57 protein-coding genes (1 of these 57 running past the window's edge) are annotated in these 57,671 nt (G+C 39.0%); 45 read left to right on the top strand and 12 right to left on the bottom strand.

The window, feature by feature from the left end; genetic code table 11:
• On the bottom strand, nt 1-204 hold the start of the coding sequence (locus ACI48O_RS00285; protein ID WP_435559691.1) for a DUF3784 domain-containing protein. Its footprint begins 537 nt before the window's first position; only the first 204 of its 741 coding nucleotides appear in the window; the start codon lies at nt 202-204; the stop codon falls past the left edge of the window.
• 326 nt (nt 205-530) lie between these two features.
• Here ACI48O_RS00285 and ACI48O_RS00280 point away from each other — a divergent pair, with 326 nt between their 5' ends.
• From ACI48O_RS00280 to ACI48O_RS00195, 18 genes are all read left to right on the top strand, one after another.
• Complete coding sequence (locus tag ACI48O_RS00280) at nt 531-1,517, top strand: LacI family DNA-binding transcriptional regulator (RefSeq protein WP_435559690.1); 987 nt, start codon at nt 531-533, stop codon at nt 1,515-1,517.
• 5 nt (nt 1,518-1,522) lie between these two features.
• A complete protein-coding gene (rbsK, locus tag ACI48O_RS00275; protein ID WP_435559689.1) occupies nt 1,523-2,422 on the top strand; it encodes a ribokinase in 900 nt (299 codons plus the stop codon).
• A 6-nt stretch (nt 2,423-2,428) separates the two neighbouring features.
• Nucleotides 2,429-2,824: a D-ribose pyranase gene (rbsD, locus tag ACI48O_RS00270; RefSeq protein ID WP_435559688.1), complete on the top strand. Its 396-nt coding sequence runs from the start codon at nt 2,429-2,431 to the stop codon at nt 2,822-2,824.
• A 1-nt stretch (nt 2,825) separates the two neighbouring features.
• The gene (locus tag ACI48O_RS00265) at nt 2,826-4,322 is read left to right on the top strand and encodes a sugar ABC transporter ATP-binding protein (protein ID WP_435559687.1); all 1,497 of its coding nucleotides are present in this window, start codon (nt 2,826-2,828) and stop codon (nt 4,320-4,322) included.
• Nucleotides 4,323-4,326: 4 nt separating this feature from the next.
• The gene (locus ACI48O_RS00260; protein WP_435559686.1) at nt 4,327-5,271 is read left to right on the top strand and encodes an ABC transporter permease subunit; all 945 of its coding nucleotides are present in this window, start codon (nt 4,327-4,329) and stop codon (nt 5,269-5,271) included.
• 33 nt (nt 5,272-5,304) lie between these two features.
• Entirely contained in the window at nt 5,305-6,237 is a 933-nt protein-coding gene (gene rbsB / locus ACI48O_RS00255; RefSeq protein WP_435559685.1) for a ribose ABC transporter substrate-binding protein RbsB, read from the top strand.
• Between the two features lie 166 nt (nt 6,238-6,403).
• On the top strand, nt 6,404-6,859 hold the full coding sequence (locus tag ACI48O_RS00250; RefSeq protein ID WP_435559684.1) for a MarR family winged helix-turn-helix transcriptional regulator: 456 nt from the start codon (nt 6,404-6,406) through the stop codon (nt 6,857-6,859).
• 84 nt (nt 6,860-6,943) lie between these two features.
• Nucleotides 6,944-8,671 (top strand): ABC transporter ATP-binding protein, encoded by a 1,728-nt coding sequence (locus ACI48O_RS00245; protein ID WP_435559683.1) that lies wholly within the window; start codon nt 6,944-6,946, stop codon nt 8,669-8,671.
• Nucleotides 8,668-10,548 carry an ABC transporter ATP-binding protein gene (locus ACI48O_RS00240; protein ID WP_435559682.1) on the top strand — a complete coding sequence of 627 codons (1,881 nt, stop codon included), beginning with the start codon at nt 8,668-8,670 and terminating at the stop codon, nt 10,546-10,548. The genes ACI48O_RS00245 and ACI48O_RS00240 overlap by 4 nt, the downstream gene beginning before the upstream one ends.
• Nucleotides 10,549-10,789: 241 nt before the next feature.
• Nucleotides 10,790-11,692 carry a putative selenate ABC transporter substrate-binding protein gene (locus ACI48O_RS00235; RefSeq protein ID WP_435559681.1) on the top strand — a complete coding sequence of 301 codons (903 nt, stop codon included), beginning with the start codon at nt 10,790-10,792 and terminating at the stop codon, nt 11,690-11,692.
• Nucleotides 11,693-11,898: 206 nt separating this feature from the next.
• Nucleotides 11,899-13,071 (top strand): TVP38/TMEM64 family protein, encoded by a 1,173-nt coding sequence (locus ACI48O_RS00230; RefSeq protein ID WP_435559680.1) that lies wholly within the window; start codon nt 11,899-11,901, stop codon nt 13,069-13,071.
• Nucleotides 13,071-14,099 (top strand): lysylphosphatidylglycerol synthase transmembrane domain-containing protein, encoded by a 1,029-nt coding sequence (locus tag ACI48O_RS00225; protein ID WP_435559679.1) that lies wholly within the window; start codon nt 13,071-13,073, stop codon nt 14,097-14,099. The genes ACI48O_RS00230 and ACI48O_RS00225 overlap by 1 nt, the downstream gene beginning before the upstream one ends.
• Complete coding sequence (locus tag ACI48O_RS00220; RefSeq protein ID WP_435559678.1) at nt 14,071-14,823, top strand: glycine/sarcosine/betaine reductase selenoprotein B family protein; 753 nt, start codon at nt 14,071-14,073, stop codon at nt 14,821-14,823. Before ACI48O_RS00225 ends, ACI48O_RS00220 begins: the two co-directional genes overlap by 29 nt.
• Before the next feature lie 38 nt (nt 14,824-14,861).
• Nucleotides 14,862-16,124, top strand: coding sequence for an ABC transporter substrate-binding protein (locus ACI48O_RS00215; protein ID WP_435559677.1), 1,263 nt, complete (start codon nt 14,862-14,864; stop codon nt 16,122-16,124).
• Nucleotides 16,108-17,010 (top strand): ABC transporter permease subunit, encoded by a 903-nt coding sequence (locus ACI48O_RS00210; RefSeq protein ID WP_435559676.1) that lies wholly within the window; start codon nt 16,108-16,110, stop codon nt 17,008-17,010. The genes ACI48O_RS00215 and ACI48O_RS00210 overlap by 17 nt, the downstream gene beginning before the upstream one ends.
• On the top strand, nt 16,998-17,810 hold the full coding sequence (locus tag ACI48O_RS00205) for an ABC transporter permease (RefSeq protein WP_435559675.1): 813 nt from the start codon (nt 16,998-17,000) through the stop codon (nt 17,808-17,810). The genes ACI48O_RS00210 and ACI48O_RS00205 overlap by 13 nt, the downstream gene beginning before the upstream one ends.
• A complete protein-coding gene (locus ACI48O_RS00200; protein WP_435559674.1) occupies nt 17,811-18,812 on the top strand; it encodes an ABC transporter ATP-binding protein in 1,002 nt (333 codons plus the stop codon).
• Nucleotides 18,813-18,841: 29 nt separating this feature from the next.
• Nucleotides 18,842-19,435: a CDP-alcohol phosphatidyltransferase family protein gene (locus tag ACI48O_RS00195; RefSeq protein ID WP_435559673.1), complete on the top strand. Its 594-nt coding sequence runs from the start codon at nt 18,842-18,844 to the stop codon at nt 19,433-19,435.
• A gap of 68 nt (nt 19,436-19,503) precedes the next feature.
• Here ACI48O_RS00195 and ACI48O_RS00190 read toward each other — a convergent pair whose 3' ends face one another.
• Complete coding sequence (locus tag ACI48O_RS00190; RefSeq protein ID WP_435559672.1) at nt 19,504-20,388, bottom strand: selenium metabolism-associated LysR family transcriptional regulator; 885 nt, start codon at nt 20,386-20,388, stop codon at nt 19,504-19,506.
• 248 nt (nt 20,389-20,636) lie between these two features.
• Between ACI48O_RS00190 and speE the strand changes: the two genes are divergently transcribed.
• On the top strand, nt 20,637-21,515 hold the full coding sequence (speE, locus tag ACI48O_RS00185; protein ID WP_435559671.1) for a polyamine aminopropyltransferase: 879 nt from the start codon (nt 20,637-20,639) through the stop codon (nt 21,513-21,515).
• A gap of 30 nt (nt 21,516-21,545) precedes the next feature.
• Here the strand turns inward: speE and ACI48O_RS00180 are convergent, their stop codons facing one another.
• The gene (locus tag ACI48O_RS00180; protein WP_435559670.1) at nt 21,546-22,226 is read right to left on the bottom strand and encodes an N-formylglutamate amidohydrolase; all 681 of its coding nucleotides are present in this window, start codon (nt 22,224-22,226) and stop codon (nt 21,546-21,548) included.
• Between the two features lie 211 nt (nt 22,227-22,437).
• Between ACI48O_RS00180 and ACI48O_RS00175 the strand changes: the two genes are divergently transcribed.
• The 6 genes from ACI48O_RS00175 to ACI48O_RS00150 are packed head-to-tail and all read left to right on the top strand — an operon-like array spanning nt 22,438 to nt 31,403.
• Nucleotides 22,438-25,053: a putative amidoligase domain-containing protein gene (locus ACI48O_RS00175; protein WP_435559669.1), complete on the top strand. Its 2,616-nt coding sequence runs from the start codon at nt 22,438-22,440 to the stop codon at nt 25,051-25,053.
• Between the two features lie 21 nt (nt 25,054-25,074).
• A complete protein-coding gene (locus ACI48O_RS00170) occupies nt 25,075-26,487 on the top strand; it encodes a Mur ligase family protein (RefSeq protein WP_435559668.1) in 1,413 nt (470 codons plus the stop codon).
• Nucleotides 26,488-26,512: 25 nt separating this feature from the next.
• Nucleotides 26,513-28,033: a phosphoenolpyruvate mutase gene (aepX, locus tag ACI48O_RS00165; RefSeq protein WP_435559667.1), complete on the top strand. Its 1,521-nt coding sequence runs from the start codon at nt 26,513-26,515 to the stop codon at nt 28,031-28,033.
• A complete protein-coding gene (gene aepY / locus ACI48O_RS00160) occupies nt 28,030-29,160 on the top strand; it encodes a phosphonopyruvate decarboxylase (protein WP_435559666.1) in 1,131 nt (376 codons plus the stop codon). Before aepX ends, aepY begins: the two co-directional genes overlap by 4 nt.
• Nucleotides 29,153-31,009 (top strand): 2-aminoethylphosphonate aminotransferase, encoded by a 1,857-nt coding sequence (locus ACI48O_RS00155; protein ID WP_435559665.1) that lies wholly within the window; start codon nt 29,153-29,155, stop codon nt 31,007-31,009. The genes aepY and ACI48O_RS00155 overlap by 8 nt, the downstream gene beginning before the upstream one ends.
• Nucleotides 30,993-31,403, top strand: coding sequence for an NUDIX hydrolase (locus ACI48O_RS00150; protein WP_435559664.1), 411 nt, complete (start codon nt 30,993-30,995; stop codon nt 31,401-31,403). The genes ACI48O_RS00155 and ACI48O_RS00150 overlap by 17 nt, the downstream gene beginning before the upstream one ends.
• 286 nt (nt 31,404-31,689) lie before the next feature.
• Here ACI48O_RS00150 and ACI48O_RS00145 read toward each other — a convergent pair whose 3' ends face one another.
• Together ACI48O_RS00145 and ACI48O_RS00140 are read right to left on the bottom strand one after the other, a co-directional pair.
• A complete protein-coding gene (locus ACI48O_RS00145; protein ID WP_435559663.1) occupies nt 31,690-31,878 on the bottom strand; it encodes a YfhD family protein in 189 nt (62 codons plus the stop codon).
• 90 nt (nt 31,879-31,968) lie between these two features.
• Complete coding sequence (locus tag ACI48O_RS00140; protein WP_435559662.1) at nt 31,969-32,094, bottom strand: YfhE family protein; 126 nt, start codon at nt 32,092-32,094, stop codon at nt 31,969-31,971.
• Nucleotides 32,095-32,418: 324 nt separating this feature from the next.
• Here ACI48O_RS00140 and recX point away from each other — a divergent pair, with 324 nt between their 5' ends.
• The gene (recX, locus tag ACI48O_RS00135) at nt 32,419-33,243 is read left to right on the top strand and encodes a recombination regulator RecX (protein ID WP_435559661.1); all 825 of its coding nucleotides are present in this window, start codon (nt 32,419-32,421) and stop codon (nt 33,241-33,243) included.
• 87 nt (nt 33,244-33,330) lie between these two features.
• Nucleotides 33,331-33,666, top strand: coding sequence for a YfhH family protein (locus ACI48O_RS00130; protein WP_435559660.1), 336 nt, complete (start codon nt 33,331-33,333; stop codon nt 33,664-33,666).
• A gap of 27 nt (nt 33,667-33,693) precedes the next feature.
• Here ACI48O_RS00130 and ACI48O_RS00125 read toward each other — a convergent pair whose 3' ends face one another.
• On the bottom strand, nt 33,694-33,870 hold the full coding sequence (locus ACI48O_RS00125; RefSeq protein ID WP_435559659.1) for a small, acid-soluble spore protein K: 177 nt from the start codon (nt 33,868-33,870) through the stop codon (nt 33,694-33,696).
• Nucleotides 33,871-33,996: 126 nt separating this feature from the next.
• Between ACI48O_RS00125 and ACI48O_RS00120 the strand changes: the two genes are divergently transcribed.
• Complete coding sequence (locus ACI48O_RS00120) at nt 33,997-34,266, top strand: YfhJ family protein (RefSeq protein WP_435559658.1); 270 nt, start codon at nt 33,997-33,999, stop codon at nt 34,264-34,266.
• A 98-nt stretch (nt 34,267-34,364) separates the two neighbouring features.
• Here the strand turns inward: ACI48O_RS00120 and ACI48O_RS00115 are convergent, their stop codons facing one another.
• Complete coding sequence (locus ACI48O_RS00115) at nt 34,365-35,348, bottom strand: metal-dependent hydrolase (RefSeq protein ID WP_435559657.1); 984 nt, start codon at nt 35,346-35,348, stop codon at nt 34,365-34,367.
• A 178-nt stretch (nt 35,349-35,526) separates the two neighbouring features.
• Between ACI48O_RS00115 and mutY the strand changes: the two genes are divergently transcribed.
• On the top strand, nt 35,527-36,624 hold the full coding sequence (gene mutY, locus ACI48O_RS00110) for an A/G-specific adenine glycosylase (protein WP_435559656.1): 1,098 nt from the start codon (nt 35,527-35,529) through the stop codon (nt 36,622-36,624).
• 32 nt (nt 36,625-36,656) lie between these two features.
• On the opposite strand, the gene ACI48O_RS00105 is transcribed toward mutY, so the two are convergent.
• Nucleotides 36,657-36,881 (bottom strand): hypothetical protein, encoded by a 225-nt coding sequence (locus tag ACI48O_RS00105; RefSeq protein ID WP_435559655.1) that lies wholly within the window; start codon nt 36,879-36,881, stop codon nt 36,657-36,659.
• Between the two features lie 121 nt (nt 36,882-37,002).
• On the opposite strand from ACI48O_RS00105, the gene fabL reads away from it, so the two are divergent.
• The 7 genes from fabL (at nt 37,003) to ACI48O_RS00070 (ending at nt 42,068) form a co-directional block, all read left to right on the top strand.
• Nucleotides 37,003-37,752, top strand: a complete 750-nt coding sequence (gene fabL / locus ACI48O_RS00100) for an enoyl-[acyl-carrier-protein] reductase FabL (protein WP_435559654.1) — start codon at nt 37,003-37,005, stop codon at nt 37,750-37,752.
• Between the two features lie 67 nt (nt 37,753-37,819).
• Nucleotides 37,820-38,041 (top strand): gamma-type small acid-soluble spore protein, encoded by a 222-nt coding sequence (locus ACI48O_RS00095; protein WP_435559653.1) that lies wholly within the window; start codon nt 37,820-37,822, stop codon nt 38,039-38,041.
• A 187-nt stretch (nt 38,042-38,228) separates the two neighbouring features.
• Complete coding sequence (locus ACI48O_RS00090) at nt 38,229-38,480, top strand: YgaB family protein (RefSeq protein ID WP_435559652.1); 252 nt, start codon at nt 38,229-38,231, stop codon at nt 38,478-38,480.
• Nucleotides 38,481-38,675: 195 nt separating this feature from the next.
• On the top strand, nt 38,676-39,206 hold the full coding sequence (gene ntdP, locus ACI48O_RS00085; RefSeq protein ID WP_435559651.1) for a nucleoside tri-diphosphate phosphatase: 531 nt from the start codon (nt 38,676-38,678) through the stop codon (nt 39,204-39,206).
• 139 nt (nt 39,207-39,345) lie between these two features.
• The gene (locus tag ACI48O_RS00080) at nt 39,346-41,124 is read left to right on the top strand and encodes an ABC transporter ATP-binding protein (protein WP_435559650.1); all 1,779 of its coding nucleotides are present in this window, start codon (nt 39,346-39,348) and stop codon (nt 41,122-41,124) included.
• Between the two features lie 324 nt (nt 41,125-41,448).
• Complete coding sequence (locus ACI48O_RS00075; RefSeq protein WP_435559649.1) at nt 41,449-41,715, top strand: ferritin family protein; 267 nt, start codon at nt 41,449-41,451, stop codon at nt 41,713-41,715.
• Between the two features lie 20 nt (nt 41,716-41,735).
• A complete protein-coding gene (locus tag ACI48O_RS00070; protein WP_435559648.1) occupies nt 41,736-42,068 on the top strand; it encodes a spore coat protein in 333 nt (110 codons plus the stop codon).
• A gap of 233 nt (nt 42,069-42,301) precedes the next feature.
• On the opposite strand, the gene ACI48O_RS00065 is transcribed toward ACI48O_RS00070, so the two are convergent.
• The 3 genes from ACI48O_RS00065 to ACI48O_RS00055 form a co-directional block, all read right to left on the bottom strand.
• The gene (locus tag ACI48O_RS00065) at nt 42,302-43,375 is read right to left on the bottom strand and encodes an FUSC family protein (RefSeq protein WP_435559647.1); all 1,074 of its coding nucleotides are present in this window, start codon (nt 43,373-43,375) and stop codon (nt 42,302-42,304) included.
• A 196-nt stretch (nt 43,376-43,571) separates the two neighbouring features.
• Nucleotides 43,572-48,038, bottom strand: a complete 4,467-nt coding sequence (locus tag ACI48O_RS00060) for a glutamate synthase-related protein (RefSeq protein WP_435559722.1) — start codon at nt 48,036-48,038, stop codon at nt 43,572-43,574.
• Between the two features lie 337 nt (nt 48,039-48,375).
• Nucleotides 48,376-49,671, bottom strand: a complete 1,296-nt coding sequence (locus ACI48O_RS00055; protein WP_435559646.1) for a glutamate-1-semialdehyde 2,1-aminomutase — start codon at nt 49,669-49,671, stop codon at nt 48,376-48,378.
• Between the two features lie 167 nt (nt 49,672-49,838).
• Here ACI48O_RS00055 and ACI48O_RS00050 point away from each other — a divergent pair, with 167 nt between their 5' ends.
• The 8 genes from ACI48O_RS00050 to perR all read left to right on the top strand — a co-directional run bounded on the left by ACI48O_RS00050 (nt 49,839) and on the right by perR (nt 55,894).
• On the top strand, nt 49,839-50,849 hold the full coding sequence (locus ACI48O_RS00050; protein WP_435559645.1) for an ABC transporter ATP-binding protein: 1,011 nt from the start codon (nt 49,839-49,841) through the stop codon (nt 50,847-50,849).
• A 14-nt stretch (nt 50,850-50,863) separates the two neighbouring features.
• The gene (locus tag ACI48O_RS00045) at nt 50,864-51,655 is read left to right on the top strand and encodes an ABC transporter permease (RefSeq protein WP_435559644.1); all 792 of its coding nucleotides are present in this window, start codon (nt 50,864-50,866) and stop codon (nt 51,653-51,655) included.
• Between the two features lie 3 nt (nt 51,656-51,658).
• The gene (locus ACI48O_RS00040; RefSeq protein ID WP_435559643.1) at nt 51,659-52,444 is read left to right on the top strand and encodes an ABC transporter permease; all 786 of its coding nucleotides are present in this window, start codon (nt 51,659-51,661) and stop codon (nt 52,442-52,444) included.
• A gap of 164 nt (nt 52,445-52,608) precedes the next feature.
• Complete coding sequence (locus ACI48O_RS00035) at nt 52,609-53,010, top strand: ion channel (RefSeq protein WP_435559642.1); 402 nt, start codon at nt 52,609-52,611, stop codon at nt 53,008-53,010.
• An 80-nt stretch (nt 53,011-53,090) separates the two neighbouring features.
• Nucleotides 53,091-53,558: a thioredoxin-dependent thiol peroxidase gene (bcp, locus tag ACI48O_RS00030; protein WP_435559641.1), complete on the top strand. Its 468-nt coding sequence runs from the start codon at nt 53,091-53,093 to the stop codon at nt 53,556-53,558.
• A 273-nt stretch (nt 53,559-53,831) separates the two neighbouring features.
• On the top strand, nt 53,832-54,782 hold the full coding sequence (locus ACI48O_RS00025) for a D-2-hydroxyacid dehydrogenase (RefSeq protein ID WP_435559640.1): 951 nt from the start codon (nt 53,832-53,834) through the stop codon (nt 54,780-54,782).
• 2 nt (nt 54,783-54,784) lie between these two features.
• On the top strand, nt 54,785-55,348 hold the full coding sequence (locus ACI48O_RS00020) for a cob(I)yrinic acid a,c-diamide adenosyltransferase (protein WP_435559639.1): 564 nt from the start codon (nt 54,785-54,787) through the stop codon (nt 55,346-55,348).
• 102 nt (nt 55,349-55,450) lie between these two features.
• On the top strand, nt 55,451-55,894 hold the full coding sequence (perR, locus tag ACI48O_RS00015) for a peroxide-responsive transcriptional repressor PerR (RefSeq protein WP_435559721.1): 444 nt from the start codon (nt 55,451-55,453) through the stop codon (nt 55,892-55,894).
• A gap of 61 nt (nt 55,895-55,955) precedes the next feature.
• Here perR and ACI48O_RS00010 read toward each other — a convergent pair whose 3' ends face one another.
• Nucleotides 55,956-56,306, bottom strand: coding sequence for a YgzB family protein (locus ACI48O_RS00010; protein WP_435559638.1), 351 nt, complete (start codon nt 56,304-56,306; stop codon nt 55,956-55,958).
• A gap of 151 nt (nt 56,307-56,457) precedes the next feature.
• Here ACI48O_RS00010 and ACI48O_RS00005 point away from each other — a divergent pair, with 151 nt between their 5' ends.
• Nucleotides 56,458-57,318: a nucleotidyltransferase-like protein gene (locus ACI48O_RS00005; RefSeq protein WP_435559637.1), complete on the top strand. Its 861-nt coding sequence runs from the start codon at nt 56,458-56,460 to the stop codon at nt 57,316-57,318.
• Nucleotides 57,319-57,671: the final 353 nt, after the last annotated feature.

Raw genomic sequence — 57,671 nt, 5'->3', positions numbered from 1 at the left:
CAGGAAAATCATCCCGACTGCTGTCCCCATTAGCAAAGAACCAGTTTTTTGCGGAAGTCCATTCTCGATCAGTTGCTGCTGCTCTTCTTTCTTTCGAGTAGCAAACCCTGAAATGAGCCAATAGGCTTTTTTTGAACGGATAGCCCAGCCGAGAAAGTAGAATAAACAAATAATGAAAAGCTGAATACTTAACAGAAACCACATAACCAAAAGCCCTCCTTCTTAAAAGCTCTTAATCTTATGATTATGAAAGATGAATCATACCGGTTGACTTCCTTATTTTATTTTAATACAAAAACCTTGAAAGATGTGTTTTGAGAGGTATAAAGCTAGGGTATTTCTATATAAACAGAGCCTAATTATCCTAAAAATAAAATATTGACATAATAAAATAAAACGCTTACAATTTGTGTAACGGGTTACATAAATAAATAAATAAATAAATAAATGAATGATAAAGCTAAGATTTATATTTTTTTATAAAGTGTGTAACGGGTTACACATATTAAAGCAGAGGGTGGGATGGACAGATGGCGACCATTAAAGATGTTGCAAATGAAGCAGAGGTATCTGTTGCCACTGTATCTCGTGTTTTAAATAATGTTGGTTATGTTAACGAAGAAACGAGGAAAAGGGTAGAAAAGGCCATCTCCAAACTTAATTACAAACCAAATGCTGTTGCGAGAAGTCTTTTTAAAAAACAGTCCAAAACGATTGCCTTAATCGTACCAGATATAAAAAACCCCTTTTTTCCGGAAATCGCAAGAGCTATAGAAGATGTTATGAGCAGAGAAGAATATACGTTAATCTTGTGCAACTCGGATGAAAAAGTGGAAAAAGAGAAAAAATATCTAGAGGTTATGAAACAGAAATATGTGGATGGAGTCATTATCGTAACAAGCACGTTGACACCTAAATACATTGAGGAAAATGGTACTCCAATTGTTGCATTAGACCGTCCTATTGGGAACGATATTCCATCCATTTCGGTGAATAACTATGAAGGTGCCAGACAGGCGGTACAGTATTTAAAATCGATTGGCTGTAATAAGATTGCACATATCCGTGGACCGGAAAATATCATCAATGCCGATGAACGGTTTAATGGATATATGGCTGAAGTGGGACAAGAGCCTTGGTTTAACGAGGATTATATCGTTACAGGGAATTTTAATGTAGTGGAAACGACTGAAGTGACGAAGAAATTATTGGATAAACATCCTGATATAGATGGGATTTTTGCCGGTAATGATTATATGGCGGTTGGAGTAATAAAGGCTGCCGTTGAGTTAGGCTTAAGAGTACCAGCGGATCTTTCCGTTATTGGATTTGACGGTATTCAGCTTTGCCAGCTAACCAGTCCGGAAATTACCACCATTGCACAGCCCATTTATGAGATGGGACACAAAGCTGCTGAACTGTTACTTGAATTGATTGAAGGGCGACCTGTTGATAAAATGCATCAAGAATTTGCTGTTAAGTTAATCGAGCGACAATCAACTAGGATAATGGAGTGAGCGATATGACGAAAAAGAAAATTACCGTAATTGGTAGTATTAATATGGACCTTGTCACGAAAACAAAGCAAATACCTAAGGTAGGCGAAACCCTTTTAGGCGATTCGTTTTATACGATTCCTGGAGGAAAGGGTGCTAATCAAGCGGTTGCTGCAGCTCGATTAGGTTCTGATGTCACACTAATAGGATGCGTTGGGGACGATTCCTTTGGTAGCGACCTTACAAAGCATTTATCTGATCAGGGAATTCATATCGAAAATATGAAACCGGTTACACAACAATCTACTGGCATTGCTTCGATTACACTATCCGATGGTGACAACAGCATCATTGTGGTACCAGGTGCGAACTATGCAGTGACTCCGGACTTTGTGGCAAGCCATGAAGAAATGATTGCGGGAAGTGATGTGTTGTTACTGCAGCTTGAAATTCCTTTGGAAAGTGTAATTAAAGCAGCTGAACTGGCAAATAAACACAATGTCCTTACCATTTTAAACCCTGCTCCAATTCAAGCATTACCGAAGTCTTTGCTTAAAATGGTTGATTACTTAACCCCAAATGAACATGAGCAGGAGTTACTTCTCGCTTCTTGTGATTTAAGCGAACAAGAAGAAAAGGAAATAAGAGAAAAGTGTATCGTTACTAAGGGGTCAAAGGGCGTTTCTATCTATATAGACGGTGAAGTTCTGATTCCAAGCTATAAAGTAGAGGTTGTCGATACGACAGGGGCAGGGGATTCCTTTAATGGTGCACTTGCGTACTCATTAAGCAATGGAGCAACCCTCGAGGAATCTTGCAAATTCGCAAATGTCGTTGGGGCGATTTCTGTTACGAAACTAGGAGCTCAAAGCGGGATGCCAACACTCGATGAGGTCGAAGAATTTTTACAATCACGGAAAGGATGAACGAAGATGAAAAAACAAGGAATTTTAAACAGCCATATATCTGAGGTCCTTTCAAGACTGGGTCATACAGATACGATTGTGATTGCTGATTGTGGATTACCGATTCCAGATGACACCATTCGGATTGATTTGGCTATAAAACTAGGTACTCCATCCTTTATAGAAACTCTTGATGCACTACTGCAAGACATGGCGGTCGAAAAAATAACACTGGCAAATGAAATAAATGAGTATAATCCAAATGTTAAAGGTGAAGTGCTTACTCTAACAAATGGAATTCCTGTGCAATATGTATCGCATGAACAATTTAAGGAACAAACAAAAAATGCAAAAGCGGTTATCCGGACTGGGGAGGCAACTCCATACGCAAATATCATTCTACACGCAGGAGTGATTTTCTAACATGTGCGCAAAACCAATCATTGAAATGAAGGGAATTAGTAAATCATTCTCGGCAAATAAAGTGTTAGAAAATGTAGAGTTTACAATTTTACAAGGTGAGGTTCATGCCCTAATGGGAGAGAACGGAGCCGGTAAGTCCACCTTAATGAAAATCATGACCGGGATTTATGAACGGGATGCTGGAACCATTTTTCTAAATGGAAAAGAGGTCCATTTTAAAAATGCTAAAGAGGCAGAAAAAGCTGGTATAGCTGTTATCCATCAGGAATTAAATATTATTCCACACTTAACGGTTGCCGAAAATATGTTTCTTGGAAAAGAGCTGACAGTTGGAAAGTTTGGAATTACCAGAGATAAAGAGATGAGAAACAAGACGAGGGAATATTTGAATCGTTTAGGGATTGATATAGACCCAACGCTTGAAGCAGGCCAGCTCTCAGTAGGGCAGCAGCAGATGATTGAAATTGCGCGTGCCGTTGCTGCGAAAACGGAAGTATTAGTGATGGATGAACCAACAGCCGCCCTTACGGACCGAGAAATAGAAGCGCTGTTTAAAGTGATTTCCTCTTTGAAAAATGAGGGTGTTGGGATTGTCTATATTTCTCACAGGATGGAAGAAATATTTGCAATATGTGATCGAATTTCAGTTCTGCGTGATGGTCAATTTATCGGTGTGAAGGAAATTGCTAACACTTCATTTGATGAAATTGTCAAAATGATGGTTGGCCGCCAGCTAGGTGACCGTTATCCGGAACGAGATACAAAGATAGGACCTGAGCGTTTAAAGGTAGAAGGGCTGACAAGTAAGGGAAGCTTTGAAAACATCAGCTTCACAGTCAATCAAGGTGAAATATTAGGTGTAGCCGGGCTAATGGGAGCCGGTAGAACAGAAATTATGGAAGCGATCTTTGGCTTTCGTCCGATCCAAGACGGAAACATCTCGATTGATGGAAAAGTTATGTCGATTCGGAACCCTTATGATGCTATTCGGGAAGGAATTGGATTCATCACGGAAGATCGAAAAAGTAAAGGCCTAGTGCTCGACCTATCTGTTAGAGAGAACTTTTCCCTCACCAATTTACGTAAGATTTCTAATAAAAGCATTATCTCTAAGGCTGAGGAATGGGGCTTTGCAGATGAAATGATTAAAAAGCTTCGTGTTAAGACGTCAGGCAGAGAGCAAACGGTAAAATCACTAAGCGGTGGTAACCAGCAAAAGGTTGTCATTGGGAAATGGCTGGGGATTAATCCGAAAATATTAATTTTAGACGAGCCAACCCGCGGTGTGGACGTTGGTGCTAAGAAAGAAATCTATCAGCTTATGAACGAGCTTACAAAACAAGGTGTTGCCATTATCATGGTTTCTTCTGAACTTCCTGAAATACTTGGAATGAGCGATCGGGTCTTGGTAATTCATGAAGGAAAAATCTCTGCTGTCATCGATAAAGCAAAAGCAGACCAAGAAATTATCATGCAGGCTGCGACTGGAGGGAAATAAAATTATGAAATCCAATAATTCAATTAAAAATCAACTTCAGAAACTAGGACCATTAGTAGGTTTGGTAATCATCACTGTCATCCTATCAGTAATTAGTCCCAATTTCTTAACCTTAGACAATGTCTTTAACGTATTACGTCAAGTATCCATTAATGCGCTAATTGCTTTCGGGATGACGTTTGTTATTTTAACGGGTGGAATCGATTTATCGGTAGGTTCCGTCCTGGCTCTTTCTTCAGCATTAACGGCTGGAATGCTTGCAAGTGGAATGGATCCGATCTTAACCATTTTATTAGGGCTGCTAGCGGGAGCACTAATGGGAGCAGTAAACGGTTTGATTATTACGAAAGGTAAAGTGGCACCGTTTATCGCTACATTGGCAACAATGACTGTTTTTAGAGGTTTAACTCTGGTTTATACTGATGGACGTCCGATAACAGGGCTTAATGAAAGTACGTTGGTTGAATTGATGGGAAGAGGCTATGCGGGTTGGATTCCTGTGCCAATTATCTGGATGCTTTCCGCATATTGTATTCTTTACTTTATTTTGAAGAAAACTACCTTTGGTCGTCGCATTTATGCGATAGGTGGAAATGAAGAAGCTTCTATCTTGTCTGGTATTCGTGCCGATCGCGTGAAACTATGGGTGTATTCTATTACAGGAACCCTATCAGCGCTTGCGGGGATTATCCTTGCATCACGTCTGAATTCTTCTCAGCCAACAGCAGGTGCTGCATATGAACTGGACGCAATTGCTGCTGTTGTTCTAGGTGGTACAAGCCTTTCTGGCGGGAAAGGTTGGATTTTTGGAACTTTGGTAGGAGCCCTCATAATTGGGGTTTTAAATAATGGTTTGAATTTAATGAATGTGAGCTCCTTTTATCAGCAGGTTGTTAAAGGAGGTGTTATTTTACTAGCAGTCTTGCTTGATCGAAAAAAAGCAGCATAATACTATAAATTAATATTCGGGGGTCAGTAAACTATGAAAAAATTATTTAAAGGATTAATATTTTTCACTCTTATGATGGTTGTACTCGCTGGATGTTCTACAAAAGCTCCTGAGTCGTCTGATTCAAAACAAGACGGCGATAAAGATAATACAGTAAAAATTGGTTTGTCGATTTCAACGCTAAATAACCCATTCTTCGTTTCATTAAAAGAAGGTGCGGAAGCAGAAGCAAAGGCAGCAGGTGCAGAAATCATTGTTGTTGATGCTCAAAACGATTCAGCTAAGCAGGTTAGTGATATTGAAGACTTAATTCAAAAAGATATCGATGTATTACTTGTCAACCCAACTGACGCTTCTGCCGTAACAGCTGCAATTGAGTCTGCTAACAGCGCTGACATCCCAGTCATTACCGTTGACCGCAGTGCAGAAGGCGGAGAAGTAGTGGCTCACATTGCTTCTGATAACGTAGCTGGTGGTAAAATGGCTGGTGACTTTATTTTAGAAAAGCTTGGTAACAAAGGTAAAGTAGTTGAGCTTGAAGGTATCGCTGGATCTTCAGCTGCACGTGAACGCGGAGAAGGCTTCCACAAATCAATTGATGCAGTAGCTGACATTGAGGTTGTGGCAAAACAAACGGCAGATTTTGACCGCGCAAAAGGTTTATCGGTAATGGAAAATATCCTTCAAGGTAACAAAGATATTCAAGCAATTTTTGCTCACAACGATGAAATGGCTTTAGGTGCTGTAGAAGCATTGCAAGCTGCTGGCTTAAAAGATGTCCTTGTTGTAGGCTTTGATGCAACGGATGATGCTGTGAAAGCAGTAGAAGCGGGAACAATGGCGGCAACTGTTGCTCAAAAACCAACACTCATCGGAGAACAAGGTGTTAAAACAGCTGTAAAAGTTGCTGCAGGTGAAAAAGTAGAGAAATTCATCCCAATTGAATTAGAATTAGTGAAAAAATAATCAATATTTTGCTTAGAAAGGCTGCTAACCAAGCAGTCTTTCTATTTTTTTTGTCCAAAAATAACATTTATCGTTTCCATTTGACTTTTAATAAAATTAAGAAGATAATTAGGTGAAATAAATATTAGGTAACCTAACTATTAATAAACCTAAGTAAAACGGGGTGATGGAAATAGAGAACAATCAAGATTTGGTACAGGAGTTGTTATCGACGATAAGACAATTTCCGAAAATGTTTTCAAAACAAAACCATTCGGGACAAAAACGAAGTGAAATCATGGTTTTATTTTGCATAAAAAAATCAGGAGAAAGTGAGATGAAAGTATCGGAAATCAGCAAGAGATTACATGTAAAAGCCCCTACTGTCACTCAACTTATCAATGAATTGGAAAGCAAAGGCCAGGTCGAGCGAATCACGCGCAGCTCAGACCGGCGCTCTGTTTGGATTAAATTAACGAAAGAGGGCGAAACGGTGCTCCAAAAAGCCGAGGAGGAGATTGAAAATACTTATAGTGGTTTAATTGATTATCTCGGTGAGGAAGAGACGGTTCAGTTGATTTCGACCCTTAAAAAAATGCATGTTTATTTTTCTGAAAAAATTGAGAAAGAAAATAAGGAATAACTGCTTGAACATTTTAGCGTAAGAGGAAATCTGCTCAATAAGTTTATTCCAAAGAGGCAACCACAATGAATGGAGATGGAACACGTGCTGAAATTATTCAGGACTTTAAAAATATATAAGTTTCAAGTTGCACTCGTATTTATTTTTGTATTTTTACAAGCATTCTCTGACCTATATTTGCCAAGGTTAATGGCAGATATTATCGATAAGGGTGTTGTGACCGGGGATACCAATTACATCTGGAAAATTGGTGGAGTTATGCTGCTTGTGGCAGCTGGAGGTATGGTGTGCTCGATTTTGGTCAGCTATTTCTCGGCAAAAATTTCAGCCGGTTTTGGTCGGGATACAAGAAAGAAAGTATTTACCCATGTGGAAAACTTTTCATTGCAGGAATTTGATAAGATTGGAACGGCATCCCTTATAACGAGAACAACGAATGATATTACCCAAGTTCAAAATGTTTTGGTAATGATGCTGCGCATGATGATTTGGGCACCATTTATGGCTATTGGTGGAATTATTATGGCTGTGAATCAAGATGTTGAGCTATCGTGGGTTTTTGTTGGAGTCATTCCTGTAATTGCTATAGTTATTTTTGCGGTAGCAAGAAAGGGAATTCCGTTTTTTAAAGCAATGCAAGTTAAGTTAGATCGCTTAAACCAAGTGGTTCGCGAGCAATTGATGGGCATTCGAGTGATTCGCTCGTTTAATCGAGACCAATATGAAACGAAACGATTTAATGAAGCCAACAAAGACTTAACCGAAACAGCGTTAACTGTTAACCGGATTATGGCATTTATGATGCCGGCGATGATGTTAATCATGAGCGTTTCGATTGTAGCGATTGTTTGGTTTGGCAGCCTTCGGATTGAACAGATGGCGATGGAACTTGGTGACTTAATGGCGTTTATTCAATATGCAATGCAAATCATGATGGCGCTGGTTATGGTATCGTTTATGTTTGTTTTAGTACCACGTGGGTCTGTTTCCTCAATCAGAATTAACGAAGTTCTCGAAATGAAACCAACGATTAAGGATCGTGAACAGACAAAACAAACAAACAAGGGAAACGGATTAATCGAGTTCTGTGATGTATCCTTCAGCTATCCAGGGGCAGAAATCCCAGCTTTGTCACACATATCTTTTATCGCAAAACCAGGGCAAACGACAGCGATTATTGGAGGAACGGGTTCCGGAAAAACAACTCTGTTAAGCCTTATTCCCCGTTTTTACGATTTATCAAGTGGAAGTATTTTAATAAATGGCATCGATATTCAGGAACAATCACAAGCAGATTTACGAAATAAAATCGGTTTTGTCCCGCAAAAAGCGATTTTATTTAGTGGCACAATTACTGAAAATATTCGCTATGGAAAAGAGGATGCCACCGAAGAAGAAATTCGTCATGCTGCCCAAATTGCACAAGCGAATGACTTTATTTCCGAAAAAGAGGAAGGCTATCAATCAAAAATTTCCCAAGGTGGCAAGAACGTATCGGGTGGACAAAAGCAGCGTTTAGCAATTGCTCGCGCCTTGGTGCGAAAGCCAGAGATCTTTTTGTTTGATGACAGCTTTTCTGCACTTGATTTAAAGACAGATGCAAAATTACGGGCCGCATTAAAACGGGAAACGTCTGATACGACCGTTATTATCGTGGCTCAAAGGGTCAGCACTGTTATCGATGCAGATCAAATTATTGTCTTAGAAGATGGTAAAATTGCCGGGATTGGTACCCATAAACAACTATTAAATTCGTGTGATGTATATCAAGAAATTGTATCTTCTCAGCTATCAGAGGAGGAGTCAGCATGAGTGAGAAAAATAATAAACAGCGACCTGGAGGCGGATTTGGCTTCGGTCCCGGCGGGCGTGGCCATATGGGGATGCCGGTTCAAAAAGCAAAAGACTTTAAAGGTACATTGCGGCGGCTAATCGGTTATTTGAAGCCGCAAAAATTTCAATTATTCGTTGTTTTTGCTGCAGCTATTTTAAGTACCATTTTTTCTATTGTCAGTCCAAAAGTATTGGGAAAAGCAATTACCAAACTTTTTGAAGGAATGATGATGAAATTTCAGGGGGTACCGGGCGCTGAAGTGGATTTTCAGTATATCGGAAACATCCTGCTCGTTTTAATCGGGCTTTATATTATCAGTTCCCTTTTCATGTATCTTCAACAATATGTGATGGCGGGAGTAGCACAAAAAGTGGTCTATAAATTGCGAGAAGAGGTTAATGCTAAGCTTGCAAATCTGCCGTTAAAGTATTTTGATTCAAGGACTCATGGTGAAATATTAAGCAGGGTCACCAATGATATTGACAATATAAGTAACACATTACAGCAAAGCTTAACGCAAATGATAACAGCGATTATTACGATTATCGGTGTTATCATCATGATGCTGACCATCAGTCCGTTGTTAACGGTGATTTGCTTATTAACACTACCATTGACCTTTGTTGGTACCATTTTAATTGCGAAGCGTTCACAGAAGTATTTTAAAGAACAGCAAAAAACACTGGGTGAGTTAAATGGTCATGTAGAAGAAATGTATACGGGCCATCAAATTATAAAAGCGTTTGGCCGTGAACGGAATTCAGTAGAAACCTTTGTTGGAATCAATGATCAGTTGTATCAGTCAGGCTGGAAATCACAATTTATTTCCGGTGTGATTATGCCGGCGATGATGTTCATTAATAATATCGGCTACGTGCTGATTTGTGTGATCGGTGGGATTCTTGTTACAAAAAGAACGATCGAAATCGGTGACATTCAGGCATTTATTCAATATGCACGTCAATTTTCCCAACCGATTTCACAAACCGCACAGATCGCCAATATTGTACAATCAACGATTGCATCAGCTGAACGGGTGTTTGAAATATTAGATGAAGAGGAAATCATTGAATCAGGAAATTCTGGGGTAATTGATTATCCGAAAGGAGCAGTCCGATTTGAGCATGTGAATTTTTCTTATCAAAAGGATGTTCCGCTGATTGAGGATATGAACATTGAGGTGAAACCTGGGCAGACAATCGCTATTGTTGGACCAACCGGTGCCGGAAAGACGACCTTAGTCAATCTGTTAATGCGGTTTTATGAGCTGGATGGCGGGAAAATCACGATTGATGGTGTTGACATTGCTAACATCAAGCACGAAGAATTGCGGAAAATGTTCGGGATGGTGCTTCAAGATACATGGTTATTTAATGGAACAATCCGCGATAACATTGGTTATGGGCGAATTGGGGCGACGGAAGAAGAGATTGTTGAAGCAGCCAAGGCAGCACATGCTGATCAATTCATCCGGACCTTGCCGGAAGGGTATGATACGGTGCTAAACGAAGAGGCGTCCAATATATCGCAAGGACAAAAGCAATTGCTTACGATCGCTCGGGCCATTTTAGCCAATCCAAAGATTTTAATTTTAGATGAAGCAACCAGCAGTGTCGATACACGGACCGAAATTCAAATCCAACATGCGATGGATACTTTAATGGAAGGAAGAACGAGTTTCGTCATCGCCCATCGACTCTCAACGATTCGTGAAGCTAACTTAATTCTCGTTATGAACCAAGGAAAAGTAATCGAACAAGGCACGCATGAAGAGTTACTGCATCAAGACGGCTTTTATGCCGACCTATACAACAGTCAGTTCACAACCGGAGACTACCAATCCGAACCAGCATAAATAATACTTTAATGCACTACCGAAGCGGGGGACAGTCCCTCACTGCTTTAACGCAGTGAGGGACTGTCCCCCGTTCCTTTAAAGTGATGCTGTATCGCTATTAATAGTATCGAAAAAACCGATAGCTCAGGATTGGTTCTATAGATAAATTGAATTTATAATGATGGCCCTGTTTAATATACTTATATTGAAACAACCTCAATATTTTTACAATATTCGACACATACAAAGGAGATACAACATGAAGAAACTTTTGACCTTAGTGCTTGCTGCATTGTTCATTTTTTCACTCGCGGCATGCTCAGGAAATACGAACACAGATAAAGATACTGCCAAGGATGAGCCAAAAGAAGAAACAACAAAACAAACAATTGAAGTGTTGAAAATAGGTATGATCCCTGATCAGAACGTGGCCGACCTCAATAGAAGCATGGAAAGCTTTGCCGAATATTTAGCAAAAGAATTAGATATGAAGGTAGAATTTGTCACTTCTATGGATTATGCAGCCCTTGTTACTGCTTTTGAAAGAGGCGAAATCCATCTTGCCTGGTTTGGCGGTCTTACCGGGGTGCAAGCGAGAAGCTTAGTGCCAGAAGCAGAAGCGATTGCCCAACGTCCAATTGATGAAAAATTTAAATCCGTATTTATCGCTCAAAAAGGGTTAAATATAAAATCACTGGAAGACTTAAAAGGAAAAACATTTACGTTTGGCAGTGAAAGCTCAACATCAGGTAACCTAATGCCTCGTTATTTCTTAATGGAGGAAGGTATTAATCCAGATAAAGATTTTGACGGAGCTCCAAATTATTCTGGCTCACATGATAAAACCTACAAGCTTGTTGAAACAGGAACGTTCCAGGCAGGTGCATTAAACATTTCTGTTTGGGATGCAGCTGTAGCGGAAGGGAAAGTAGATACAAGTAAAGTAGAGGTATTCTACACGACTCCTGAATATTACGATTATAACTGGACTGTAAATAAAATGGATGATGAAACGAAAGAAAAGATTAAAGACGTGTTATTAAATGTTAGCGGAGATCAAGAAATTCTTAAGCTCTTAAATACAGATAAATTTATCGAAACAAATAACGATAATTACAAAGCAATTGAAACGGTTGCAAAGGAATTAAAAATTATTAAGTAATTTGATTTTGCCATTAAAAAAGAGCAGTCATTGGATTTGCTCTTTTTTTTCTGAATATAAACCCACAATAGTACAACGTTCCACACGTTCCACCATGGCAGAAACAAAAATATTAACACTTCGGGGAAATTAGGCATGAAACACAACAGATACCTGTTGTATTAACGAATTCAAGCGTGCCGTATGTGTGAAAAGGATGGGATAATATGAAACTAATAATAAGAGGATCTATCCATTTCCTTGCGGCATTGTTTCTGTTTTTCATCATTGGAATGGACTTATCCCTATTATTGATCCAAAGCCGGTTTATCGATATGCGGTTTGACAGCGCATTTATCATAACTGCATCTATGCTTACCGGGATATGGTTCTTTTTTGCTAGGGTATTTATGAATGCAAAACCTTTGGCATTGTGGGAGCACAAGGTGTTAAGCCTTCTGTTCGTTATGCTTAACTTAGCATGGATTATGTTAAATACAATGATTGAAGGAAGCATTTCCATTCTTCCGGCCTATATGTCGAGAAAAGCTCTGTTCTTAGAGGAATCTATTTCCTTACATAATATGAACATGATGCTTATCGCAGGGGGCGTTATTGGAGTGATTATGCTAATTATCGCTCAGCGAACACCGTTAGCGCTTAAAAAAGAAATAAAAATGGATTGGGATCGCCTGACGAAAGCCAATCGAGTCGGAATGATGTCTTTCTTCGTTTTTTTACTGATTTCCTTCCTTCTTTATATTGGCCAAGGTGGAGTCAACGATACGATTAACAACGCAGTAACCTTTTTAAAAAATGCTGATGTTGAAGGCTTCCGCGATTATTTACTATCATTTGGTCCACTTGCCGCTGTTGTGTCAGGCTTATTGATGGTATTCCAATCAGTAATAGCACCACTTCCTGCCTTTGTTATTACATTTGCAAATGGGCTATTATTTGGCTGGCTGTTTGGAGCGATTCTTTCCTGGAGCAGTGCGATGCTTGGTGCCGTTCTCTGTTTCTATTTAGCTAAATTTGTCGGTAGACCGGTCGTTGAAAAAATAGTAACGAAAAAGGCACTGGATTGGTGGGATTCCTTTTTCTCTAAGTACGGAAAACACGCTATCTTTATTGCAAGGCTGTTACCAATTGTGTCCTTTGATTTAGTCAGTTATGCTGCTGGAGTTACCTCTGTTTCCTTTTGGCAATTCTTCTGGGCAACTGGATTAGGTCAGCTTCCGGCAACGATTGTATATTCTTTTCTTGGTGAAAATGCAACTAGCACTGTGAAAATCCTGTTCTTCCTATTTACGATTGTGATTGCCTTATCCGTAATCGGAATGCTGGTCCGACCAAAGATTCAAGCAATCCTTAAAAGTAAGAAAGAGGTAAAACGATAATGCAGAAACACAAAATCCACCAAAGGTCTTCTTTTGTACAACAAGGATTGAAGATTCTCATCAGTGGGAGCTTAATGGTTTGGCTAATTAGTAGGATTGAATGGGACGAAGCCCTCCAGTTAATGAAGGAGGGCTCTGTTTTCTATTTTGTCGCTGCCTTTATCGCTATTCAACTGACGGTTGCGTCTAGTGTTTGGAAATGGCAGCTGCTTATTCACTCTTCTTTGAAAAATAAAGACCGTGACAACATCTCATTTTTGAAATTGGGGCGATACTACTATATCGGCTTATTTTTTAATAATTTTCTGCCGGGAAGTGTAGGTGGAGATGTGGTGCGGGTCCTTTCGTTAAGTAGACATGTTGGGATGAGTCATGCGACAGCATCAGTTGCTTTTGAAAGATTAACAAGCGGAGCGGCACTTACGGCAATTGTCCTTATCGCAAGCCTATTTATGGACAGCCTCAGGCCATTTCTTGTGCCTATTTACGGAGCTTCAGCCATCATTATTGTTCTCTTGTTATTGTTGGTTTTTTTTATAAAAAAGTCAGGTAAGGGTGATAACGAAAGCAACATATTGCAGAATTCACCTCAAAAGCTTACGAATGCTATCAATAAACTTAAACAAGTAGTAGGAAATATCGGTGAAACAGCTGGGAATTATCGCCGTGAAGGCTGGCGCTGGTGGCTTGTTATCGGGGTTCTCTCCCTATTATTCCAGGTTGGACTTGCCTGGATTAATCAACTATTATTTCTTGGGTTTCGGGTTGAGGTGGGTTTGCTTGACCTATTAGTGATTATTTCAGTCATCTCATTTATTACAATGGTGCCTTTGAGCCTAAATGGAATTGGAGTTCGTGAGGCAAGCTATGTACTTTTCTTTCAGGAGCTTGGCATACCAAACGAAATTGCCATTTCGGTATCATTATTATTTTTTATACAAGTTACACTTTCAAGCCTTGCCGGTGGTTTATTCTGGCTTTCAGAAAGGAGGAAACCAGTTGAAGCTATCAGGGAACAGATTTATTGAATCGATTGTGACCCAGCGTGCGAAATACATGGTTGATTCGATTGAAGGTGAAATACCGTTTACACCCTTTAAGAAATTGGCTAATGAAGCAAGGATTGCCCTCATTACGACAGCAGGTGTTCATTTGAAGACTCAGGAAGTATTTGAGGTTGCAGCAGGTGATCCATCTGTGCGCTTTATTCCGGCTGAAACGGATGAAGACCAGCTTATGATTAGTCACACCCATTTTGACCGCACTGACGCTGATGAGGACATTAACTGTGTGTTTCCATTAACCCGTCTGAAGGAGCTGGCTGCTCATGGATGGATAGGGAGTGTAGCTCCAACACACTATGGCTTAATGGGATATATCCCAAATACAACTCCGTTGTTAGAGGAAACGATCCCTTTGATTCTAAAAAATCTAAACGACGAAGCGGTTGATGCGGTTATTTTAAACCCCGGCTGATATATATGCCATCAATCCGTGGGATTGATTCAATATGCGATTGAAAAAGCAGGAATTTCTACGATTTCAATTTCTCATTTATTAGATTTGACCGAGAAAGTAAGAGTTCCACGTGCTCTTCATTTGCGTTTTCCACTCGGAAGGAGCTTTGGTCGGGCCGGAGAAGTTGAACTGCAAAGGGAAATCCTCCTTGATTGTATCCGATATTTAGGGGAGATAAAAAGTCCTGGAACGATTCAGAAACTCCCTTACAAATGGAAAGGGAGAAGGAAATAATTGCAACTGATAAAAGCTGTAAAGGAAGGAAGTCAAAAATGATATTTATTAAAAAAATTGGGATAGTGCTTGCTGTTTTGTTGGTATTCCTAAGTGGATGTTCAACAACAGATAACAGCAAGGATTCGCCAGAAAAGAAAACAGAAAAAGCCAGCTCAGTTTTAGAGCAGGACTGGGAGAGAATTGCTGCCAATGCCAAAGGAAGTTCGGTAAATATTTATATGTGGGGCGGAGATGAAGGAATTAACCGCTACATTGATGAATGGGTTGCCCCTAATTTAAAAGAGGAATACGGAGTAATCGTAAAACGCTATCCTATGGATGCAACGGAATTCATCAATAAGCTATTATCAGAAAAAAAGGCAGATAAAGCGAGTGGTGAAATGGACGTAATATGGGTCAATGGCGAGAACTTTAAAACAGCAAAGGAAAAAGGACTTCTCCTTGGTTCCTTTACGGAAAAATTACCCAACTTTAAACAGTATGTCGATGGTGACAGTCCAACTGTTAAATATGATTTCGGCTATCCGACAGAGGGCTATGAAGCTCCATGGGGCAAGGTTCAATTTGTTTTTTCCTATGATTCAACTAAAATCTCAGAGCCGCCAACATCGATAGCAGAACTAGAGGAATGGGTCAAACAAAACCCTGGAAAATTCACCTATCCTGCGCCGCCTGATTTTACCGGAAGTGCTTTTATTCGCCATATCTTAAATGAAACTAGCCCGGACTACACTCAATATTTAGAGAAATTCGATGAATCATTAATTACCAAGGATGCGGAAAAAATGTGGAACGTATTGAATCGCATCGAACCATATTTATGGCAGGAAGGGAAATCTTATCCGCAATCAGTGGCACAGTTAGACCAGCTTTATAAAAACGGAGAAGTTTGGATGACGATGGGGTATGATGAGGCTGGCGCATCGAATTTAATTGCCAGCGGTGAGTTTCCAAAATCAACAAAGACCTTTGTTCTTGAAAAAGGAACATTATCAAATACCCATTTTTTAACGGTTCCATATAATTCGCCAAATCCAAGCGGTGCTTTAGTGTTAATTAATTACCTATTATCACCTGAGGCTCAGCTTAAGAAAATGGATTTGCAATATTGGGGTGAGAATACGTCACTTGCCGTTGATAAATTACCTGAAAAAAATCAAGCCGAGCTAAAGAAAATCGATCGTGGCTCGGCTACATTAGCTGAAGAGGAACTAGCTAAGCATCGAATTCCTGAAATCGGTGCTGATTATGTTCAATTGCTTGAACGGGGCTGGATGGACCATGTTGCTAATAAATAAACTGAGACTATTTATAAATAAGAATAAAGGGCTGTTGGGGATTCTCCCAGCCTTTATTTTTGTTTTGTTCTTTTTGGGGATTGGAACAATTCAATCATTAATGATTAGTTTGGGTGCTCAACCAGAATTTTATGGAGAACACGGCTTGTTGGGAGTATACAAAGAATTATATAATGTCTCCTTTATTCGTTCATTAGGAATAACTGCAGGAATTGCATTATTAGTTTCAATATTGTCAGGTCTAATAGGTTTGTTTGCTGCCTTACTATTAGCTTCTGCTTCTTATAAAAGACGATGGATGCATGTCGTTTTACAGCTGCCTATCGGAGTCCCTCATTTATTAGCTGGCTATATGCTGACCCAAGTATTCATGCAAACAGGATGGTATTCGCGGATTTCTTTTCGGTTTGGCTGGATTGACACATTTGAGCATTTTCCCTCGCTTATTCACGACGAGTGGGGAATTGGAGTCATAATCGCCTATTTGTGGAAGGAAATACCGTTTATTGTGCTCCTGACGTATCCATTTGTTTCAAAACAAATGGTATTGTTCCAGGATACTTCAAAAATTCTTGGTGCGAGTTTCATGCAAATGGTCCGTTGGGTCATTGTCCCGATGGTGATGCCAATATGGGTGGGCGGCATGTGGATTGTGTTTGCTTTTACATTAACTGCCTATGAAATTCCTGCGCTGCTTGCAAGCACTTCACTTCATCTTGTTCCGGTACTCGCTTGGCAGGAATATACGCAATTTGGTTTAGAGCGGCAGCCGCTGGCTATTGCAATGAATCTAGTCCTAGCTGGAGTATCATTTATCATCGGCATCTTTCTAATGTACCTGCAAAAGAAGTGGTATGAGGAAGGGAGAAGGGTATGGAAGGATTAGTACGATTAAAAAAAGTCCCAAGCATGGTATTTTTCTTTTTACTCAGTTTATTTATCGTTCTTCCATTCATCACCTTAGTGATTTGGAGTGTTACAAAGCTTTGGCCATGGCCATCCCTCTTACCGGAGACGTTCAGCTTTGATTCTTGGAACTATCTTTTTTCAAAGTCTGGCAGAGCTTTTGAAGGTTTATTTAATAGTTTGGTTGTTGGGGGGATAACCGTTCTCGGGAATATTTTGTTAGGGTTACCGGCAGCAAAAGTCCTCAGCCGGAAATCATTTTTCGGTAAAACATTTGCTTTTATCATGCTTTTATCACCACTTTTTATCCCCGTTACGGTTGTTGTAATGGGGTTACATGAAATAGCAATTCAGATAGAGTTTTTAAATGATTATATTCTTGTTGCAATCGCCCATATTTTCATTACACTGCCCTATTTTATCACGATGGTTGCCTATCAGTTTCTGTTGATGGGGACGAAAATGCAGGAGGCAGCTAGGAGCCTCGGTGCCAGTGGACGGCAAGTATTTATATGGATTGAGCTCCCGCAGCTTTTCCCCGCATTGCTGTTGGCTCTTGTCTTTGTAAGCATCATTTCATTCAGTCAGTATTTACCCACATGGATTATGAGTGGGGGGACATTGATGACACTCCCATTAATTATCTTTCCTTTTGCGAGCAGTGGGAATGCATCAATCGTGGCAGCATATAGCATTTGGTTTTTTCTCCCGATTATGGTACTCGTACTTGTTTATTTTTTTATAACCATCAAATTGCAAAAGAAAATAGAGGGTGAATAAGTGAAGCTAGATCAAGTAGTAATTGGATATGGTGAGCAAACGATTATTGATTCAGTTGATTTAACCATTGCTAATGGAGAAACTTTTGTGTTGATGGGTCCTTCAGGAAGCGGTAAATCCACTCTTTTAAAAGGAATCGCCGGGTTATTGCCGCAACGTTCAGGAATAATGGATTGGGGAAGTGGGAAAGGGACAACCGGTTTGGTTTTTCAAGAACCAAGATTATTCCCCCATTTAACCGTGATGGAAAATTTAGCTTTTGGGTTACGGGCAAAAGGAATGCCACGGAAAGAACGAATAAAAAGAGTTAGTGAGTATCTAGAAGTTTTACAATTGCAGGGGCTTGAGAATCGGTATCCTCATCAGCTTTCAGGAGGGCAACAACAGCGGGTTTCTTTAGGACGAGTTCTTGTTTTGAAGCCTGATCTACTTCTACTCGATGAGCCATTTGCTTCATTAGATCCTCCGCTTCGGGCTCAATTAACAGAATGGTTGTACCAATTACAAAAGGAACAGGGATTTTCGATCCTTTGGGTTACTCATTACCTGGATGAAGCTTATGCTGTTGCAGATCAGGTTGGTGTAATGATGGACGGGAAAATTCTGCAAGTTGGCAAGCCTCGTGACTTTTTCCAAAAACCTTGTTCTGAGAAGGTAGCTTCTTTTTTCTCATTATCCAATCGATTCCCTTTAGAAATATGGAAGCAATGGTTACCAATTAATATAAATGAAACTAACCAAGAGGAAATGGGCTGGATTCCGGCAAATGAATTATATCTTTGCAAGAGTGAGGCGCAAGAAACTCATCAGTTTGAAAAAGTGGTCTGGATTGAGGGAGTTGTTCACCGAGTTAAACATGAAACAAAAGGACAAGCAGTTTTCGTTGATTGTTTGGGAGTCAAATTTGAAATCCAAATTAATGTGTTTGGGGAGATTCCAAATATCGATGAAATCGTAAAGGTTGGTGTACCGACCAACAAAATCATATGGTATCCAAAATAAACTGTCATTTTACTGAGGTGTTGGAAAAAATGCTTGATACACATGGGCGATCGATCGTACAGCCATCAATTGAAAAAACTGGGAAGTTCTTGTTGAAAATTGGACTAAATGCTAATCACGTGACTGTGATTGCACTGATTGTGGGGATTTCTGCAAGTTGTTTAGTCTATTTTGGAATGCCAGCATGGGGTGTAGTAGTACTGTGGATTTCTGGTTTTCTCGATGCAGTGGATGGAAGCATGGCGAGACAAAGCAATACTTCTTCTTCATGGGGAACGGTACTTGATGTTACCTTCGACCGGGTTGTAGAGGGGGGGATTTTAATCGCTCTGGCACTTCGTCATCCCGATCCAGCGATACTATTTTTATTTCTACTACTGGCAATATCGATTATTTTTACGATGACGATTTTTTTGACCGTTGGTGCGGTGTCGGATAAACAAAGCTATAAATCATTCTATTATCAGCCTGGATTAGCGGAACGAACCGAAGGGTTCATCTTATTTTCGTTGATGGTCTTGTTTCAGCCACATTTAAAGTTATGGACAATTGTTTTTCTTGTGGTAGAGATTGTAACAGGACTTCAACGGCTCTTAGAGGCTAAGCGAATATTAACGGATTAATAAAATGCATTAGGGAAAAGCTGGCTTAGAATTGGGTTAAACCCAGCTCTAAGCCAGCTTTTTTATGCTTAGACTATGTCGACTGCCTTTTCAATAAATAATTTTGCGATCATCGAAAGGGTTTTATTTTTATTATAAACGAGATAAAAATAGCGTTCATCGTCAAAATCTTCGATTTCTTGCATGTTGATTAGATTGTTGTTGGAGTAATCTCTTGCAGCAATTTCGGAAATAATTGAGATTCCGATGTCTTGCATCACGTATTGAATAAGGCTTTGCCCATCATCTGTAAAGGCAATAATATTTAATTTATCTTTTGCAATATGATGTTTTTTCAAATATCTCTCTAGAATCGCATTCGTTCCGGATCCTGAATTTCTCATTACGAACGGAAAGTGAAGGATATCATTTATCCTTACAGGGTTTGCAATTTCAGTGTGCTTCGATGTGATCAAAACCAATTTTTCCTTTAGCAGCGGAATATAATGGAGCCGATCACTTTCGTATTTTTCCCCTATGATGCCAAAATCAACAAATCCATTGAGTACTTTATCCGCAACAAGCTTAGACGACGACTGATTAATATGAAAGGTGACATGGGGATAGTCTGTTCTAAACTGTTTCACCATTTTTGGCAAAATAAACTGTCCGGGGACAGAACTGACTGCAGCTCGAATGATTCCGCGAAATTCCGCCACTCCTTGATTCAGGTCTAGCAGGGCTTGGTCCTTTAATAACAATATCTTTTGGGCCCATTGGTATAATCGTTCGCCATGAGGAGTAAGGATGATTTCTCGGCCGACCCGATCAAAGAGATTCACATTTAGCATTTTTTCCAATGCGTGTATATGAGAACTTACAGTTGATTGGCTTAAAAAGATGTCGTCGGCTGCTTTTGAAAAGCTTCGATGTTCTACGACTTTTGAAAAAACTAGCAGTTGATGAAAATCCATGTTTATGCCCCTTTACTTATCGAAACATTCGATAAATATGAATAGATAAAATGAATCGATTTGTCTTTTTAAGAATATCATTATTTTTTAATAATCGATAACTTTTTTTACAAACGTATGGAAGTGGACTTTTGTAAAATTGATGGATTCTAACTAGATTAAGAACCCAGCTTCACCTCTATGAATAGGATATAGGCATAGTAAAAAACTCTGTAAGTATTAAGATGTTGAAAAAGGAGTTGATTCGGATGAGTCAAAGGAAGCCTCTTTCAGGTTTCAGAAAAGATGACAATGGTGTTTTATGGATCTCAAATTATGTGAGTAACGCAAAATTAAAAGTAAATTATAAAGTGAATGCTTTATTGCATTATGAGCAATCACCTTTTCAGCAGATTAGCATTGTCGACACAGTTGCATTTGGAAGAATGCTAGTATTGGATGGAACCCCGCAAGTATCGACATATGATGGATTTATTTATAATGAAATGATCAGTCATATTCCGATTGTGACCCATCCAAATCCGAAAAAGGTAGCAATGATCGGGGGTGGTGATTGTGGTCATGCACGCGAGGCTATGAAGTACGAGGGAATTGAACAAATCGATGTGGTGGAGATTGATGAGCGGGTTACCGAATTATGTAGAGAATGGCTGACGCCCGCTGATGGAAAGGATCAAAGATTAACAATGATTCATCGTGATGGGTTTGATTGGATTAAAGAGCAGAAAGGAAGTTATGATGTGCTCATGATTGATCGACCAGATCCCGTTGGACCAGGAAAGAAGTTGTTCAATCAGGAATTCTACCAATATGTTTTTGACGCACTTTCAGATGATGGAATCGTTGTCTTTCAATCAGGTTCACCATTTTATAATCAATCCATCTTAAGAAGAACTGTTAACAATTTGCGACCCCTATTTCCAGTCTGTCGCACTTATCTAGTGTTCATTCCTCTTTTTCCGTGTGGAATGTGGAGTTTTACTTTAGCATCAAAGAAATACGATCCACTTCAAGCGGATCTTAGCAAATTACAACATCAGGATACCAAATACATCACTCCAGAGATTTTTTTAGCATCCTTTTCGTTACCCAAATATGTACAGGAGCTATTCGAAGAAAAAGCTTGATTAGTAGAGAGTTTAATTCACAAGGAATGGCTATTGTTTTGCCACGAACTCTGTTTGAAAGTCATTCATTATCTTTGCAAATATTCGAGTGATTTTAGTTAAATATTTTTTTCGAATCGTCCTGGACAATTCAATTTGAAATGTGTGAAAGTGGTGTCCGTAGCCTAAATAACCATCAATATCACCGTGCCGATGAGCAATGATCGATTCATTCCCTTTGAACTTCTTGTCGAACACAATCGTTATTTCTGGGGAAATACCTTGAATGGATTCTAATAGAGCTTTCTTAAACCACTGCAGAACTTCTCCGGAACATGATTTACCACGTTGTGTTCCAATCTCAATAGCATACGGCCCATAATTCGTATCCTTCATTCCATGAAAGGAAAGATGTAAGTATGGGGTTGTTAGCCTTTGCTGCACAGGATCGACAATATGCAAGAAATGTAGGATCTCCTTTATTGCCTGCCGATACTCATATATCCCAGCATTATTTATACCATTTGGACTCCGATTCAAATCACATTCTAGTCTTGATACCGTACTAATGATCCCGGCACATCCGATTTCAATGATAAGCTTTTCTACGATTTTATCAGTAAATTTATCAGCAGCAGGCGGGGTTGCATGTAACGCATCGACATGACCGCAAATGAACCCTTTGCCTTTATGGAATTTCAAATATTTTTGTTTTATATATGGTACTGTCATAGTATTTGCCTCCGCTTTCTCCAATGATAATCAGGTTTTGTTTAGCAGATGTTTTCTAGTACAAAGGATCATACCATTTTTATTTTTTCCGTTCTTAATTTGCAAGAAACATCTTACCGCTTCGATAATATATTAAGAATTAACCGGCTTTATTTTGAAAAAACTAGAAAATTAGTTGTGAATGATTTTCTAAAAATTGGAGGTTTTACATATGGAATTGACGGGAAAGCGATTCTGTATGGTTTCAGATAAAGAACAAATGCATCAAATTCTGCATTTGAATAATGTACCCACCTATGAATTGGTTGACCCGAAAACGTGTAAGTACCCGATTATCGGCAGAAAGTTCGGACATCATAATGGGAACGACTTAACGATTATTCATACAAAAGAGCAGGCACTAACGGATTCATCTGATTTTTTTACAAAAATGTATGCAATTGAAACGGAATACATGTTAAAAATCGACGGGTTATCGTTAAAAAGCATCCAAGTCGCAGTCGGTCAACAGGTTGTTTTTAATGAGGTACCGATTCGAACAAAAGCCTTTGGCTGGGATTGGGTTGAAGCAGATCCGAGCAGCTTTTCACAAGAATGGTTGAGTGTTGCGATTCGTGCTCTTTATGTTACCGGTTTAAACAATGGCTTTGTAAAAGTAGGCATCTTGGAAAATGAATCTATTATTGTCACTGACATTAATCCTCCTCATTCCCCTTATGTAGAACCCGTTAGCAAACCCGAGCTTACTTTTACAATCGGGGCAGATATTGAGTTTATGTTAAGCTGCGATAATGAGCTATTGCCATCATCCACTTTTTTTCCGATAGGCGGTGAAGTGGGGTGTGATGAGCGAAGAATTGAACAAGATAGCGATGACTTTGCCTTAGTGGAAATAAGACCTGAAAAAGCAGAAACTCCTCATGACCTCTTTAATCATATAAAAGAATTGATGAGTCAAGCTTCTGATATGGTTCCATATGAAAATGTTCAATTTAGAGCTGGAAGCATGCCCTTTTCCGGCTATCAGTGCGGCGGTCATATCCATTTTGGATTGCCGGTGTCTTTGTCCTTACTTCGAGCTCTTGACCAATTTCTAGCCATTCCCTTTGCAATGATCGAAAACCCGATAACGGCCAAACTTAGAAGGAGAACAAACCATGGCGGCTTAGGACGCTTCCGGATAAAGCCTTATGGGTTTGAGTATATTTCGTTAAGTTCTTGGATTATTGATCCACATTTGTCATTAGGGCTTTTATGCTTAGCCCATTTAGTTGCAATACATCATCATGAATTAACTAGCCACTTTTTATTTGATCCACTTATCCAACGTGCTTATTACCGAGGAAACCAAGTAAATCTTAAACAACTATGGCCAGAAATTAAAAAGAAATTAATCAATACTGTAACCTATCCGCAATATGAAAGGGAACTATCATATCTGTTTGAGGCAATCGAAACGGGGTTTCCACATTCTGAATCTAGTGACATTCGCCTGCACTGGGGCCTAACTGTATCAAAGCAAACATTTGATCAAGGACTGGTTATCCAAATCCCGAAAAAAACCAGATTGAAATACGACTTAATTGAAGGAGTACCCACCTACATTCGAGCTGGAAACCGCATCACCCAAGCAACAATCCGGCCCTACCCATTTTCGTTTCGAAATTCAAACATGGTCCAACTTTCGAAATCTTTACGTGAAAAATTATCTTTACCTAGAGAGTGGAATCCCAAAATTTCATCTGATAATGGTGTACTTTCACTGGGACCGATAATAGGCATTCTCGCTGTCCGACCATTTGATAGACAAACCACTTATTTTCAGCACATTGAACGACTTGCTGCGGAAAAGCAAATGCTTGTCTATGTATTTGAACCGCAGGATATTAATTGGGATCAACAAATTATTAAGGGAACAACGATTTCAGGGGACGGAATCTTCCCATTTCCAGCAGTCATATACGACCGCCTATTTTCTACAAAAAAAAATCCATTAATTGATGAAGTCCGAACCAAGCTTCAGTCCGTTTACAAAATCCCGTTTATTAATCCAACGAAATTATCGATCCTAACAGGTAACAAATGGGAGACCCATAAGCTTCTTGTTCAAGATCATGAGGAAGTTCTACCAGATTCCTGCCTTCTTAATCACACATCTGATCTAACCAATATGCTCAATCACTACGGTGAGATATTCCTTAAACCAGTTGTCGGAGCAATGAGCAACGGCGTTATCCGAATCATTCGAAGACCTACGGGAATCTTTTGGTTCAATATCAGTGAAAAAAAGGTGCAGCATCTTCATAGTTTAGAAGAAGTGTTTGCATTACTTACACCACTAATGAAGGAATATCTTTACCTTATTCAGGAAGGGATAAGACGAAAGCAATACAATGGGAAGAATTTGGAAATCAGGGTCTATATGCAAAAAAATGGCCAGCATAAGTGGTTTAGAACAGGCATGGTCACTCGATTAACCGATGAGGATGTAATGACTGATGAAACAGAGGTAAACATGCGTATAAGCAAGGTGTTAAAGCATTTGTATGTTGACCCGACGGAACGTCGTTCAATCATGCAGCAATTAGGAAAGATTGCTCGAAGTATCGTGACAACAGTGGAGAATAAGGTGGGGACATTTGGAGAAATGGCAGTTGATCTATGTATTGACGAATACAATTCCATTAAATTGCTAGAGGTGAACTCAAAGCCTGACAACCTTTTTTCACAGATAAGAGCTTATCAACTCCGAAATTTGGCTGGAATTCGTCTTTTAAATTATGCCGCATCTCTTGCAGGGTATCAGGGTGAGGATTTCAAGATATAAATCTTGTGAGGTGACTACTAGGTGAAAAGTTTAAGACTAAATGATATTCTGGCGCAAATTGGCGATTATCGTATCGTTCAGGGCTCTGGAAAAAGGAATTTACTTATTGAGCATGTTATCGATTATTCAAAAAAAGATATCGAAGATCATACATTGTTGTTTCATATGGATTCTGAACGGATTAGGGGTAAGTACTGGAAATATAATGAAGATGTTGTGATTATTACGGATAAACCACAGCTTTGTACAGATCTTGGAGATGAAGTCATTTTAATTGAGACTGATCATTTAGAGGATGCATATTGGAAATTTATCGAATTTTATCGCGGACTCTTTGACATCCCCATCATTGGTGTAACGGGGACATGTGGCAAGACAACGACGAAAGAAATGATAAAGCAAATGTTAAAACAGGATTTTGTCGTAAAAGCAACGTGGATGAGCATGAATTCCATGTCGGTAAATTTAAGGTATTTAACTGGGATTGATGATAACACTGAAGTAGCAGTATTTGAAATGCCGGTAGCTTATCCGGGATATTTACGAGTTGCATGCCGGTGCTTTAAGCCCCAAATTAGAATTTTATTAAATATTGATGTCTATCATTTAACTGATTGCGAAACGCCAGAGATTTATATGAAGGCAAAGGGAGAGATTGTTGAGGGATTAGATCCCCTTAATGGAATTTTAATTTTGAATGCAGACGATGAAAATATCAAACGGGTGATCGATCCAACTCCTTATAAAAATGTCGTCTATATTGGAAAAAGTGAACAATCCCACTATCGAATTGACAATGTGGAATACGGCTTCGGTGGGATGGACTTTACATTTTGGCATGAAGGAAATCTTTATAATGGCTTTGTACCTGGTTATGGTGAACACAACATATACAATGCTCTTGCCGCAATCGCGGCAGTATCCTATGTTGGGATTGAGATTGATAGCGCTCTCCATCGGCTGGCAACCTTTGAGCAGGTAAAATCACATCTTGAATTTATGGAAGGAAGCAATGGCTGTACTATTATTGATGATTCGTGGAACAATTCACCGCTGTCCATGACTTCCGCGCTCCAAGTATTGAAGAGTGTGACGAAAGATAAAAAGTCAATTGCGCTTCTTGGCTATATGCCTCAGCTTGGAAAGGGCACCTATGCTAATGAACAATACAGTGAAATGGGGAAGGCAGCTGTTGATTCAGACGTGGATCTTCTTATTATCGTAGGGGAAAAAGCGCGAGTAATTGGGGAAGCGGCTTTAAAGTATGGGATGGCTCCTGAAAAGGTTCACTTTTGCGAAACGGGTGATGAAGTATTTAACGTGTTGCAGCCTCACTTAAGCAAGGAAACAACCATACTGCTCAAGGTAACTCATCGAGTGATGAAACAAACGAGCTTTAAAGAGCTTAGAAATAAACTTATCCCAAGCAGATGAAAAGTGAAAGCAAGGAGAGTATACCATGAAGAAAACAACTCAACTTAGAAACTTGATTACAAGTTCACCTCTAGAATTCATCATGGAGGCACATAATGCTTTGTCCGCAAAAATTGTAGAGGAGGCCGGCTTCAAAGGGATTTGGGGAAGTGGTTTATCTATTTCAGCAGCAATGGGTGTACGTGATAATAACGAAGCCTCCTGGACACAGGTATTGGAAGTGTTAGAGTTTATGAGTGATGCCACATCGATTCCGATTCTTCTTGACGGAGATACGGGGTACGGTAACTTTAATAACGCAAGAAGATTAGTGAAAAAACTAGAACAACGCCAAATTGGCGGTGTTTGTATTGAAGATAAGATTTTTCCGAAGACTAATTCCTTTATTAAGGGTGAAGCACAGCCATTAGCTGATATCGATGAGTTTTGTGGAAAGATTAAAGCAATGAAGGACAGTCAAACCGATGAAGATTTTATGGTTGTTTCCAGGGTCGAGGCCTTTATAGCCGGGTGGGGGCTTGGGGAAGCGATGAAAAGAGCTGAGGCTTACCGCCAAGCTGGAACAGACGCGATCCTCATGCACAGCAAACGCTCGGATATTTCCGAAATTGAAGCGTTCATCAAGGAGTGGGCCGGCAGGCTGCCGGTTGTCATTGTGCCAACGAAATACTATTCGGTTCCAACCCAGCGTTTTCGTGAATTGGGGATTGGGCTGTGCATTTGGGCTAATCATAATCTTCGTGCATCGATTAAGGCTATTAAGGAAACGACTAACCAAATTTTTAAAGAAGAAAGCTTAATCAATATTGAAAATCATGTAACTCCGTTAGAGGAGGTATTCCGCCTCCAAGGTGCGGAGGAGCTTACCCGTGCCGAAAAAATCTATTTAAATCGATCCAAAAATAATTGGAATTCTATTATTCTTGTAAGGCAATCAGGTGCTCAGCCTCTTCTACCCGAGCAAATGAATCAATTAAAAACGGCTGGTATAAGCGATATCATGAAGATTGGCTGTTTAGATGCAGAGGAACAGCTTTGTGATTGTAAAACGAATGGGGGAGAACTGAGTGCGCTCTTTACAGTCCGTGACAAAATAAATGAGAATACACTCATCAGCTACGGGGAAATCATTTATAAGCCCCATGTCGTTAAAGAAGTGATCGAGGATACAAATGATATTACGATCATGGTTGATCCTGACTTTGACGATCACACGATAGGGAGAAACTATGTAACTGCACAGGTACCTTACTCTAAAAATCTTTATTCAGCAACGGTAGATTTTGTTCAAATGACGCACGAATTAAAAAATCATACCTCACATGGCGAATTTATCGGTGTATGGAAAGTATCCGGAAAAGGAGCTGCTGTATTGCGAGAAGCATTGGATAAGCTCGCAAACAGAAAGGATTTTAACGAACTTACATTAGGCGACTTGTTCAATTATCTTCATACGCTGCACCCTATCGCGGTTAAGTATATGAAAGGCTCTTGGCTTGATCTTGACTCCTATACAAAAATTCAAAGTTCTGGTGATACAACATGATCAATACAGCTAATTTTGGAGCTGAGTTAAAAAGACTTGGTTTTAATTTTTTCTGTGGAGTTCCTTGTTCCTATTTAAAAAATCTCATCAACTTTACGATAAATGATTGTGAATACGTGATGGCTACCAATGAAGGGGAGGCTATTGCAATCGCCGCCGGGGTTTCGTTAGGCGGGAAGAAATCAGTTGTATTAATGCAAAATTCGGGTTTAACCAACGCTACGTCTCCATTAATTTCTCTCACTTATCCCTTTCAAATCCCGATTCTAGGTTTTATCAGCCTCCGCGGTGAACCTGGACTCCCAGATGAACCCCAGCATGAGTTAATGGGACAAATCACTCCAGAATTGCTTACCGTTATGAATTTAAAATGGGAATATCTCTCAAGCGATGTTAATGAGGCGAAGAGACAATTAGAGCGGGCCAATCGCTGTATCGATTTAAATGAATCCTATTTCTTTATCGTTAAAAAAGGAACCTTCGATACAGTACCCCTCCTTCAGGAAAAAGAAGAAGAAAAACTTAACGGAATTCATCAAAATAAAAGCAGTAATGATGAATTACCAACAAGATACGAAGCCTTAGCTGTCATCAATTCTTTAAAAAATCCTTCCACTATTCAGCTTGCCACCACAGGGAAAACTGGCAGGGAGCTATATGAACTGGAGGATTCAAGAAATAATTTATACATGGTTGGCTCAATGGGCTGTGTTAGTTCACTTGGCTTGGGGCTTGCTCTAGCAAGACCAGATAAATCAATCATTGCGATTGATGGCGATGGGGCACTGCTGATGCGATTAGGCAATTTAGCAACAAACGGGGTCTGCTCCCCGCCTAATCTTCTCCATATACTTCTTGATAATAACTCACATGATTCAACTGGCGGACAACGTACCGTTTCAAACCATATCCATTTTTCCGAAATCGCGGCAGCCTGCGCTTACCCACGTTCTATTTATGCTCATAATCTCGAAGAACTGGCCGAGAGTATTAAAAATTGGCAGAGAGATCAACAGCTTACCTTCATTTATTTAAAAATTGCTTCGGGTTCAAAAAAAGAACTTGGGAGACCCAAAATGAAGCCATTCGAAGTAAAAAAGAGATTGCAGGTGTTTTTGGATGATTAATACAGCCGTTATTCTAGCTGCGGGATTGGGAAGTCGGATTAGAGAACGAACTGGAGAGCATCCGAAGGGTTTTTTGCTCATTGAGGATGAGCCGATCATCGAAATTTCAATTCAAAAATTACTAGAGGCAGGAGTAACGAAAATTTATCTTGGTACAGGATATATGAAACAGGATTATGAGAACTTTGCTTTAAAATATCCACAAATTGAGTGTTTTCACAATGAAAAATTCAATTCCTCTGGAAGTATGTACACTCTTTATCAACTAAAGGATGTTATTAAGACAGATTTTCTTCTTTTAGAATCTGATGTGATTTATGAAAAATCCGCGCTTAAGGATTTACTTGAATGTGAGGATGCTAATTGTATTTTGGCCAGCGGATTAACAGGCTCTGGTGATGAGGTATTTATCGAAGCGGATGAACATCATCAGCTGCTTCATATGTCAAAAAAACGAGAAGATCTAAACGATATATATGCAGAGTTAGTTGGGATAACAAAGCTTTCGTGGAAGACATTTCAACAGATGTGTCTGTGTGTCGAAAAATTCTTTTCCACTGATTTAACTTTGGATTATGAACATGGTCTTGTTGAGACGGCAAAAACGGAGAAAATATCTGTGCTTAAGCGGAATAATTTAGTTTGGTGTGAGGTTGATGACGAACAGCATTGGTCAAGAGCCGTATCCATCGTATACCCGTTAATTAAAGCGCGGGAGCAGGTTCCAACCCTAGTTAAACGTAATGTTTTATTAAACCCTGGACCTGCGACAACAACAGATACAGTTAAATATGCTCAAGTAGTCCCTGATATTTGTCCAAGAGAAACAGAGTTTGGGGAAGTAATGGAATATATTTCGAAAGAACTAACGAAGCTAGCCGGACATCCTGAAGAGTACACAACGATTCTATTTGGCGGATCTGGGACAGCAGCGGTGGAATCGATTCTAAGCTCAGTCGTCGAGTCGGAAAAGGCCGTTTTGATTATTAACAATGGAGCCTATGGGAAGCGGATGTGCCAAATTGCCGAGATATACGGGTTACATTATTTGGTGTATGAAAGCGCACCTGACCAACCATTGGATATTCAAGAGCTTGAGGAGGTAATTGAAGCCTCATCTCAAAAAGTGGCTTATCTTGCCATTGTTCATAATGAGACTACGACGGGTTTACTCAATCCGCTTGAAGCAGTTGGAGCAATATGTAAAAAACACCGAATCACAATGATTGTTGACGCAATGAGTTCTTTTGCTGCAATACCGATTGATGTAAATCAGATGAATATTAGTTATTTGGCTGCAAGCGCAAATAAAAATCTTCAAGGAATGGCTGGGGTTTCATTTGTAATTGCCAACAAAGTACAATTAGAAAAAACAAGGGAAATCAAACCCCGTAATTTATATTTAAATCTCTATGAACAGTATCTCTCGTTCATTCATACGAAACAGATGCGATTTACACCTCCTGTTCAAACCTTATATGCCCTTAAGCAGGCAATAATCGAGACAAAGTGGGAGGGAATCCACAATCGATATGAAAGATACTCTAAATCTTGGGAAACTTTAATCGAGGGAATTAATCGGCTGGGCCTAGACTATTTGGTCCCAAAAAACTGCCATTCAAAAATAATTACTTCAATCATAGAACCGGTACATCCGAACTATAATTTTAATAAAATGCATGATTTTTTTTACGAAAATGGGTTCACGATTTACCCAGGCAAGCTCGACAAGCAAAGCACGTTTCGAGTCGCTAATATTGGCAATATCACATCAAAGGATATGGAACGATTCATCGCCCTATTAGAAAGTTATCTGAATAGGATAAAAGGTGGTGATTCAAATTCCTAGTCACAGTTTAGCTGTTGCGGTGATGGTTTTAGACCAAGATAATAAAATTTTACTGGTAAAAGGTTTTCGACGAGGATGGGAATTCCCCGGCGGATATGTCAATCGAGGTGAATCCATTAAAGCTGCTGCAATTAGAGAGGTAAAAGAAGAATCGGGCATTGATATTAAGCTTTGCAGAACTTTAGGTGTTGAGCATGATATGAACCGCTCTGTTTCAGTATTTGTATTTGAAGGAAAAAAAGAAGGAGGGAAGCTGGCGGCGTCTAATGAGAATGATGAAGTCGGTTTTTTCAGTTATGACGATGCAATGAATATGATTCAAGTTAAAAATTTTAGGGATCGTTTATTTAGGTGCATTAAAGTAAAAAATACACCTTATATTATCGAATGGTGAGTGAAAATAACGGTTATAAATTATTTCCTGTTACTTATCCATATTGTTTTCCACATTATCAACAAACACAATAGGTTTTCCACATTTTTTTATCCACAGAAAATTACTGAAAAAAACATGTAAAAATAAGTTTTTTCTTTCTTTTATCCACATTATTAACAATAATGTGGATAAAAGTGTGCACAATTGGATGTTGATGAATAAAAAGAGACGATAGTTGTTGATAAAAAACCGGGCCAGCGCCCGGTTTATTTTTTAGGAAATAATTTTGTAACAGGGAGCATTTTTATTTTCGCTTATGCTTTACCCGTTGATTTGCCGCATTAGCACGTGCTTGAGCTTCCAAATCTGCTTGGTCTGCAAGCTCTTGAGAATATTCTACGTCAATACCATCAGATTTCATATTTTTTGGAACCTGTGGAAGTGACCCTTTATTGCTATCACGTGTATGATGACGACCATGCATTCGACCCATTTGCATTCCCCTTTCAATTGTAAACTTAGAAAACAGACTGTTTTCCAATATATCTTTTGTTGAAAGGGGATTCGTTATGAATGGAAATATTTAATGGCGTGGTCTTTTTTCTGTAAATCCGCCTGCGCGATCTGCCATTCTAAATTCACGTTGATAATTGACTTCTTGTGCACTCGTTAAGGTTGTTCTCATTTTTTCGCGTTTTTTCTTATCCATCCAGAATTCATCCTTTCAAAAGGGGTTTTTAGTCACAGTTTCCATTTTTCCCTAATCAAAATAGTTCAATACCATTAATATGATAAACGGTGATTGTTCATTAAGGTTGTTAAATTTGGCTGTTGATTTCCACTCCAGGTGCTCTCTTTCCGCGGGGGAGTCCGGGAGCCTCCTCGGCGCAAGCGCCTGTGGGGTCTCCCGAGACACCTTCTCCCGCAGGAGTCTCTCACCTTCCGCTCCAATCAACAGCTTGCTCAAAAATCAACATTGTTCTTTAACTGAGCCTTCAATAAATATGGTACATTAAAAAAAGAGGTGATAAAGATGCCGGTAATATCGAAAATTTCCGTTCAGCAAAAACAAAAGGATCGTTACAATATCTTTATCGATGATGGAAAAGGCGAGAAGTATGCTTTCAGTGTTGATGAAGATGTATTAATCAAATATCAACTTAAAAAAGGAATGGAGCTTGACGATTTTTTCATGACGGAAATCTTCTTTCAAGATGATATCCGAAAGGCATATTCGCAAGCAATCCAATATTTAGCGATACGAATGAGATCGGAGCTTGAGGTAAGACGATTTCTTGAAAAAAAGGGCATTGATTTGTCCATTATCAATGAAGTGATTCATAAGCTCTATCATCATAAATTTATTAATGATCAAGAATTCGCCTTAGCTTATGTAAGGACTCAAGTGAACACATCAGATAAAGGGCCGATTGTGATTCAACAGGAACTGAAGGAAAAAGGAATCATCGATCCAATAAGTGAAATAGCGCTAGGAGAATATCCTTATCAGGTGCAACTCGAAAAGGCAACTCAGCTAGCTCATAAATATTCACAAAAAAACACGAAGGACTCAACAAAGGCAGTAAAACAAAAGCTTGAACAAATGCTTTTTAGAAAAGGATATTCGTTTGATATGATTCAAGAAGCCATTTCCAGTCTTGATATAGAAAATGATTCTTCAGACGAAATGGAAGCTCTAAGAAAACATGGAGCGAAGCTCAAATCAAAGTATCAAGGCTATTCAAGCTTTGAATTTTCTCAAAAAATGAAACAAGCTCTTTATCGAAAGGGTTTTCCTCTTGACCTAATAGAACAATACTTATCGGAAATAGAGGATCATGACGATTTTGCTGAATGAGAAACGATTCACCGAGTCGGTGTTCTTTCTTTGTCGACAAAAAATGACTATACTTATGATATAGAACAAGAATTGTGGGGTGAGTCAATGCAACTCGAAAAGCGTTATAGTGAAATGAGTGAATACGAATTACAGCAAGAAATTGCTACTCTTAATGAAAAAGCACGGAAAGCAGAACAAATGGGAATGGTGAATGAATTTGCTGTAATAGAAAGAAAAGCGATTATGGCAAAAGCTTATTTATTAAATCCTGAAGATTTTTCACCAGGGGAAATATATGAAATGATTGGTGCCCCGGGGACTTATTTTAAAGTCGATTATATGAATGGTGTGTTTGCATGGGGCTATAGATTAAACGGAGATGGAAAAGAAGAGGGTGTTCCGATTTCAATGTTGAAAAATGAAGCCCGAAACCAAGAATAAAGGTTCGAGCTTCATTAAGCGGAGCGTTTATTTTAAAAAATCAGGTGTTTCATTTTCACGATGGCTTGAGGCATTCATGCGTTCCTGCGGATGAGTGTTAATCGACCCATCTGCTCTCCGAGATGCATATTCAGCTTTTGCTCGAGGTTCGCCTTCGAGCTTAATATTGTTTTGATTAGGGAAGCCTTGAACTTTATTCCGCAATGTAAACCCCTCCTCAAACGGTATAGGAAACGTGTAAAACATGGATTTTAGCTTCACACGTGTTTATAGTATTTGAGTTAAAGATGGGAACTATGTCTTTAAATCGATGGAAAAGGGGGATGGAAAATGAATGATTATCATCAGCGTCTTGCCAATTTATTACTAGAAAAAAACAGACAGCTTTCTTATGATCAGGCGATTACATGGGTAGAACTTTTGTGGGATGATTTTGAAACGACCTATGCAAAAGCGGGCGAAGAATATATGGGCAGTGAAACAACTGAAAGAATCGTTCGGCAGTGGATTGATCTATACGGAAGTAAACTTCACGACTTTGTTGCCAAGAATCCAAAGTATAAGGACTTTTTAAATCAAAAACCAAAGATGCTTCACTGAAAAAAGCGATGCCTTTTAAGCATCGCTTTACTATTTTTTAGAGGAATTGGCTTAGTCGATACGGTACTGTCGCTAGAACGGGTCCAGTCAAGACAAGCTTACCCGGGTAGTACATCTAATTTTTTTCTAAGTTTTTCCTCGCTGAAAATCCAGCCAGTATATGATTTAATAATGTCTAGGTCCAAATTTAATTGAACAACTGCAACAAAAGGATAATGGTCGTTACTCCGGTATCTTAAATCAATAAATCTAACTTCGTAATAGTCATCATATTCATCAAGTTCCCAGCGATAGACAGGTGAAAAAGAAAGAAAGGCAGCCAGGTTTTTATCTTTTTTTGCCGCATCCAGTACCGGAGTATCAGGAACAGGGATGCGATTAAATTGATCAATGATGTTAACATGATTATTATGAGCTCTGCCAACAAAAAATTGGTGCTTGTTCATGATCGCTAAGCGCCACTGATTAAATTTCATTGTCGGGGCGATGATGATATCGGTAGCATCCGGTATAATTTGTTTTACTTCACGAAGAACTCGTCGCTGGGCCTGAAACCGGATAATATAATACGCAATAATGACAGCGTAAATTCCAAGGAAGGTATACCCTGGATCAGCCCCGAGCAATAGCCATAATATTAATCCTGCAATATGCATTCCAAAAATAAACGGGTCAAATGTGTTAATAATTCCAAGCGCAAGCCATTTTGAAGAGAATGGTCGTAAAGCTTGGGTTCCATAGGCATTAAAAATATCGACAAACACATGGAGAAACACTGCTAAAAACGTCCATAACCAAAGATGGAGCATGTCAGCCTCCGGAAAAAATGGATAGAGGATCGCAGTGATGATCAACGGCCACAATAAAACTGCAGGAATCGAATGGGTAATGCCTCGATGGTTTCTTAAATATACTGCGTTATTCTTAAGCTTTAAAACAGTGTCAATATCAGGTGCTTGAGAGCCTGCAATGGTGGCGATTAAGACACTGGTCGCTGTAGCTGTACTTCCAGCTACGACAGGGTCTAAAGTAGCTAATCCCCCAAGAGCTAGTCCCATTACAACATGAGTACCTGTATCCAAAAGGAAAAACCTCCTCGTTACGCATTTGGACGGTTAGGGAACCCCTTATCTAAATTTTAACAATAATTAGTGCTTTTTTACAGCAAGAATGCTTTCGAATTAAACAAAAATTTATCATAATACACTTCACTTTTTATGGTATGCAACTTGTTAAATCTTATTACCTACGGAGGACGGAATGGAGAATAATAACAACTTGGAACGGCTGGAAAAGTTTGATCAAATCGCATTTCAGGCAGACTTAATTAATTGGTTTGAAGTGGAGCAGAGACAGCTTCCATGGCGGGAAAATCAAGATCCGTACCGAATTTGGGTTTCGGAGATTATGCTTCAACAAACTAGAGTGGACACCGTTATTCCATATTACAATCGGTTTATAAAACAGTTTCCAACCATTAAAACACTTGCAGAGGCGGATGAGGAAAAAGTATTAAAAGCATGGGAGGGGCTTGGGTATTATTCACGCGTTCGGAATCTTCATGCGGCTGTAAAGGAGGTTCATGAACATTATGGTGGACAGGTTCCAAACTCACCAAAAGAAATTGCTTCATTAAAAGGGGTGGGACCCTATACAGCGGGAGCCATCTTAAGTATTGCCTTTGGGCTTCCAGAGCCTGCTGTTGATGGGAATGTGATGCGGGTACTGTCGAGAATTTTATTAATAACAGAGGATATTGCAAAGCCATCGGTTCGAAAAATATTTGAACAGGCAGTTCGTACGATCATATCTTACGAAAATCCGTCTTATTTTAACCAAGCATTAATGGAGTTAGGGGCGTTAATCTGCACGCCAACATCACCATCTTGCTTATTGTGCCCTGTAAGAGACCATTGCCACGCTTTTTCTGAGGGGGTGCAGGACCAGCTTCCAGTTAAAACGAAGAAGAAAAGGGAGCGCTTAGTTTCGATTGTTTCAGCGGTCCTTTCTAACCATGAAGGAAAGCTGTTAATCCATAAACGCCCGAAAGAAGGATTGTTGGCAAATTTGTGGGAGTTTCCAAATGTAGAAACTCATCTTACGTTTAAAAATGAAAAACAGCACTTAATGAAATCCTTACAAGAAAAATTTATGGTTGAGGCGGTGATCGGTGATTATCTTGGCCAAATTGACCATGTCTTTTCTCATTTAGAATGGAACATCCATGTTTATAAAGGAAATATGACTACCGAGGTTGAGGAATCACCCGAACTTAGACTAGTTTCACTTGATGAGCTTTCAGAATATGCTTTTCCTGTTTCGCATCAGAAAATGTTGAAAATGTATTTGGATTTTTAATACAGAGCCTGTGTGTAGCAGTAAATTAATATTTAATCGTAAATCACTTCAGTCCCATGTGTGTAGTCCGCATCATGGCGTTTCAATCCGCCGCGTCGCTCTATTTCTTTAATAATGTCACGGTGGAGAGCCTGCCCTTCGACATTTAAATAGGGGACTACTTGCTGAAATGAATGGTGGAAATATGCTAACTCACTGTCTCGCCAATCCGTTTTTGACATCATAAGTAATTCGGTCATATCGCGTCCAACATACATGTTATTGCTCCTTTCAAAACTTGTTTGCTCTTCGGTTAGTTTATTCTTTTCATTGTCAACTATACGAGGAAAAGCTAAAATATAAAAATAACATGTATTATAGAAAAGAGGAAAATAAAGGATGACTCAAAAGGTAGCACTTGTAACTGGCAGTAGTCGGGGAATTGGAAGGGCGACTGCGCTTCGCCTGGCAAAAGAAGGCTATGATATCGTTATCAATTATGCTAGAAGCAAAACAGCTGCGCTTGAAACTGCAGCTGAGATAGAAGCATTAGGAAGAAAAGCATTAGTAGTAAGAGCCAATGTCGGCGACGTAGATAAAATAAAAGCCATGTTTGAACAAATTGATCAGGAGTTTGGTCGCCTTGATGTGTTTGTTAGTAATGCGGCTTCAGGTGTTCAACGTCCTTTAATGGAGCTTGAAGAATCGCATTGGGATTGGACTTTGAACATTAACAGTAAAGCATTACTATTCTGCGCACAGGAAGCAGCTAAATTGATGGAGAAAAACGGTGGAGGAAGAATTGTAAGCATTAGCTCTCTAGGATCCATCCGTGCTTTAGAAAATTATACTGTTGTAGGTGTCTCAAAAGCTGCTGTTGAAGCATTAACTCGATATTTATCAGTAGAACTTGCATCTAAAAACATCATTGTCAATGCAGTTTCTGGCGGAGCAATTGATACTGATGCTTTAAAGCATTTTCCAAATCGTGAGGAAATGTTGGCTGAGGCTAAACGAAGAACACCGGCCGGAAGAATGGTAGAAATTGAAGATATCGTTAATACGGTTATGTTTTTATTATCCGGAGAGGCGGATATGATTAGAGGACAAACCATTATTGTAGATGGTGGGATTTCTTTACTTTTATAATTGGGAAAAACTGCCGTGAGTTTTACCTCATTCGCTGGTTATATTAATTAGCGTGGAGGTGATAACAATGGCAAATTTCAATCAACCAAACAAAACTTCTGCTGGAACAAACATTCAGCAAGTAAGACAACAAAACGCTCAATCTACTCAAGGTGGAGCAGGTGCTAGCGCTGGCCAATTTGGTACAGAGTTCGCAAGCGAAACGAATGCAGCTGAAGTAAGAAGACAAAACCAGCAATCTCAAGCAAGAAAATCCCAAGGCTCAGGCCAATTTGGTGGTCAAAGCTAATTAGTTTCTATATAAAAGAAGGCACTCTTTTTAAGGGAAAGAGTGCCTTCTTTTTTTCTGTACAGTTTTAACTCCTGATTTTATCTTTTCGACAAAAGTACTTGATAATCAACATAACTAGTCAAAGGAGTTCCTTCATTATCCACGAATACATATATTAATCTTATTTTTAGGACGGTGGAGGAAAATGAACAACTTTAACCGTTTGGTTTCAGAGCAAATGAAAACAATGGATAAATTGTTAGAGCTTCAATCAGAGCTAGAAAGATGTCAAGAAATTGAGCAAGAATTGTTAAAATTGCAAGAGGAGACTAAACTGGAAGATGTTCAATCCGAAATTATCCGTATGAAGAAAGAGCTAAAAGAAATCCATCAAGTCTTTGAGGAACAAACTGAAGAAGTGATTCGATCTTATCAAGGATTGAACGTTATTTGCTAAAATATAGATAATTTAGGAAAATTTATCGACGAAATCCGGTCATTGAAGCATTTTTCAATGGCTCTTTTGTTTTAAAATATGTGTTTTACCGTTATAATAGTAGAAAATAGGAATTGTTCTTTGTTACCTTTTTTTATTTTATTACAATTATTTTCATTGGTTACAAAGCGTCCGGAATGAAAGTAGGGGAGATTAGTGGGCGTACCCATCGAAGGTGAAACAGTACAAATACATAGCTATAAACACAATGGGCACATCCATCGCGTCTGGGACCAAACAACGATTTTGAAAGGGACGCAAAACTTAGTCATTGGCGGTAATGATCGAACAATGGTTACGGAATCGGATGGAAGAACGTGGATTACACGAGAGCCTGCGATTGTATATTTTCATTCACAATATTGGTTTAATGTGATTGGGATGCTCCGTGAAGACGGAATTTATTATTATTGTAATATCAGTTCACCATTTATTTTTGACAATGAAGCTTTAAAGTATATTGATTATGATTTAGATATTAAAGTGTTTCCGGATATGACGTTTAATCTGCTTGACGAGGATGAATATGAACGTCATCGAAAGGAAATGAAATATCCTGATATCATCGATCAAATTTTGAAACGAAATGTAGATCAGCTTATCCAATGGATCCGTCAAAGAAAAGGCCCTTTTGCACCGGATTTTATTGATATTTGGTATGAGAGGTATCTAACTTACAGACGGTAATGGTAAAATAAAAGAACGAAATGCCTGTTGATAATCGTCAACAGGTTTTCCTATGATTGTAGTGTCAACCGAAAGCCCTCAGCGTCTAGAGGACTCCGCTGAACCGGCGCTTACGTTTTTCTTATAAGGGGGAGAAAAGTTGGGAAGTATTCTTAGATATCTTCAATTTGTAAAGCCATATAGATTCCAAATATTTGGGACAGTTTTAATCGGAGTATTAAAATTTGCTATCCCCTTAATCATCCCACTCCTAATAAAATACGTTGTTGATGATATCATCGGCAGTGATATAATGTCCGATTCGCAAAAATTAGATCGATTATTTATGATAATGATCATTATGATTATCGTGTTTGTCATTCTTCGTCCGCCGATTGAATATTATCGTCAGTATTTTGCACAATGGACAGCAAATAAAATCCTTTATGATATTCGTGATCGCTTATTTACCCATATCCAGAAACTAAGTTTTAAATATTATGCCAATACAAGATCTGGAGAAGTCATTTCAAGAGTAATCAATGACGTGGAACAAACGAAAACGTTTGTCATCTCCGGATTAATGAATCTCTGGTTAGATGTGGCCACGATTGTCATAGCGATTGGGATTATGTTTTCGATGGATATGTCATTGACACTCGTTTCACTTGTGTTATTCCCCTTTTATGGGTTTTCAGTACGGTATTTTTTCGGGAATCTTCGAAAATTAACAAGAATTCGCTCCCAAGCACTTGCAGAGGTGCAGAGCTATTTACATGAACGGGTTCAAGGAATGCCCGTGATTAAAAGCTTTGCCATTGAAGATTTTGAGCAAGGCCAATTTGATAAACAAAACCGCAATTTTTTAACGAAAGCCATTGATCACACCCGTTGGAATGCAAAATCTTTTGCGGTGGTCAATACGATTACCGATATCGCACCTTTGATTGTGATCGGCTACTCTGCCTATCAAGTTATCCAAAATGATTTGTCATTAGGAACGATGGTAGCTTTCATTGCTTATATTGATAAGTTATATAGTCCATTAAGAAGACTGGTAAATTCCTCTACTACGATTACCCAATCAATCGCATCAATGGATCGTGTGTTTGAATTTATGGATGAAAAATATGATATTGAAGATGCTGCTAACGCGCTGGAATGTAAGAATGTTAAGGGAAATATCGTCTTTGAAAATATTTCCTTCGCTTATAATGATAAAGAAGAGTACGTACTTAAAAATCTTTCGCTTGATGTAAGTCAGGGCGAAACGATTGCCCTAGTTGGAATGAGTGGGGGCGGAAAGACCTCGTTAGTGAGTTTAATTCCTCGTTTTTATGATGTAACAAAGGGAAGAATATTGCTCGATGGTACCGATATAACTAATTTTAAGGTTCGTTCATTAAGAGATAAAATCGGGATGGTTTTACAGGATAATATTTTGTTTAGCGAGTCTGTCATGACCAATATTCTTTTAGGCAAACCGACTGCAACAGAGGACGAAGTCATTGAGGCTGCAAAGGCGGCAAATGCCCATGATTTCATCTTGAACTTACCAGACGGTTACCAAACGAAAGTTGGAGAAAGAGGAGTTAAATTATCGGGTGGACAGAAGCAAAGGGTTGCGATTGCCAGGGTATTCTTGAAAAACCCACCTATCCTTGTCTTAGACGAGGCAACATCAGCACTTGATTTGGAAAGTGAACACTTAATTCAAGAGGCGCTAGAGAAGCTTGCCAAGGAACGGACCACTTTTATTGTTGCCCATCGCTTATCGACGATTACCCATGCGGACCGAATCGTATTAGTGGAGCATGGAGAAATTACCGAAATGGGCCGTCACGAGGAATTGATGAAAAAGAAGGGTAATTATTATAAATTATTCCAAGTTCAACAGCTTGAACCAAAAGAAACTCAAGAGACTCAAACTGGTATTTAACGTTTGGGTCTTTTTTTATTGGCTCTGTTAAATTAGGCTGTTGATTTGCGCTCCAGGTGCTCGCGCACCTTAGGGGGAGTCCGGGAGCCTCCTCGGCGCAGAGCGCCTGTGGGGTCTCCCGAGACACCTTCTCCCGCAAGAGTCTCGCACCTTCCTCTCTAATCAACAGAGTGCTCAACATTAACATTGTTCTTTAACACAGCTTTTAATAAAGTTTCGCTTTGAATCGTGGAAGGTAATGGCCTCCTTTTTTTACTAAACATAATCAGCGTCCATTTTGCTTATTCTAATTGATGTTACAGTAATTTTGAAAGGAGCGATATCATGCAGAATCAAGTTCCGATTCCAAATCCGCCGCGAGCCATTTCAACCAAGGATTTACTTTATTTAAAAGATATATTATCGTGGGAGCTTCTTGCGTTTAAAAAGTTCCATTTTCTAGCAGGGCAAACGCAAAACGCGCAAATTAAACAAACACTTGAAAAGGTTGGGCAAATGCATCAACGACATTATCAAAAATTATTGACACATTTACAGGTGAATAATAATGCTGCATTAGCAAATTTACCAAACCCGCAACAAGTTCAGTAACGATAAAGGAGGGTTAATGAATGCAAAACCAGCAAAATCAAATCGCCAATCCCCAAACGGGTCAATTACCGCAAGTAAAAAGTCCAGATATGAATGATCGTGATTTCATTAATGACGGTCTTAGTACATGTAAATATATTACTGACAGCTTAAACATTGCCGTTCGCGAAGCAAGTCATATTGACCTGCATGCGGATATTTTGCAAATATTAACTGAAACACATGAAGGGGCAAGAGATCTTTATAATTTAATGTTTCAAAATGGATGGTATAAGCTTGAAGCAGCAGAACAACAAAAAATTGATCAAGCTTTTCAGCAATTTAACGGTTATTCCTCGCAATTTCCATATTAAAAATAAAGGCTCTGTTAAATTTGTCTGTTGATTTCCGCTCCAGGTGCTCGCTTTCCGCGGGGGAGTCTGGGAGCCTCCTCGGCGCCATAGCGCCTGTGGGGTCTCCCATGACACCTTCTCCCGCAGGAGTCTCGCACCTTCCGCTCCAATCAACAGAGTGTTCAAAATCAACATTGCTCTTTAACACAGCCAAAATAAAAAGGAGGCTTGTTCGATTGAACAGCCTCCCATTATTATTCCTCAGCTACGATAACTTCATTTTCTTCTTTGTGAAACGATTGAAAACTTGAAATTAAGGTTTCCAAGTGTTCGATTTGTTCGCGATATTCAATAATTGAAGCAATGATTTGCATTGAATGGAAAAGGATAGGGGAATGTGGATCTTCTAACCCCTTATGCTGTGCTAAAAATTGATCAAATAATTCCTGTTTGCTTAATGTTTGATCCTGAGTTTCAGGATTTGGACAAGTCCTTATTTTTCCGATAAATTTTAACAGCATTTGTTCATGATAATTAATTAAATAATCAAGCTGTAACTGAACGACATTTTGGAATTCTAACGGCAATTGATTTAGTTCGTTTTCATAGCGATGGAGACGTCTTAGCACGTCCAGGGCTCGTTTCGATGTCGAGATCATTTGTCTATAAACAACTAGTTTCCTCGATTTAACTAAATCTATTTTTTTGAAATAATTTCGCTCTTCCATATACATGAGAAATAGTTGATCCAATTTGATGATTTCATCTTTCATTTTTACGATATCATGCTTTAACAGCTTGTGTTCAGACGCATGGCGGATACTATAGCGGATCCAACGATTAATTTCTTCTGTTACATCAGACACCTTGTTGTATAGCTTATTTTCATACTTTGGAGGCAAGAAAACTAAGTTAACAATAAAAGAAGAGAGGATGCCGAGCATGATGGTTGAAAAACGAATGATCGCAAAGTGAATAAATTCATCCCCTGGAGTTTCCATGATAACGATAAGCGTCACGAGAGATAGTGCGATTGTATTTCCGATTTTCAATTTTAAGTTGATTGTAATGACAATGATAGCAGCTAAACCGATTATTAGAACATTATTCCCGAGCATAATAACAAAGATTATTGCTATGATGGCTCCGATTAAATTACCTTGGACCTGCTCAATTATCGATAAGTATGAACGATAAATAGTTGGCTGAATGGCAAAAATTGCTGCTATGCCAGCAAAAACTGGTGAAGGTACTTGAAGAAGTTGTGCTAAAAGAAGTGCAAGTATAATTGCGATTCCCGTTTTAAAAATGCGGGCGCCAAGCTTCATATGATTTTCCTTTCTTAAGAGCGATTTTCAAATGGTAACGGGTGAAAATACCTATATCATTTACGATTTCGTAAATCCTAAACAATTATGTACTATACAATGTTAAATAATGAAGTTCAAGGGTTATTTTATGAAAAATGCATAGAGAAAAAAAAAAACGCCCGCAAATCATTGCGGGCGCTTGTGTTTTTTTAAATTATTCAGTTGATACAGATGGATCCGCTTGTTCTTTTACAGGGATGACTTGAACAAAATGATCTTCAGGTTTTACTAATAAAGCAGCTAAACTATCAGCTTCATCCGTTTGGCCCTGTAGCTTTAATGCTTGAACATATTCACCTAGCAATTCTTCGATGTCATTTTTCCCTTTTTCTGTTAAAGGAGTGATCGAAACCTTTGCCCCTTTTGCAATTCTGCGTTGAAGGGCTTCTTTTGTTAATCCTAACTCTGGCTGGTGACGAAGGTATACAACTCCACCAGTCATACCTGCACAAATCCATGGTCCTGGGTCACCGAGGACAAGTCCTCTTCCATTTGTCATGTATTCAAAAGCAAAGCCTTTAATATTTGCATTCGTACCGATATTTCCAGCTTCATTGGCCGGGATAGCTTTCTTTAGTTGACCGCCGATAATGATGTCTGCACCGGAAAGTCTGATTCCTGCACGAGCATCGGCATCACCTTGAGCAACTAACAGCCCTTTTTGAGCACCGTAACCAAAGCCTTTTCCAACAGAACCGTTATAGAATTTTCCATCTTTTCCTTTCGACTTAAAGACTTGAATACTTCCGCCAAAGGATGTTTTACCGATTCCATCTTGAGCTCCGCCGCTGATTTCGATATTGATGCCATCACAGTTATAGGCACCAAGACCATTTCCAGGAATGGATCCCTTGTAACGTAAATGGACAGGTGGTAAATCATGATAGGATCCGTCTAAGCGGCCTCGAACACGATGACAGGAAACCCGGCTTCCGAGAACACGTTGTTCGGAGCTAACAGAATTAAATTCACGTGAATGATGCAAATCGGCCACAACAGAATCTAAATATTCTGCACCAACAGCTACTTGAAGCTGTGAAGATTCGAATGAAGCAACTGCTTCCTTAGCGCTAAGCGGGCTGATGTCTAATGATTTTAATAAATAGGTCAAATCTAATTGATCTGTTCCCTTAATTTGTTCTAGTAAATCTGAGCGTCCAACAGCATCCTGAAGATTTCTAATTCCGATTGATGCAGCTAACTGCTTTAACTCTGATCCAAATGCAGTAAACAGGTTTACAATGCTTTGAACGGCTAACTCAGATTGTCTTGGCACAAAGCGGCGCAAACCATGAGCCTTTGCTTGAGCTTCAGATTCAATCTGTGTTGCGATTCCAACATGGCATGTATCTAAATGACAACCGCGGCATGTAGTACAACCAATTGCCACCATTGACAGAGTACCAAATCCGATCCGGTTTGCTCCTAAAAGCATTACCTTTAATACATCATGTGCACTCTTGATACCGCCGTCAGCCCATAATTCTACCTGATGACGGAGTCCTGCTTCCAATAAAGCATTATGAGCAGCCTTAACCCCAATTTCAACAGGTAATCCAACATGCTGGATAGCATGAATTCTAGCTGCACCAGTACCGCCGTCAAAACCACTCAATGTAATGATGTCAGCTCCTGCTTTAGCAATCCCAACAGCGATTGTTCCGATATTCGGCACGATTGGAACTTTAACGGCAACCTTAGCCTTATCGTTCGCAGTTTTTAACTCATGGATCATTTGTGCCAAGTCTTCGATTGAATAAATATCATGGTTATTCGAAGGAGAGATTAAGTCAGACCCGATTGTAGCGTTTCTTGCTTCAGCAATTTTGGCTGTTACCTTAGAACCAGGTAAATGTCCACCTTCACCAGGCTTTGCTCCTTGACCAATTTTTATTTCAAGTAAATTTGAAGAGTTGAGTAACTCAGCGTTTACCCCGAATCTTCCGGAGGCAACCTGTTGTCCGCGCGTTTTAGGATATTTTCCTAGCATATCCTTAATTTCGCCGCCTTCTCCGTTTAAGCTGACCATGTTGAGGCGGTCAGCCCCCTCGGCGTATGCGCGGAAAGCAATTTCATTTTGAGAGCCAAAGGACATGGATGCAATTACGAATGGAAGATCATGTTCGCCAACACGAAGATCCACTTCGTCAGGTGTTGCAATTGGATTAGCCTTCTTCAATCCGATTAAGTGGCGGATTGAAATTGGATTCTGTTCCTCTTGTTCGCTGATTTTATCTCGATAGGCATCATAGCTGCCAGTTGAAGCCAACTCCCCAATTGCTTTCCAGATTCTTGGGAACAAGTTGAACGTTTTTCCAATCCGTTCATTTTCATTATGGTAATCGATGGCTCGTAATAAGGAATCCTCTTTAAGAGCTTCAAAGTTATAAGCAAGGTCCTTAGAACCAAAGAAGTTGGTTATATTTAAGCAATTTGCAATATCTTCATTTAACCCAATTGCGGAAAATAATCTTCCATAACCGCGTAATTCATGGATTCCGATTGTGGAAATGACTTTTTCAATTCCCTTTGTAAGAGCGCTGTATAAGTTTTTAACTGTTTTTAACGAGTCGTCCAGAACAGTCATGAACATATAGTAAGGGCTGATAATATCGGCACCTAATCCAAATGCGATCATAATATCATGCAAGGAACGGATCGCAGCTGAACGAAGCAAAATTGAACAGTCTCTTCGTACACCAGCTTTCACGAGCGCCTGATCGACAGCAGATGTAACGAGATGAGGATCGATCCAGAATGAATCCTGTTGATGTGCGTCGGCATCATCTAAAATTAATAAGGTTTTTCCTGATTTCACTGCTTCGATTGCTGTTTCGGTAAGTCTAGTTAAAGCATCCTGAACCGTCTCATTTTTTGTTAGTGTTGTCGGTATATAGGAAACCAGTTTCTTAGTTTGATATATATTCACTAATTGGTCGAAGCTTGGCTGTTCAAGTTCTTCAGAACAGTCGAAGCCAACTTTTCCTTCAATTAAGATTGGTGTTGTGAGTTCAACAACTACTCCTGCGTCCTCTTGATTAAATAAGGTTGGACGTTTCCCAATGATCGTACGCGTAGAGAAATGCTCTGTTTCGCGATCCCGGTCAATTGCAGGGTTTGTTACAACTGCAACACTTTCTTTAATAAAATCAGGAATATTTCTTCGTTCCAAATTTAGTGGCGCAAGCGGAGCATCATGCCCAAGCGAACGGATTGGCTCTATTCCCTTTTCAGCCATTTGCTCTACTAATTGAATATGGTCTCTTTCCCAACCAAATGCTTTATATTGACCATTGGTAATTTTAGCTGGATAGTTAATCGTTACAGTTTTATCAGCCTTAGGAGGGAAAATTCTTTTTCGTGCATCTTTGAAATTCAAACGATCTGAGAATCGGTTATAAACTTCGGCTTGATATTCGCCCATAAAATAGGCTTGAAGTTCATCCCCGTTCCATTTAAATCCAACTTTTTCTCCTGGAGCCAATGGCTTTGGATCATTCATAAAGTCGGTTGTTGGAATGATACCAGGTTCAGATGAGAATAAGTAAGATGTTTCTGTTTCTAGCATCCATAGCGGACGTAGTCCTAGTGAGTCAACACTAAATACTGCCTCATCACCAAAACGGGAAATAATACCCGCAGGTCCTTGTGCAAAATGACCCCATGCTTCACGAATATACGTATAAAGGTCCTGCAAATGATCAGGGAACGCTTTAATTTCATTAATAATCGGTGGAAATAATACATCTAAAGCTTCAAATAATGAGTACCCATCACGGCAAATGAATGTTTCAATAATTCTGCTTAAATCCTGTGAGTCACTGCCGTCTTTGACGAGAGGAACATTAACCATTCTTGCTTCATCGCGCAATTTTGCGATCGTATTGATCTCCCCATTGTGACCAAGCACACCAAATGGCTGTACTCTGAAGAAGCTTGATAAAGTATTGGTAGAATAACGGTTATGTCCTAATGTAATCGTTGAAGCCGCTAATGGGTTAGCGAGATCGTGGTAATATTTAGGGAGAATATCCCCAGCACCCATTACCTTATAAACTGCAATGTATTGACTTAAAGAGGCAACATGAACCGCTTCATTTTTTTCAAAATCTACGGTCATTTCAAACAGCTTTTTTGATAATTCCTTACCAGCTAATGGGGATAGACAGGCGAACTGCCAAAAAACTGGATTTTCTTGAATCGCGATTGGACCTAAAGCAGCTGAATCAGTTACTTTATCAGACTCAAATACGATTTCAAAACCGCTCTTTGTAAGCTTATTTTGCAGGTCGTTAATAATATCTTTTGGTCCGGCATTTTTCGTAATGAAAATGTGGCCTACTACAAAACCGTCTTGATCAACGAGGTCCGGATTTGCTCCAGTATTAGCCAATTTTTCCTTCCATAATTGGCGCGGGATATCAATATGTATCCCAACCCCATCACCTTCACCATTGATAAAGCCAGCGCGGTGATTCATTAGAACAAGGGCATCAATACAATGAAAAATGTTTTCCCTTGTAGGTATTTTCTTTTTTTCAAGACTTGCTACAATTCCGCAAGCATCATGTTCTTGCTTACGGAAATCTGTAAATAGAGATGGACTCCATTTCTGATTCATATTTTTCGGCTTTATTAAGGAATTCTTCACAAAGCCGTTTCACCTCCCAAAAGAAAATAATGATTTATTAAAATTTTATTTTTAAAAAGAAAAAAGGCTTGAAATACACGTAAAAAAGATCAAATTTCAAGCATCGGGATTTTATTGCAATATTAATACAATGGTATTTTAATAGTATCATAGGAATTTTCAGAAATCAATGAAATATGCATAGAAGTGGATAGTAAACATTAGGAGTATATAAATAAATTATGGTAAAATGTAAGCGTTTGCACTGTGAAATAAAGGAAAACCAGAAGGGGATAATCCCTTCCGGTTAACAATAGAGGTTGTATAATTATTCATTCGCTAGTTGATAAAATGCATTTTGAGCCGCATGGATGGTTGCTTCGATGTCTTCTACTGTATGAGCAATTGTAATAAACCATGCTTCATATTTTGATGGTGCGAGATTAATCCCTTGGTGAAGCATCAACTTGAAGAATCTCCCGAACATTTCTCCGTCTGTTTTTTCTGCCTGAGCATAGTTTTCAATTTTTTCTGTTGTGAAATAGACAGTTAATGCTCCTTTTAAGCGATTAATTGTAATCGGGATTTGGTTCTCTTTTGCTGCTGCTAAAATACCTTGCTCAAGAATCGATCCCAAATGATCTAAATAATCGTAAACACCCTTTTGTTGTAAAACTTCTAGACAAGCAATACCGGATAATATGGAAGCTGGATTACCTGCCATTGTTCCGGCTTGGTACGCAGGTCCTAATGGAGCAACATGCTCCATAATGTCAAGACGTCCACCATAGGCGCCAATTGGAAGGCCGCCTCCAATGATCTTTCCTAGCGCCGTTAAGTCGGGTTTGACACCAAGTAGATCCTGGGCTCCGCCATACATAAAACGGAAAGCTGTGATCACTTCATCATAGATAACGAGTGCTCCTGCAGCATGAGTTAATTCATTTATTTGCTCTAAAAACCCTGGTTTAGGTTCGACAATTCCAAAGTTGCCGACAATTGGTTCAACTAATACCGCCGCAATCTGGTCACCCCATTTGTCGAGGGCTTCCTTATAAGATTCTATATCATTAAATGGAACGGTAATAACCTCCTGAGCGATGCTTTTTGGAACACCTGCAGAATCCGGAGTACCCAGTGTAGATGGACCTGAACCTGCCGCAACAAGAACAAGATCGGAATGCCCGTGATAACAGCCTGCAAATTTAATGATTTTATCGCGACCGGTATACGCACGAGCGACACGGATTGTTGTCATGACCGCTTCAGTGCCTGAGTTCACGAAACGAACTTTTTCAAGGGAAGGAATGGCTTCCTTAAGCATTTTCGCAAACTTTACCTCATGAGGGGTAGGAGTACCATATAGTACACCTGACTGTGCCGCTTTTTTAATTGCTTCCGTAATATGGGGATGAGCATGCCCAGTAATGATAGGTCCGTAAGCAGCTAAATAATCAATATATTGGTTGCCGTCAACGTCCCAGAAGTAAGCCCCCTGACCTCTTTCCATTACTACTGGTGCTCCGCCGCCTACAGCCTTATATGAACGAGACGGACTATTTACCCCGCCAACAATATGTTCGAGTGCTTCTTTATGTAATCGTTCAGAATTTGTAAATTGCATGTTTGATAACCTCCTTTTTCTTTTTGCCCTTTCTCATTTTAACAGAAATAATCTTTTTAACGGTGTTTTCCGATTTGTAATATTTTATCGGGTACAAGTTGGTTGTATAAATAGAAGTGATTCGTTACACTAACTATTTAGGGTGTCGGATTTTGGAGGAGAAAAAAATGCAGGATGCAATTATAGTAAACAATTTAAGAAAAGAATTTAAAGCATATTCGAGCCGTTCTGGCTTAAAAGGTGCGTTCCGTGATTTATTCACCCGTAATTACAAAGTGGTTCCGGCCGTAAATGATATCCAGTTTACAATCAAGCAAGGTGAAATGGTTGGTTACATCGGAGAGAACGGCGCCGGTAAATCAACAACAATCAAAATGTTAACCGGAATTTTAACGCCGACCTCAGGAACTGTCACAGTTAACGGGATGAACCCGCATAAAGAACGGGAAAAGTTCGTGCAAACCATCGGTGTTGTTTTTGGCCAACGTTCACAGTTATGGTGGGATATTGCCGTTCAGGAATCGTTTCGGCTCTTGAAAAAGGTCTATAAGGTTTCTGATGCACAATATAATGAACATATGGATCATGTTATAAAAACACTCGATCTTGAGCAGTTGCTAGATAAACCAGTTCGAAAGCTATCATTGGGGCAAAGAATGCGCTGCGAGTTGGCAGCCGCCTTGATTCATAACCCGCCTCTGTTATTTTTGGACGAGCCGACGATAGGATTGGATGTCCTTGTAAAATTAAAAATTCGAGAGTTTTTAAAGGAAATCAATCAGAAGTATAATACAACAATCCTTTTGACTACGCATGATTTAACGGATATTGAAGCTTTGTGTGAACGGGTCATTATGCTGGATGAAGGTAAAATCATTTATGACGGGCAGCTAAAAAGCTTAAAAGAAAAATGGGGCGAAGGAAAGGACATTCAGTTTCAATTCCTTCAAAAAGTAGACTTAGCAGATTTACAAGCTATTACCAATCCATATTCACTTTCTTGGGAAGTAGATGACGAAAAGCAAATCTTCACTGTGCACACTGAAAATGACAGTGATGAGCTCATTTCCCAAGTAATTGCAAAGGTCGTGGCATCTTACAAGATAAAAGACCTACAAATAAATGAGCTGTCAACGGAAGAAATTGTTCGTAACATCTATGAAAAAGGGTCTGCATAAGGGAGGGGCATCGGATGAGTAAATATATTGAAATGATCCGAATCCGCTTCTTAATGATGCTTGCCTATCGGACAAATTATTATACCGGTATTCTCATTTATAGTATTAATATAGGTGCTTATTATTTTCTATGGAATGGCATCTATGGAGATAAAGCGGAAATAGAAGGCTTGACGGTGGCACAAATGACAACTTATATTGCGGTTGCATGGATGGCGCGAGCTTTCTATTTTAACAATCTTGACCGGGAAATGGCGATGGAAATAGTGGAGGGAAGAGTCGCAATTGAATTGATTCGCCCTTATAGCTACTTAGGCATGAAAGTGATGCAAGGGTTGGGTGAAGGGATTTTTCGTTTGTTCTTTTTCTCAATACCGGGAATGTTCATCGTCGCGCTGATCTTTAGACTTGATTTTTCAATTTCTTTTACAGCGCTAGGGTTGTTTCTTGTATCGATTTTGCTCAGTTTCTTCATTAATACGCAAATTAATTTAATGGCAGGAATTGCTACTTTCTTCCTATATAATAATACGGGGCTAATCCGGGCAAAACGGGTGGTCATTGACTTGTTTTCTGGGTTATTACTTCCGATTAGCTTTTATCCTGGCTGGGCACAAGAGATTATGAAATTCCTGCCTTTCCAAGGAATAAGCTATTTGCCGAGTATGATTTTTACGGGAGGATTTTCAAATAGTCAAGCAATCAATGCAATCTTCTCGCAAGCTGTATGGGTTGGAATCTTAGTCGTGCCGATTTATGTATTATGGATTCTTGCTAAAAAACAGCTAATCATTCAAGGAGGGTGACACATGTTTCATATATCAATATTTTTTCAATATGTCGCCCAATATTTGAAGACTAGATTAGAATACCGAACGAATTTATTTGTTGAGATTTTAACCGACTTTTTATTCCAGGCAGTCAACTTTGTGTTTATTTTGGTGGTTTTTGGCCATACCCAAATGCTGTCTGGATGGACCAGGGAGGAAATTATCTTTATTTATGGATTCTTTCTTGTTCCTTATGCTTTATTTACAGCTTTTTTTAACATATGGGACTTTAATGAACGATATATCATTAAGGGAGAGTTTGATCGAATCCTGACAAGACCAATCCATAGTTTATTTCAAATCATTTTGGAACGGATGGAGCTGGAATCCTTATTTGGTGGATTAACCGGGATTGCGGTTATGCTTTATGCTGGAAAAATGTTAGATTTGGATCTGCGTTGGTTTGATCCGCTGCTCTTTGTTATTTTTGTGATTGGCGGAGTTTTGGTGTACGCCGGAATTTTTGTGCTGATTGCATGTATAAGCTTTTGGAGCGATGCGAAGTCGTCTATTATGCCGATGATGTACAATATTAGCAATTACGGGCGTTATCCGGTTGATATTTATAATAAGGTGATTCGATTTATTTTAACGTGGATTTTGCCGTTTGCCTTTGTTGGGGTATACCCCGCTTCCTTCTTTCTTGAGAAAAGTGAATGGTATTTTTATGCTTTCCTCACACCGATTATGGGAATTGTCTTTTTTGGAATTTCAATTATTGTGTGGAATGAAGGGGTCAAGCGCTATCGTGGTGCCGGAAATTAGTTTTTGGAGCAAAGTTTTTTCTTTGCTCTTTTTTATTTTGTCGCAGACAAGCAAGCATACATCTAGGTCTCGGTGAGTATTCTTTATAGAAAAAACAATATATCCTACTTAGGGGCAGTTACCAGCACAACTGTGTAAGGTCTTTTCAAATGGGGAGAGAATCCATGACCTTTTACATATTATTTATCAGTATTTTACTTTGTATTGGCATGAGTTTACGGGTTCTGTTTTTACCGCAGGATGTTAGAGGAAAACCTGTTTCATTACAAAATTTCCTTATGTTAGCCATGTTATATGCTACGATCATGATTGGCTTCGGGCTTCTTTTTATGATGCTGGATATGAAAGGGTTTAATATTGTAAGAGAGGCATCAGATGGATCCCCGTTTAATTTTTTTTCAAGGCTGCAATCTTTTATCTACTTTAGTGGCATGACCCTGTTCTCGGTTGGTTATGGCGATATAACACCAGTAGGAATTGGCAGGGTGATTGCGATAACAGAAGCGTTGATTGGTCATACGATCGCCGCTGCCTTTGTGGCAAGAGCAGTGTTTGATCGGGAATAGGAGACGGTTTTTTTATTTGTTTTTCACCAAAAAATGGGATAGGCTAGACATAGTGAATTACTTGGATAGGAGTGTTTTCTATGTCGATAAGTGTTGGCCAATCTGCACCAGAATTTGAACTGCCTTCTAGTGAAGGAAATACTGTCAAATTATCCGATTTACGGGGTAAAAATGTCGTGGTTTATTTTTATCCGAAAGATATGACACCAGGCTGCACAACCGAAGCCTGCGATTTTCGAGACTTCCATAATCAGTTTCAGGAATTAAATGCCGTTATCCTTGGAATCAGCCCGGATCCACTTAAACGGCATGCAGCCTTCATTGAAAAGTATGGTCTGCCGTTCCAGCTCTTGGCAGATGAAGACCACAAAGCTGCGGAAGCATATGGAGTTTGGACATTAAAGAAAAACTTTGGTAAAGAATATATGGGTATCGAACGATCGACCTTTATTGTTGATAAGAACGGAACGCTAATAAAGGAATGGCGTAAGGTGAAAGTAAAGGGCCATGTTGAAGAAGCATTGCAATACATTAAAGAAAATTTATAAGATAATGTTTTTATAAATTTTCAAAAGGTGTGAGCCTATTTTTTACAAGCAAGGCTACTGTCCAATTCAAAAAGCATGAGCTTGAATATTATTTTATTAGGGCATACCTCCTCATATATCTTTAGCGAATCAAACTGATTCGCTTTTTTTGTGAAAAAAAGTAGAATGAGCCCCGCTTTTATATTTGTTTTAGGAAAAGTTAGTTCTTAATAAATGAATTCAGTATTTTCTGATGATATGATAGAAAAAAGAAAAATAGGAGAGTGTATTCTTGTGAAAATCGTTTCTTCCATCTTATTTCAAGAAAAGAGGATAAAAGAAATTGAAGGCGCTTTCCCAGGGCTTGATTTTGAATTTTATGACGGAATAACGGCTGCAGAAGCTTCTTTTTATGATGCGGAGGTTTTCGTCACATATGGGGAGGATTTAACTGAAGAGATCATCAAAAAAACGACAAAATTAAACTGGATTATGGTCATGTCAGCAGGGCTTGAAAAAATGCCACTCGCAGCATGTAAGGAAAAAGGGATCGTAGTAACCAATGCCGGTGGAATACATAAAACGCCTATGGCTGAATTTACGCTTGGTCTTATTCTTCAATATGTAAAACAAGCCGAGACACTTTGGGAGAATCAAAAAGCGAAAAAGTGGACTCGTAAATTACCGATGGCAGAGGTTGCTGGGCAGTCCATTTTAATATTAGGGGTCGGGGCAATCGGCGGAGAAATTGCCAGATTATCAAAGGCTTTTCAAATGAAAACAATAGGTGTGAATACAAGTGGGAAAGAAGTTGAGTATGTTGATCAGATTTTCAAGGTAGATCAACTGGAAGATGCTCTCCCGCAAGCCGATTTTATCGTATCGGTTCTTCCAAGTACAAAAGCTACAAAAGGTTTATTGAAAGAAAACCATTTTAAAGTAATGAAAGAAACCGCTGTGTTCATTAATATTGGAAGAGGCGATTTGGTAGAAGAACATGTCCTCCTAAACGTGATACAAAGTGAGGAGATTGCCCACTTCTATTTGGATGTTTTTCAGGATGAGCCTTTGAACGAGGATCATCCATTTTGGGTAATGAAAAACGTAACTGTCACACCTCATATTTCAAGCTTAACAAAAAATTACTTAACAAGATCGATCGAAATCTTTAAAGAAAACTTACATCATTATCTGAATAATACTGGGAGATATTTAAACGAAATTGATCTAGAAAGGGGATATTAACGATGAAAATATATACAAAAACAGGTGATAAAGGGACAACATCCTTAGTTTACGGAGACCGGGTTCGTAAGGATAATCTACGTGTTGAAGCATACGGAACATGTGATGAGGCTAACTCCATGATCGGTTTATCATTAAGCTATCTTCAAGGGGAAAATTTTCAAGGAAAAGAATTAATTGAAGCGGCATATCATAAAATACAAACTATTCTATTTCATGTAGGTGCTGAGCTTGCGACACCAAAAGGAAAAGAAGTCAAATGGAAGCTGCAGCAAACAGATATAGAAGAAATGGAAAAGCTGATTGATGAATGGGATCAAGATTTACCTGCTTTAACAAATTTTGTCCTTCCAGGCGGTCATCCTTCAGGCGCTGCGTTTCACACAGCGAGAACGATTGTAAGAAGAGCAGAACGCTGCTCGGTAAGCCTTGAGGATGACGTTAATCCGTTTGTGTTGGCATATTTAAATCGACTGTCCGATTTGTTGTTTGTAACGGCGAGGTATGTGAATTTTAAATTAGGAGCAATAGAGCAAACATTACACCAAAATTTGAATAATAAATGAACAATTTCTATTTAGAAGTTTGTTATATTGACAAAAGTATTTGAAATTGAGTACACTAATTATAACCATTATAAAGTGAAAATTCTTTTAGAAAAGAGGTGCATGACGGTGTCACATAATCCGCTAAAAGAAGCGTTAGATACCTTAAAAGATACGGGAGTGCGCATTACTCCTCAACGTCATGCGATACTTGAATATTTAATAAACTCGATGTCACACCCTACAGCAGATGACATTTATAAAGCATTAGAAGGAAAATTTCCAAATATGAGTGTGGCTACAGTTTACAACAATTTGCGAGTATTTCGTGAAGTTGGTCTCGTTAAAGAATTAACCTATGGAGATGCATCAAGCCGCTTTGATTTTGTCACCACGCATCATTATCATGTAATTTGTGAAAGCTGTGGAAAGATCGTTGATTTCCATTATCCAGGATTGGATGAAGTGGAGCATCTTGCTTCTCATGTAACAGGTTTTAAAATTAGTCATCATCGTTTAGAAATATACGGAAGCTGTCCAGAATGCTCTGCAAAGGAAGCTCATTAAAGTAAATAAGAAAGGCTGACGATTTTATAAAATCGTCAGCCTTTCTTTTTCATTTATGAAATTAATTTGAATGTTTCCGATTATATTTTTCATCAAATTCTTTGCCTTCAAGATTTTGATCAAGAGTGAGCGGTTCATTACAGTACATGCACATATCTACCCGCCCTAATATTTTAGTTGTTTTCCCGCAACTTGGGCAAACTACTTGGACCGTTTTCGTTGAAAGCATACCAATCCAAAAATAAACACCGGTACTGGCAAGAATAAATAACAATCCAATTAACATAAAGATTGTCATTAATACAGGAGACTTTCTAAAAAAAATACCTCCGTACATAACAACAAACCCGATAAATATTAAGCTTAATGCAAATGTCCTTATTTTATTAATTTTACTCGAATACTTTGCCATACTTCTTCCCCCCTAAAGCATCAATTCATTATATCACCGTAATGGATTTATGTGGTAATGATTGTATTCCTGAAAATGTTTTTCAAATGGAAGGATTTTTTTTTGAGTTGTCGAAATATATACGCTATCTGAAATTTATGGAGGAATGATCATGGAACACATTCTTCGGCCGATTTATCAAGAGCGAGCAAGTCAGGCGAATACTCTCGGTGTTTTACTAATAGAAAAGAAGGACAAAGCAAGTCCGGTGACGGATACTTTTGATGCAGTCTTATTAATTATCACGAAAGAATCCGAGCAACCACTTTATGTTAAGCATTATAGTTATGAGGATAAAAAAGCCTCAATGAATATAGTGAGTGAAGAACAATTAAAAGATTGGCTCTTAATGGGCACAAACCGAAAGGTGCTTGAATGGATATTAAATGGAAAAGTTCTCTTTGATCGTAATGACTACATTCACAATTTAAAACAAGAACTTAGGGAGTTTCCGTTTTATGGCCGAAAAATAAAAATGGGTATTGAGTTTTCAAAATTAATTCGCCGATATTTAGATGGCAAAGCATTCTTTGAAAATAATCAATATATGGATGCCTATAATCATATCGTTCATTCCTTACATCATTTGGCCAGGTTGTCGGTTATTGAAAATGGCTTCCATCCAGAGGTAACCGTTTGGACCCAAGTAAAACAGATTGAACCTGAAATTTATAAGTTATATAAAGAACTGATTAGCAGTGAGGAAACAATTGAGAAAAGGTTAGAACTTCTGTTTCTTGCAAGTGAATTCTTAATCCATTCCCGTTCGGAGATGGGTTCAACTCATTTGATTGATGTACTACAAGAGAAGGATATTTGGTCTTTCGATGAAATGTTAAATCATCCAGACTTAAGTCTATATTCGGTTGATTTGAGCGTCCTGTTAGAATATTTAATTGATAAAAACTACATAACAGTCATTAAAAAAGAAACGAAGGGCCAAGATATATTTCACCGGTACTATTCGGTTTAAAAAAAGATTGTATAAAAATATATAAAAACTATTGACCTTTGATTTAATACTTGTTATATTTATAACCGTCGCTGCGAACGAAGTGATTCAAAACAAAATCACTCGCGGTTGACGGTTTAAAAAATATGTTGACAGTAAAAACGCTGTGTGATATATTAAGAAAGTCGCCTCTTGACGACAAGTTAATGAATTGCTCTTTGAAAACTAAACAAACAAACGTCAACAATAATATTTTATAGTGCTATCGACTTTGGTCGAGAAACACTAGCCAACGTAACTTTTATGAGCTAAATCAACTTTCTTGGAGAGTTTGATCCTGGCTCAGGACGAACGCTGGCGGCGTGCCTAATACA

The sequence above is a fragment of the Neobacillus terrisolis genome (assembly GCF_051233475.1).
Classification (GTDB): domain Bacteria; phylum Bacillota; class Bacilli; order Bacillales; family Cytobacillaceae; genus Bacillus_BU.
The sequence above is the reverse complement of the archived record's forward strand: the minus strand, read 5'-3'. Positions and strand labels throughout refer to the sequence as shown.

What these genes read in the sequence shown, in the direction of transcription:
- ACI48O_RS00280 (WP_435559690.1), top strand. Translation starts at nt 531, where the DNA reads ATGGCGACCATTAAAGATGTTGCAAATGAAGCAGAGGTATCTGTTGCC.
- rbsK (WP_435559689.1), top strand. Translation starts at nt 1,523, where the DNA reads ATGACGAAAAAGAAAATTACCGTAATTGGTAGTATTAATATGGACCTT.
- rbsD (WP_435559688.1), top strand. Translation starts at nt 2,429, where the DNA reads ATGAAAAAACAAGGAATTTTAAACAGCCATATATCTGAGGTCCTTTCA.
- ACI48O_RS00265 (WP_435559687.1), top strand. Translation starts at nt 2,826, where the DNA reads ATGTGCGCAAAACCAATCATTGAAATGAAGGGAATTAGTAAATCATTC.
- ACI48O_RS00260 (WP_435559686.1), top strand. Translation starts at nt 4,327, where the DNA reads ATGAAATCCAATAATTCAATTAAAAATCAACTTCAGAAACTAGGACCA.
- rbsB (WP_435559685.1), top strand. Translation starts at nt 5,305, where the DNA reads ATGAAAAAATTATTTAAAGGATTAATATTTTTCACTCTTATGATGGTT.
- ACI48O_RS00250 (WP_435559684.1), top strand. Translation starts at nt 6,404, where the DNA reads ATGGAAATAGAGAACAATCAAGATTTGGTACAGGAGTTGTTATCGACG.
- ACI48O_RS00240 (WP_435559682.1), top strand. Translation starts at nt 8,668, where the DNA reads ATGAGTGAGAAAAATAATAAACAGCGACCTGGAGGCGGATTTGGCTTC.
- ACI48O_RS00235 (WP_435559681.1), top strand. Translation starts at nt 10,790, where the DNA reads ATGAAGAAACTTTTGACCTTAGTGCTTGCTGCATTGTTCATTTTTTCA.
- ACI48O_RS00230 (WP_435559680.1), top strand. Translation starts at nt 11,899, where the DNA reads ATGAAACTAATAATAAGAGGATCTATCCATTTCCTTGCGGCATTGTTT.
- ACI48O_RS00225 (WP_435559679.1), top strand. Translation starts at nt 13,071, where the DNA reads ATGCAGAAACACAAAATCCACCAAAGGTCTTCTTTTGTACAACAAGGA.
- ACI48O_RS00215 (WP_435559677.1), top strand. Translation starts at nt 14,862, where the DNA reads ATGATATTTATTAAAAAAATTGGGATAGTGCTTGCTGTTTTGTTGGTA.
- ACI48O_RS00210 (WP_435559676.1), top strand. Translation starts at nt 16,108, where the DNA reads ATGTTGCTAATAAATAAACTGAGACTATTTATAAATAAGAATAAAGGG.
- ACI48O_RS00205 (WP_435559675.1), top strand. Translation starts at nt 16,998, where the DNA reads ATGGAAGGATTAGTACGATTAAAAAAAGTCCCAAGCATGGTATTTTTC.
- ACI48O_RS00195 (WP_435559673.1), top strand. Translation starts at nt 18,842, where the DNA reads ATGCTTGATACACATGGGCGATCGATCGTACAGCCATCAATTGAAAAA.
- ACI48O_RS00190 (WP_435559672.1), bottom strand. Translation starts at nt 20,388, where the DNA reads ATGGATTTTCATCAACTGCTAGTTTTTTCAAAAGTCGTAGAACATCGA.
- speE (WP_435559671.1), top strand. Translation starts at nt 20,637, where the DNA reads ATGAGTCAAAGGAAGCCTCTTTCAGGTTTCAGAAAAGATGACAATGGT.
- ACI48O_RS00180 (WP_435559670.1), bottom strand. Translation starts at nt 22,226, where the DNA reads ATGACAGTACCATATATAAAACAAAAATATTTGAAATTCCATAAAGGC.
- ACI48O_RS00175 (WP_435559669.1), top strand. Translation starts at nt 22,438, where the DNA reads ATGGAATTGACGGGAAAGCGATTCTGTATGGTTTCAGATAAAGAACAA.
- aepX (WP_435559667.1), top strand. Translation starts at nt 26,513, where the DNA reads ATGAAGAAAACAACTCAACTTAGAAACTTGATTACAAGTTCACCTCTA.
- aepY (WP_435559666.1), top strand. Translation starts at nt 28,030, where the DNA reads ATGATCAATACAGCTAATTTTGGAGCTGAGTTAAAAAGACTTGGTTTT.
- ACI48O_RS00155 (WP_435559665.1), top strand. Translation starts at nt 29,153, where the DNA reads ATGATTAATACAGCCGTTATTCTAGCTGCGGGATTGGGAAGTCGGATT.
- ACI48O_RS00145 (WP_435559663.1), bottom strand. Translation starts at nt 31,878, where the DNA reads ATGGGTCGAATGCATGGTCGTCATCATACACGTGATAGCAATAAAGGG.
- ACI48O_RS00140 (WP_435559662.1), bottom strand. Translation starts at nt 32,094, where the DNA reads ATGGATAAGAAAAAACGCGAAAAAATGAGAACAACCTTAACGAGTGCA.
- recX (WP_435559661.1), top strand. Translation starts at nt 32,419, where the DNA reads ATGCCGGTAATATCGAAAATTTCCGTTCAGCAAAAACAAAAGGATCGT.
- ACI48O_RS00130 (WP_435559660.1), top strand. Translation starts at nt 33,331, where the DNA reads ATGCAACTCGAAAAGCGTTATAGTGAAATGAGTGAATACGAATTACAG.
- ACI48O_RS00120 (WP_435559658.1), top strand. Translation starts at nt 33,997, where the DNA reads ATGAATGATTATCATCAGCGTCTTGCCAATTTATTACTAGAAAAAAAC.
- mutY (WP_435559656.1), top strand. Translation starts at nt 35,527, where the DNA reads ATGGAGAATAATAACAACTTGGAACGGCTGGAAAAGTTTGATCAAATC.
- ACI48O_RS00105 (WP_435559655.1), bottom strand. Translation starts at nt 36,881, where the DNA reads ATGTATGTTGGACGCGATATGACCGAATTACTTATGATGTCAAAAACG.
- fabL (WP_435559654.1), top strand. Translation starts at nt 37,003, where the DNA reads ATGACTCAAAAGGTAGCACTTGTAACTGGCAGTAGTCGGGGAATTGGA.
- ACI48O_RS00095 (WP_435559653.1), top strand. Translation starts at nt 37,820, where the DNA reads ATGGCAAATTTCAATCAACCAAACAAAACTTCTGCTGGAACAAACATT.
- ACI48O_RS00090 (WP_435559652.1), top strand. Translation starts at nt 38,229, where the DNA reads ATGAACAACTTTAACCGTTTGGTTTCAGAGCAAATGAAAACAATGGAT.
- ACI48O_RS00075 (WP_435559649.1), top strand. Translation starts at nt 41,449, where the DNA reads ATGCAGAATCAAGTTCCGATTCCAAATCCGCCGCGAGCCATTTCAACC.
- ACI48O_RS00070 (WP_435559648.1), top strand. Translation starts at nt 41,736, where the DNA reads ATGCAAAACCAGCAAAATCAAATCGCCAATCCCCAAACGGGTCAATTA.
- ACI48O_RS00065 (WP_435559647.1), bottom strand. Translation starts at nt 43,375, where the DNA reads ATGAAGCTTGGCGCCCGCATTTTTAAAACGGGAATCGCAATTATACTT.
- ACI48O_RS00060 (WP_435559722.1), bottom strand. Translation starts at nt 48,038, where the DNA reads ATGAATCAGAAATGGAGTCCATCTCTATTTACAGATTTCCGTAAGCAA.
- ACI48O_RS00055 (WP_435559646.1), bottom strand. Translation starts at nt 49,671, where the DNA reads ATGCAATTTACAAATTCTGAACGATTACATAAAGAAGCACTCGAACAT.
- ACI48O_RS00050 (WP_435559645.1), top strand. Translation starts at nt 49,839, where the DNA reads ATGCAGGATGCAATTATAGTAAACAATTTAAGAAAAGAATTTAAAGCA.
- ACI48O_RS00045 (WP_435559644.1), top strand. Translation starts at nt 50,864, where the DNA reads ATGAGTAAATATATTGAAATGATCCGAATCCGCTTCTTAATGATGCTT.
- ACI48O_RS00040 (WP_435559643.1), top strand. Translation starts at nt 51,659, where the DNA reads ATGTTTCATATATCAATATTTTTTCAATATGTCGCCCAATATTTGAAG.
- ACI48O_RS00035 (WP_435559642.1), top strand. Translation starts at nt 52,609, where the DNA reads ATGACCTTTTACATATTATTTATCAGTATTTTACTTTGTATTGGCATG.
- bcp (WP_435559641.1), top strand. Translation starts at nt 53,091, where the DNA reads ATGTCGATAAGTGTTGGCCAATCTGCACCAGAATTTGAACTGCCTTCT.
- ACI48O_RS00020 (WP_435559639.1), top strand. Translation starts at nt 54,785, where the DNA reads ATGAAAATATATACAAAAACAGGTGATAAAGGGACAACATCCTTAGTT.
- perR (WP_435559721.1), top strand. Translation starts at nt 55,451, where the DNA reads ATGACGGTGTCACATAATCCGCTAAAAGAAGCGTTAGATACCTTAAAA.
- ACI48O_RS00010 (WP_435559638.1), bottom strand. Translation starts at nt 56,306, where the DNA reads ATGGCAAAGTATTCGAGTAAAATTAATAAAATAAGGACATTTGCATTA.
- ACI48O_RS00005 (WP_435559637.1), top strand. Translation starts at nt 56,458, where the DNA reads ATGGAACACATTCTTCGGCCGATTTATCAAGAGCGAGCAAGTCAGGCG.